The sequence below is a fragment of the Polymorphobacter sp. PAMC 29334 genome, assembly GCF_019431245.1.
GTDB classification, from domain to species: Bacteria; Pseudomonadota; Alphaproteobacteria; order Sphingomonadales; family Sphingomonadaceae; genus Polymorphobacter_B; species Polymorphobacter_B megasporae.
Genome location: NZ_CP080243.1, coordinates 1,881,716 through 1,939,386, shown reverse-complemented (window position 1 = coordinate 1,939,386; position 57,671 = coordinate 1,881,716). Strand labels below are relative to the sequence as shown.

General features: G+C 64.0%; 49 protein-coding genes, 1 tRNA gene, 1 pseudogene and 1 riboswitch (1 of these 52 cut by a window edge). Of the genes and pseudogenes, 34 read left to right on the top strand and 17 right to left on the bottom strand.

Annotation, left to right across the window (positions count from 1 at the left end; genetic code table 11):
* Positions 1-380: 380 nt before the first annotated feature.
* Entirely contained in the window at positions 381-1,799 is a 1,419-nt protein-coding gene (locus KZX46_RS13055) for an amidase (RefSeq protein ID WP_219774360.1), read from the top strand.
* A gap of 306 nt (positions 1,800-2,105) precedes the next feature.
* Here the strand turns inward: KZX46_RS13055 and KZX46_RS13050 are convergent, their stop codons facing one another.
* The 4 genes and pseudogenes from KZX46_RS13050 to KZX46_RS22920 form a co-directional block, all read right to left on the bottom strand.
* Positions 2,106-4,019, bottom strand: a complete 1,914-nt coding sequence (locus KZX46_RS13050; protein WP_219774359.1) for a peptidase M61 — start codon at positions 4,017-4,019, stop codon at positions 2,106-2,108.
* A 38-nt stretch (positions 4,020-4,057) separates the two neighbouring features.
* Positions 4,058-4,291, bottom strand: coding sequence for a hypothetical protein (locus KZX46_RS13045; RefSeq protein WP_219774358.1), 234 nt, complete (start codon positions 4,289-4,291; stop codon positions 4,058-4,060).
* A gap of 281 nt (positions 4,292-4,572) precedes the next feature.
* Positions 4,573-5,283 carry a LysR substrate-binding domain-containing protein gene (locus KZX46_RS13040; protein ID WP_226896283.1) on the bottom strand — a complete coding sequence of 237 codons (711 nt, stop codon included), beginning with the start codon at positions 5,281-5,283 and terminating at the stop codon, positions 4,573-4,575.
* Between the two features lie 90 nt (positions 5,284-5,373).
* A pseudogene (locus tag KZX46_RS22920) lies at positions 5,374-5,499 on the bottom strand (LysR family transcriptional regulator); the annotation flags it as partial.
* Positions 5,500-5,615: 116 nt separating this feature from the next.
* On the opposite strand from KZX46_RS22920, the gene KZX46_RS13035 reads away from it, so the two are divergent.
* Positions 5,616-6,161, top strand: a complete 546-nt coding sequence (locus KZX46_RS13035) for a carboxymuconolactone decarboxylase family protein (RefSeq protein WP_216710349.1) — start codon at positions 5,616-5,618, stop codon at positions 6,159-6,161.
* Between the two features lie 244 nt (positions 6,162-6,405).
* On the top strand, positions 6,406-6,876 hold the full coding sequence (locus KZX46_RS13030) for a hypothetical protein (RefSeq protein WP_219774356.1): 471 nt from the start codon (positions 6,406-6,408) through the stop codon (positions 6,874-6,876).
* A 115-nt stretch (positions 6,877-6,991) separates the two neighbouring features.
* On the opposite strand, the gene KZX46_RS13025 is transcribed toward KZX46_RS13030, so the two are convergent.
* Positions 6,992-7,594, bottom strand: coding sequence for a PEPxxWA-CTERM sorting domain-containing protein (locus KZX46_RS13025; protein WP_226895943.1), 603 nt, complete (start codon positions 7,592-7,594; stop codon positions 6,992-6,994).
* Positions 7,595-7,760: 166 nt separating this feature from the next.
* Here KZX46_RS13025 and KZX46_RS13020 point away from each other — a divergent pair, with 166 nt between their 5' ends.
* Together KZX46_RS13020 and KZX46_RS13015 are read left to right on the top strand one after the other, a co-directional pair.
* A complete protein-coding gene (locus tag KZX46_RS13020) occupies positions 7,761-8,765 on the top strand; it encodes a helix-turn-helix domain-containing protein (protein WP_219774355.1) in 1,005 nt (334 codons plus the stop codon).
* A gap of 164 nt (positions 8,766-8,929) precedes the next feature.
* The gene (locus KZX46_RS13015; protein WP_219774354.1) at positions 8,930-10,771 is read left to right on the top strand and encodes a M3 family oligoendopeptidase; all 1,842 of its coding nucleotides are present in this window, start codon (positions 8,930-8,932) and stop codon (positions 10,769-10,771) included.
* Positions 10,772-10,915: 144 nt separating this feature from the next.
* On the opposite strand, the gene KZX46_RS13010 is transcribed toward KZX46_RS13015, so the two are convergent.
* A complete protein-coding gene (locus KZX46_RS13010) occupies positions 10,916-11,443 on the bottom strand; it encodes a L,D-transpeptidase (protein WP_219774353.1) in 528 nt (175 codons plus the stop codon).
* 910 nt (positions 11,444-12,353) lie between these two features.
* Here KZX46_RS13010 and KZX46_RS13005 point away from each other — a divergent pair.
* The 12 genes from KZX46_RS13005 (at position 12,354) to KZX46_RS12950 (ending at position 31,979) form a co-directional block, all read left to right on the top strand.
* Entirely contained in the window at positions 12,354-13,517 is a 1,164-nt protein-coding gene (locus tag KZX46_RS13005) for a LacI family DNA-binding transcriptional regulator (protein ID WP_226895942.1), read from the top strand.
* Positions 13,518-13,653: 136 nt separating this feature from the next.
* Entirely contained in the window at positions 13,654-16,521 is a 2,868-nt protein-coding gene (gene pgmB, locus KZX46_RS13000; protein WP_219774352.1) for a beta-phosphoglucomutase, read from the top strand.
* A gap of 37 nt (positions 16,522-16,558) precedes the next feature.
* Positions 16,559-18,877: a TonB-dependent receptor domain-containing protein gene (locus KZX46_RS12995; RefSeq protein WP_219774351.1), complete on the top strand. Its 2,319-nt coding sequence runs from the start codon at positions 16,559-16,561 to the stop codon at positions 18,875-18,877.
* 70 nt (positions 18,878-18,947) lie between these two features.
* The gene (locus KZX46_RS12990) at positions 18,948-20,183 is read left to right on the top strand and encodes a sugar MFS transporter (protein WP_219774350.1); all 1,236 of its coding nucleotides are present in this window, start codon (positions 18,948-18,950) and stop codon (positions 20,181-20,183) included.
* A gap of 51 nt (positions 20,184-20,234) precedes the next feature.
* Complete coding sequence (locus KZX46_RS12985; protein ID WP_219774349.1) at positions 20,235-21,272, top strand: carbon-nitrogen hydrolase family protein; 1,038 nt, start codon at positions 20,235-20,237, stop codon at positions 21,270-21,272.
* Between the two features lie 235 nt (positions 21,273-21,507).
* Positions 21,508-21,741: riboswitch (cobalamin riboswitch) on the top strand.
* A gap of 122 nt (positions 21,742-21,863) precedes the next feature.
* The gene (locus KZX46_RS12980) at positions 21,864-22,847 is read left to right on the top strand and encodes a DUF1852 domain-containing protein (RefSeq protein WP_219774348.1); all 984 of its coding nucleotides are present in this window, start codon (positions 21,864-21,866) and stop codon (positions 22,845-22,847) included.
* 25 nt (positions 22,848-22,872) lie between these two features.
* Complete coding sequence (locus KZX46_RS12975; RefSeq protein WP_219774347.1) at positions 22,873-23,901, top strand: methionine synthase; 1,029 nt, start codon at positions 22,873-22,875, stop codon at positions 23,899-23,901.
* 175 nt (positions 23,902-24,076) lie between these two features.
* Entirely contained in the window at positions 24,077-24,241 is a 165-nt protein-coding gene (locus tag KZX46_RS12970; protein ID WP_219774346.1) for a hypothetical protein, read from the top strand.
* A gap of 94 nt (positions 24,242-24,335) precedes the next feature.
* A complete protein-coding gene (locus KZX46_RS12965; protein ID WP_219774345.1) occupies positions 24,336-25,163 on the top strand; it encodes a transglutaminase family protein in 828 nt (275 codons plus the stop codon).
* 75 nt (positions 25,164-25,238) lie between these two features.
* A complete protein-coding gene (locus tag KZX46_RS12960) occupies positions 25,239-28,514 on the top strand; it encodes a DUF2126 domain-containing protein (protein WP_219776996.1) in 3,276 nt (1,091 codons plus the stop codon).
* Complete coding sequence (locus KZX46_RS12955) at positions 28,504-31,035, top strand: circularly permuted type 2 ATP-grasp protein (protein ID WP_219774344.1); 2,532 nt, start codon at positions 28,504-28,506, stop codon at positions 31,033-31,035. The genes KZX46_RS12960 and KZX46_RS12955 overlap by 11 nt, the downstream gene beginning before the upstream one ends.
* Positions 31,032-31,979 carry a transglutaminase family protein gene (locus tag KZX46_RS12950; protein ID WP_219774343.1) on the top strand — a complete coding sequence of 316 codons (948 nt, stop codon included), beginning with the start codon at positions 31,032-31,034 and terminating at the stop codon, positions 31,977-31,979. Before KZX46_RS12955 ends, KZX46_RS12950 begins: the two co-directional genes overlap by 4 nt.
* Positions 31,980-32,227: 248 nt before the next feature.
* On the opposite strand, the gene KZX46_RS12945 is transcribed toward KZX46_RS12950, so the two are convergent.
* The 4 genes from KZX46_RS12945 to KZX46_RS12930 form a co-directional block, all read right to left on the bottom strand.
* On the bottom strand, positions 32,228-34,105 hold the full coding sequence (locus KZX46_RS12945) for an ABC transporter ATP-binding protein (RefSeq protein WP_226895941.1): 1,878 nt from the start codon (positions 34,103-34,105) through the stop codon (positions 32,228-32,230).
* 206 nt (positions 34,106-34,311) lie between these two features.
* The gene (locus KZX46_RS12940; RefSeq protein WP_226895940.1) at positions 34,312-34,929 is read right to left on the bottom strand and encodes a class I SAM-dependent methyltransferase; all 618 of its coding nucleotides are present in this window, start codon (positions 34,927-34,929) and stop codon (positions 34,312-34,314) included.
* Complete coding sequence (locus KZX46_RS12935) at positions 34,926-35,249, bottom strand: hypothetical protein (RefSeq protein WP_226895939.1); 324 nt, start codon at positions 35,247-35,249, stop codon at positions 34,926-34,928. The genes KZX46_RS12940 and KZX46_RS12935 overlap by 4 nt, the downstream gene beginning before the upstream one ends.
* Positions 35,246-35,743, bottom strand: coding sequence for a DUF427 domain-containing protein (locus KZX46_RS12930; RefSeq protein ID WP_219776994.1), 498 nt, complete (start codon positions 35,741-35,743; stop codon positions 35,246-35,248). The genes KZX46_RS12935 and KZX46_RS12930 overlap by 4 nt, the downstream gene beginning before the upstream one ends.
* Positions 35,744-35,966: 223 nt before the next feature.
* Here KZX46_RS12930 and KZX46_RS12925 point away from each other — a divergent pair, with 223 nt between their 5' ends.
* From KZX46_RS12925 to KZX46_RS12880, 10 genes are all read left to right on the top strand, one after another.
* Positions 35,967-37,466 (top strand): PAS domain S-box protein, encoded by a 1,500-nt coding sequence (locus KZX46_RS12925; RefSeq protein ID WP_219774341.1) that lies wholly within the window; start codon positions 35,967-35,969, stop codon positions 37,464-37,466.
* 12 nt (positions 37,467-37,478) lie between these two features.
* Entirely contained in the window at positions 37,479-37,625 is a 147-nt protein-coding gene (locus KZX46_RS12920; protein WP_219774340.1) for a hypothetical protein, read from the top strand.
* On the top strand, positions 37,625-37,879 hold the full coding sequence (locus tag KZX46_RS12915) for a GlsB/YeaQ/YmgE family stress response membrane protein (protein ID WP_219776993.1): 255 nt from the start codon (positions 37,625-37,627) through the stop codon (positions 37,877-37,879). Before KZX46_RS12920 ends, KZX46_RS12915 begins: the two co-directional genes overlap by 1 nt.
* Before the next feature lie 61 nt (positions 37,880-37,940).
* Positions 37,941-38,129 carry a hypothetical protein gene (locus tag KZX46_RS12910; protein ID WP_219774339.1) on the top strand — a complete coding sequence of 63 codons (189 nt, stop codon included), beginning with the start codon at positions 37,941-37,943 and terminating at the stop codon, positions 38,127-38,129.
* A gap of 69 nt (positions 38,130-38,198) precedes the next feature.
* On the top strand, positions 38,199-38,501 hold the full coding sequence (locus KZX46_RS12905; RefSeq protein ID WP_219774338.1) for a hypothetical protein: 303 nt from the start codon (positions 38,199-38,201) through the stop codon (positions 38,499-38,501).
* A 24-nt stretch (positions 38,502-38,525) separates the two neighbouring features.
* Positions 38,526-39,200 (top strand): general stress protein, encoded by a 675-nt coding sequence (locus KZX46_RS12900; protein WP_219774337.1) that lies wholly within the window; start codon positions 38,526-38,528, stop codon positions 39,198-39,200.
* Positions 39,201-39,425: 225 nt separating this feature from the next.
* Positions 39,426-40,364: a sensor domain-containing diguanylate cyclase gene (locus tag KZX46_RS12895; protein ID WP_219774336.1), complete on the top strand. Its 939-nt coding sequence runs from the start codon at positions 39,426-39,428 to the stop codon at positions 40,362-40,364.
* Positions 40,365-40,435: 71 nt separating this feature from the next.
* Positions 40,436-43,450, top strand: coding sequence for a YdbH domain-containing protein (locus KZX46_RS12890; RefSeq protein ID WP_219774335.1), 3,015 nt, complete (start codon positions 40,436-40,438; stop codon positions 43,448-43,450).
* 64 nt (positions 43,451-43,514) lie between these two features.
* On the top strand, positions 43,515-43,691 hold the full coding sequence (locus KZX46_RS12885; protein ID WP_226895938.1) for a YnbE family lipoprotein: 177 nt from the start codon (positions 43,515-43,517) through the stop codon (positions 43,689-43,691).
* Positions 43,691-44,077: a YdbL family protein gene (locus KZX46_RS12880; RefSeq protein ID WP_219774334.1), complete on the top strand. Its 387-nt coding sequence runs from the start codon at positions 43,691-43,693 to the stop codon at positions 44,075-44,077. Before KZX46_RS12885 ends, KZX46_RS12880 begins: the two co-directional genes overlap by 1 nt.
* 227 nt (positions 44,078-44,304) lie before the next feature.
* Here KZX46_RS12880 and KZX46_RS12875 read toward each other — a convergent pair.
* The 5 genes from KZX46_RS12875 to KZX46_RS12855 form a co-directional block, all read right to left on the bottom strand.
* A tRNA-Gln gene (locus KZX46_RS12875) sits at positions 44,305-44,379 on the bottom strand.
* Positions 44,380-44,433: 54 nt separating this feature from the next.
* Entirely contained in the window at positions 44,434-45,462 is a 1,029-nt protein-coding gene (locus KZX46_RS12870; RefSeq protein ID WP_219774333.1) for an MraY family glycosyltransferase, read from the bottom strand.
* A gap of 5 nt (positions 45,463-45,467) precedes the next feature.
* Complete coding sequence (locus KZX46_RS12865) at positions 45,468-48,209, bottom strand: SLBB domain-containing protein (protein WP_219774332.1); 2,742 nt, start codon at positions 48,207-48,209, stop codon at positions 45,468-45,470.
* A 206-nt stretch (positions 48,210-48,415) separates the two neighbouring features.
* A complete protein-coding gene (locus KZX46_RS12860; RefSeq protein WP_219774331.1) occupies positions 48,416-48,790 on the bottom strand; it encodes a DUF192 domain-containing protein in 375 nt (124 codons plus the stop codon).
* A gap of 116 nt (positions 48,791-48,906) precedes the next feature.
* A complete protein-coding gene (locus tag KZX46_RS12855; RefSeq protein WP_219774330.1) occupies positions 48,907-49,515 on the bottom strand; it encodes a cold-shock protein in 609 nt (202 codons plus the stop codon).
* A 182-nt stretch (positions 49,516-49,697) separates the two neighbouring features.
* Between KZX46_RS12855 and KZX46_RS12850 the strand changes: the two genes are divergently transcribed.
* The 3 genes from KZX46_RS12850 to KZX46_RS22915 are packed head-to-tail and all read left to right on the top strand — an operon-like array spanning position 49,698 to position 52,917.
* A complete protein-coding gene (locus KZX46_RS12850) occupies positions 49,698-50,357 on the top strand; it encodes a CoxG family protein (RefSeq protein ID WP_219774329.1) in 660 nt (219 codons plus the stop codon).
* Complete coding sequence (locus tag KZX46_RS12845; RefSeq protein WP_219774328.1) at positions 50,354-51,328, top strand: XdhC family protein; 975 nt, start codon at positions 50,354-50,356, stop codon at positions 51,326-51,328. The genes KZX46_RS12850 and KZX46_RS12845 overlap by 4 nt, the downstream gene beginning before the upstream one ends.
* Complete coding sequence (locus KZX46_RS22915) at positions 51,283-52,917, top strand: NTP transferase domain-containing protein (protein WP_226895936.1); 1,635 nt, start codon at positions 51,283-51,285, stop codon at positions 52,915-52,917. Before KZX46_RS12845 ends, KZX46_RS22915 begins: the two co-directional genes overlap by 46 nt.
* On the opposite strand, the gene KZX46_RS12835 is transcribed toward KZX46_RS22915, so the two are convergent.
* The gene (locus tag KZX46_RS12835; RefSeq protein ID WP_219774327.1) at positions 52,904-53,425 is read right to left on the bottom strand and encodes a phage tail protein; all 522 of its coding nucleotides are present in this window, start codon (positions 53,423-53,425) and stop codon (positions 52,904-52,906) included. The genes KZX46_RS22915 and KZX46_RS12835 overlap by 14 nt on opposite strands.
* 45 nt (positions 53,426-53,470) lie before the next feature.
* Positions 53,471-53,929, bottom strand: coding sequence for a regulatory protein RecX (locus tag KZX46_RS12830; protein ID WP_226895935.1), 459 nt, complete (start codon positions 53,927-53,929; stop codon positions 53,471-53,473).
* Positions 53,930-54,224: 295 nt separating this feature from the next.
* On the opposite strand from KZX46_RS12830, the gene KZX46_RS12825 reads away from it, so the two are divergent.
* The 4 genes from KZX46_RS12825 to KZX46_RS12810 all read left to right on the top strand — a co-directional run.
* Positions 54,225-55,976, top strand: coding sequence for a fatty acyl-AMP ligase (locus tag KZX46_RS12825; RefSeq protein WP_226895934.1), 1,752 nt, complete (start codon positions 54,225-54,227; stop codon positions 55,974-55,976).
* Positions 55,977-56,145: 169 nt separating this feature from the next.
* Complete coding sequence (locus KZX46_RS12820) at positions 56,146-57,057, top strand: NAD(P)-dependent oxidoreductase (RefSeq protein ID WP_219774325.1); 912 nt, start codon at positions 56,146-56,148, stop codon at positions 57,055-57,057.
* Positions 57,058-57,102: 45 nt separating this feature from the next.
* Positions 57,103-57,345: an acyl carrier protein gene (locus KZX46_RS12815; protein ID WP_216710794.1), complete on the top strand. Its 243-nt coding sequence runs from the start codon at positions 57,103-57,105 to the stop codon at positions 57,343-57,345.
* An 11-nt stretch (positions 57,346-57,356) separates the two neighbouring features.
* Positions 57,357-57,671: the 5' portion of an aminotransferase class I/II-fold pyridoxal phosphate-dependent enzyme gene (locus tag KZX46_RS12810; RefSeq protein WP_219774324.1), read on the top strand. 900 nt of this gene lie beyond the right edge of the window; the window shows 315 of its 1,215 coding nt (coding positions 1-315); it begins with the start codon at positions 57,357-57,359; its stop codon lies off the right edge, out of view.

Here is a 57,671-nt window from a genome sequence, read left to right as displayed (position 1 = left end):
TCAATAGTGATCATACTTACCAACAACTTTACGCAACACCCTCAACTCAATAGCACGTGTATGTGTAACAGATTAAGATTGCGGCACATGCTCGCGGAAAGATCCGCGTTAACTCCTTTTCTTTCGGGGGTCGGCTTTTGGATGGAGCCAAGCCGCTCTTCCCGTGCGCTCGAGCGGTTTTCGACCGGCAGACTCATCTAGGCAAAGATCGCGAGCAGCCGTCATTCGCATGGTGCGATTTCTAAGCGGATATTCATCCACAGAGGCGACGGGTGACCCATCACCCACGGCAAGCGAGAAGCTAGCTCCGGCGAATCGATCGCGCTACCGGTAGTCAAACAGGCGCAAAGCCACTTCCATTAGAGTTCTGGGGACCGATCATGAACGACCTGTTGAGCCATGATGCGCTGGGTCAGGCCGAGCTCATCGCTAACGGCAAAACCAGCCCCGCTGAGCTCCTCGAAGCGGTCATCGCGCGGGCCGAGGCGACCAATCCGGCGCTCAACTTCATTGCGCAGCCGTTGTTCGATCGAGCGCGGCACGCCGCTACCGGATCGTTCAGCGGCCCATTCGCTGGCGTGCCGTTCCTCGTCAAGGACCTGCATATGCATATCGCAGGCGAACGCTCGGGCGAGGGCAGCCGGCTGTGGAGCGACTATCGGCCGACTTATTCGTCGACCTTGTACGAGCGCTTCGTCGCGGCGGGCCTGAACACGTTCGGCAAGACCACTACGCCCGAGCTCGGCTTGACCGTGACCACTGAGTCCAGGGCTACCGGGCTGACGCGCAATCCCTGGAATCATGCCCACAGCGCCGGCGGCTCGAGCGGCGGCGCGGCGGTGGCAGTCGCGGCGGGGGTGGTCCCGATTGCGCATGCGTCGGATGGCGGGGGTTCGATCCGCTGCCCCGCATCGGCATGCGGTGTGTTCGGGTTGAAGCCGTCACGCGGCCGCGTGCCCGTCGGTCCGCGCCTTACCGAAAGCTGGCTCGGCATGACGGTCAACCACGCGGTCAGCCGTACCGTTCGCGACAGCGCGGCATTACTCGACGCCGTCCACGGCATGGAGGCTGGCAGCCGTTATACCGCCCCGGAACCCGAGGGCGGCTTCCTCAACAATGTCACGCGTGAGCCCGGCCGATTGCGCATCGCACTGATGCTCGAGCCGCTGTCGGGCAGCCCGGTCGATCCGGACGTTCTCGCGGCAACGCTCGATGCGGCAAAGCTGCTCGAAAGCCTCGGCCATCAGGTCGAGGAGGCCGCGCCGACGCTGTCGAATGACGAGCTCGGCGCCGCGATGACCGCAGTCGTTGGTGCATGCACCGCTGCCGACATTGCCGCCCGCCTGCACGCGTTGGGACGCGATGATGCGGGCGATGACATCGAGACGATCCCGCAAATGTGGGTGCACATCGGCAAGCAGACCACTGCCCTTCAGCTTATTGCGGCAAACGAAGCCTATCAGCGCGCCGCGATCGTCATGGCCGAATTCCAGACCACCTACGACATCATCCTGTCGCCGGTATTCGCGCAGCCGCCGATCGAACTCGGCCGCATAGACTTGTCGCCGCCCGATCTGGCCGAATGGACGCGCACTTTGCTCGGCTATAGCCCGTTCACTGCGCTGGCGAACCAGACCGGTCAGCCAGCGATGTCGCTGCCGCTGAGCATGAGCCGGAGCGGGTTGCCGATCGGGGTTATGGCGACGGCACGGTATGGGGACGAGGCGCTGCTATTTCGCCTTGCCGGCCAGATCGAGCGCGCAGCTCCCTGGGCCGGAAAGCGGCCACCGCTGCCGTGACCTGACGGGCCGTGTCGTGACCGACCGCTTCCCGGACCCGCTTGACCGATCGGTGCCTGCCCCGCGGCAAATCTGGCGGCACCGTCTTCACGGTCGCCACGGCACGGCTCCCCTCCGGCATCGCCAAAATCCGCTGGATCGAGCTCCTGCAGAATTGCGGCACTACCACCGGAGTAACTCCGCCTGTGACCCGACTCGAACCGACGCTAGCGCATGGCCCTGGGTAAGACAGCGCCTATCCGCAGACCTTCCAAATCGGTCGCGCTGAGGCTGAGGGCGCGGCGCTTACGCTAGCGCGCTCGGCCTTCACCGCGGCGTTAGAAGTGCTGCCAGTCCGTCCGGACGTTCGGTAATTCGCTCCAGGCGCGGGTATCGCAGCCCGGCGCGATAATCGATCGTCCGCGTCACTAAGCGTCCATCCTGCTCCCAGGTCAGTGCCAGCGCCGTCGTCAGTGTGTTCCGGACCGCGTTGTCGAGCGCGCCGCGCGTGAATGGTGCACCCCCGATCGCTTTGATCCGAACCCCCGGAGCCATGCCTACCCGAAATGCCGGCCCATTCCACGCAACCGCGCGGACCCTGCCGTCGTCCGCGACCGTCAGTCCGACCGAATAGGACAGGTCCGACCCGCCGATTTCCTGCTCGTTTTGCTGGAATGTCAGCGTCGGCTGGGCGGTATAGGCGAGACGCCACCCAAGCCGCTCTAGTCCTTCGGATGTGTTCACCTCGGCATGCCCGTCGACCCAGCGCTGCAGGAACCCGCCCCAATCGAACGGTGTGACCCGATTCAAGGCGGCGCTGACATCGCCAAGGGTGTAGGTACGGGCTGGCGTTCCCGGCCCGGCACCGGCGAAGAAGTCGTGCGCGAAGTCGTCGATGCCGCGCCGCCCGCCGGTCTGCGCGCGCAGCATGGCATCGACGTCGAGCCACAGCATGACGCCTTCGAGGTAATAATCCTTGCGCCGCTGCCAATCGCGCCACGGAACCGGCTGCCGGAGCATGAACGACGGGTAGTTCACATCGTCCGACAGGGGCCGCCATGCGCGTCCCGGGCGGTTGGCAACCTCGGCCGCGTCGAGCGCAAGCTTGTCGAGGGTCTCCTCGCGGCTTCGCAGACCGGCGCGCGCGGCGAGTACGCGCCCCCAGAATTCGGATTGGCCTTCGTAAACCCACAGCAGGCTACCGCCTTGTGGGACGTTGGGCGTCGGCGCCCACAAGTCGGCGGGGACGCGATAGAGCCCGTTCCACGCGTGGACGAATTCGTGCGCGATGATGTCACGGTTGTTGAGCTGCCCGGCCCAGTCGCGAAAATAGGCCGACGCCATACTGATCTCGGCCGAGGCGCGATGTTCGGTTCCGCCGGATGAGCCGTCGTCGCTCATTCGTGCCAGCACCTCGTATCGGTCGAACGGCGGCGCACCGAACACCGCGCGCGCCTGCGTTACCATGCGACGCAGATCGTCGACGCGCTCGGACGGGATCGCGAGATCGCCGACCCGTGGCGCGACCAGGTCGAAGCTTACTGCACCAGGGCCGTTTGGCCCGAGCGGTACCTGTACCGCGTGAACTCCCGCCAGAACCGGTGCATCGAGCAATTGCTCCAATGAGATTGGCCTGAAGTGGAGACTGTCTCCCTCCGCACGAACAGTGTCGAGCGATGTGAATGCCTTGAGACCAGTCGGCAACGTCACCGACGGCGCGACCATGACGTTTCGCGCGTACCATCCAGCCGAGTACAGCAGCAGGTGCTGCCACGACACCGCGACGACATCGGCAGACAGGCGATCGGCGTCCGCGACGATTTGAAAGCGCACGTCGATCGTCCGTACACCCGCAGGAATGTCGAGGTGAAAGGCGTGCGGCTCGACCTCGTCCCGATGCCACGCGAGCGGTCGCCCGTTCGCCGACACTTCCAGCCCGGCGAGCTCGGTGACGGTGAGGCTCGGGCCGTGGCTTGCCGCCTCCCAGCGCGGGTAGAGCAGCGTCATTGCGCCGGCGTGCTGCACCGGCACACCCTCGTAGACGACGAACACCCGGTGCGCCACGTCACGTGCATCGACGTCGAGCACGATTGCGCCGCGGAACATACGGTCTGCCGGAGGGTCAATCGGTGATCGCGCCAGCGTCTGTACCGGCAAATCCGTTCGTATAGTCGCTGGCGTCGCGCCCGCCGCCGCGGCGCACAGCGCGATGCCTGCGCTCGCCATTTTCCAGTTCGGCATTGTTTTAACTCGTCCTGTCACTTCCGGCCGCCGCCTTGTCATCGAGCCTCCACAGATGCACGAACGGTCGTCGGCACCCCGATCTCGAACGGGGTCACGGCGAAACCGAAGCGGCGAGCGAACTTGCCGCCGTCGACCACGTAGGGGCGGTCCCACGTGAAACTGACATCAGCCACCCCTTTGGCGAAGTGGTAGACTAAAGCCAGCAGACGCAGCAATGGCGCCGGTACCGCCCAGACCCGCAACGTGCGGCCGAGCGTGGCGGTGGACATTGCAAGAAGTCCGCGGGGCGTGCGGGTGGGGCGCATGTTCCAGACTTGACCGAAATCGCTAACGGACGCGTCGAGCAGGATCGCCGCCGCGCGCGCGATGTCGGACTACCGCCGTGGATCGTCATGCCCGAGGACCGTAAGACCAGTGTACTGCGTGCGTCGCAGTCTCTGCCTTTTGGACGGTGATGACCTGGTTGAACTGGGCGTTGGGCTCGCCGATCGACTATTACGGCGGCAGCGCGCGGCCGAACGGCGTTGGTCTTCGTGATCTCCACTGCTTTTTAGGGTGCGGCAAGGACCGGTCGTTGCTCACCGAAGCCGTCGTCGAAGTGCGCCAGGCGCGTTCGTGCAGTATCGATAAAGGCGCGGACATTTACCGAGGCTCGGCGGTTCGCCTGGTAGACAAGATGGACCGGCACTGCTGGCGGCGCGGCGCTATCGAGCAGCGTGACCAGGCGTCCCGAGGCAATCGCAGCCGTAGCCTGATACGAGAACACGCGCGCGATTCCGGCACCGTCGACTGCGGCGGCGATCGCTGCATCGGCGGTGTTCACGCTCAGCCGCGGCTCGATCCGAATCGCGGGCTTGCCCGCCTGTCCGAACCGCCATTCCTGGCCGCGGTCGAGTTCGGTGAAGGCGATCAGCGCATGATCGTGGAGTGCCGTGACGCTGTCCGGCGTGCCGTGCGCGGCAAGATAGGCCGGGCTAGCGACCAATATTCGCCGCACATCGGCGACTTTAAGCGCGTGGAGCACCGAGTCGGAAAGGTCGCCGACCCTGACGGCAACATCGATCCCCTCGTCGACCAGTCGCACCCGTCGGTCGATGAGCGTCAGTTCGACCTTGAGTGCTGGATGCGCGCGCAGCAACGCCGTCACGATCGGCAGGATGTGAAGCCGCCCGAAGGTCACGGGCGCAGTGAGCACCAGCGTCCCGCCCGGCGTCGCGGAACCGCCGCGCAGCGCGAGTGCCGCCTCGTCGAGATCCAGCAAGATTGCGCGGCAACGCTCCAGATAAAGCGCTCCTGATTCCGTCAACCTGACCGAGCGTGTCGTGCGGCTCAATAGTGCCGTCCCAAGGGTTTCCTCGAGCGTGGAAATTGCCCGGCTCGCAGCCGTCTGTGAGATGCGAAGACGTCGTGCCGCTTCGCTGAAGCTGGCCTCGTCGGCAACCGCTACAAACGTCCGGAGCACGTCGAGTTGGTCCATCGTTATCCCGTATTCCGCATGAGTAAGGTGCATATAGACCGGATTATCATCATACGCGCGATAGAGCATTTGAAGTGGGCAGGCCGCACTTGGCGACGCTGCCAAGGAGAAAACTCATGTCACGCCTGACCATCCCTGCCCGCGCCGATGCTCCCGCCAAGTCGCAGCCGCTCCTCGATGCCGTCGAGAAGACCCTCGGCGTCGTCCCCAACATGTTCCGCCTCATCGGCACCAGCCCGGCCGCGCTCGAAGGCTATCTCAGCCTCAACGGTGCGCTCGGCCACGCCCTCGATGCCAAGACCCGCGAGCGCATCGCACTTGCCGTCGCTCAGGCCAACGGTTGCGACTATTGCCTGTCGGCGCACACCTATCTCGGGCTGAACCTCGCCAAAATCGACGAAGTCGAGATCGCGCTGAACCGGGCCGGCCACTCGGGCGACGCCAAGGCCGACGCGGCTGTCGTGTTCGCTAGCAAGGTGCTCGAAGCGCGCGGTCGCGTCAGCGACGCGGACATTGCCGCCGTGCGTCTCGCGGGCTTCACCGAAGCGCAGGTCATCGAGATCGTCGCGAGCGTCGCGGTCAACGTGCTGACCAACTACGTCAACAACGTCGCCCACACCGACATCGACTTTCCCGTCGTCCACGCCGCAGAAGCTGCCTGACGGACTATGGTCGCGGACCTGAAATCGCGGCCTTGATGACTGAAAAATGTTCGAATTGGCCGCCGTCATTTTTACGGTGGCCAACGGACATCGACGCTGCTGCGGCAACCACAATCTAGGATGATGACGATGAGTCATAAGAAGATGGCCGATTATATTATGGCTATCGCATCAGTCAGACTGTGCACGCCGCGGCAGTGTCGACGTTGGCGGACCATGCCGCGCGCAGCACCGTTATACCTGAATGGTTGGCGCTCGACGAGGGGCTGGATCTCGTTTTTACCCGTCGTTTCTTACATGCCTGCGTATCGATCGACTTGCTGCCTCACGGTGCCGGGATGTTCGACGAAACGATGCATTTTACGACCTTGTCGTCGACAGCGGCGTAACGCGCAGTCTGACCCCGGAAGAGATCGCGGCGTACGACGCGCCGTTCCCCGATGAGCGCTTCAAAAAAGGCGCGCGACAACTTCCCACCCTGGTGCCAATAACTCCCGAGCATGCCTCGGTCGCCGAGAACATTGCCGCGTGGAAGGTGCTCCGCCGTTTAGAAAAACCGGTCCTGACCGCGTTCGGTGATAAGGATGCGGTCACCCGCGGCGGCGAGAAGGTCTTCATAGACCGCATTCCCGGCGCGCGCGGCCAAGCCCACTCAATCATCGCCGACGCCGGGCATTCCTCCACGAGGACGCGCCCGAGGAATTATGCGCGCTGATAGATACGCTGATCCGCAGCGACGTCGAGGTGACGGCATGACCTGCGGGCGTGACGGAGAACGGGCCGTCGAAACTTGGTCGACGGCCCTTGGGTCGCCCCGAGAAAAGGAGACTTCAGGCGAAGCTGAAGCCGGTCGCAACGGCACCCTTGCGGCGACGCATCTTCGAACCGACCAGACCGAAGCCGCCGATCATCATCGCCCACATCGAAGGTTCCGGAACCACACCTGCGGTCGGACCGCCATCGTCGGGGTTCGGAACGACGACGCCCTTGCTGGCAAACACTACGCCAGCCTCGATCTCGCGATTATAGACGAATACGCCTTCCAAACCCCAAATCGACGTTTCACCGGCGACCGAAGGGGTGACGAAATTGAGGCCAATACCGCGTCCTTGATCATACTCGTCGGGTACAACGAAATAGATTGAGGTAAACCCGTCGCCTGAAATGAGCTTCGCCCCCGCGGTATCCTTATTATAATTGAAAGCAGGAGCGTCCATTCTATCTAAATATAGTTCGGGGTCGGCCGAAAAGAAGCCCGATGACGTCGCGATATTGTAATCAATGACGCGCGTAGCCGCGTCGTCCGTCGTGAAACTTCCCGAGGCAGTTGCCCAATCCGAGAACATCACATCTTTCAGGGTGAAGGTGATCGCAGCCTGAGCCGAGCTCGCGAGCATACATCCGACTACCGATACGAAAAGTAAATTACGCATAAAAATCCCCTTTTACGTTGAACTTGGGGATGGTTTACTTATCATTAATCAGTGCGCAACAAGCAGCATATCCATTTTGGATCACACTCCGTTTCGTTATTGATGCCCATCGCCTATGGGAGACAACGCGTGTGATCTGGAGCGCCGGGCGAATTGGAAAGCCGTCTTGAACGATATTGCCGTCAGGAAACTCTCCCGGTTGGGCAACGAGCTTCATCTGAGTTCGTCGATCGCGACCGCCGAGCTGGTGCCGGGACATTTCGAGTCTGCCGTCGTCCTGATCCTGCTGCTGCGCCGATGTGGCGGTGACTGGATCGACGGCGAATGCTTTCGCCGTCCGCAGAAGATCGTTCAGTGCGCATCGATCAACGCGCTCGCAGCATCCCTGCACAAGCCTTACGCGACCACCCACCGCCACGTGATGCGCCTGATCGATCTCGGTTGGGTCGTGTCGGTGGACAGAGGGGTCGCTATCTCCATCGATCCCCGAATTGAGCACCAGATTATCGAACTGATGGTTTTCGCCCACGACAGTATCGTACGCCTGACCGAAGATCTGGGCCGGGACATGCCGTTCCGGTCCGCCAACCGAATCCCCGCACCCGATCTCAGATGGCGCATTATCGCTATGGCCCTCGATATTTGGTTGGTGCCGTTCGAATACGCGGCCGAGCCTGTCCCCGATTGGACGAGTAAACTCGTCTGGATCATCATCATCGTCGCCAATGTCCGGCATATTACCATCGATCCGGGGCTCACCGAGCGATATGCCAACAAGTTCACCCCGGACGAAGTTCGCCGGCCGATCACGGCACGCGCCATCGCCCGACTGTCGGGCTTGAGCTATGGAACGGTGTACCGGCATTGCCAGACGCTCGCGAAAAAAGACGTGATCCGCTACCAACGCGAAGGGTGGGTGCTGGCCAGTCGACAGATCGGAAGCGATCAGATCGATCGGGGTGTCCGTGCATTGCTCGACTATTTCAAGAAACGGATCGTCGAGCTGGTCAGCTATGGCTTCGATCCGACCAATGCTGCGACGTCCTATCTCGATCGGCGGCCCGAGTATGTGTCGCTTGCTCTATCCGACCTGCCGGAAAACGAATGTGGCACGGAACGTCCTAGGGATGCCCACGGATGGGCGCGTGCCCGTTCGGGAGGAGCAGGTTGACCTGGCTCATGGCAATCATGATTAGCGCTTCAAAGAGGCTCGTCGAGACCGGTGGCAGGCCAAGCGAATACAGGGGTCAAGACCGCAGCTGCATTTCACCTTAGCCCGCTCGATTTTCAAATTAAGTTGGTGGCGCGCCGCGGCCACGTCGTTGAGGAGCCTGCATGAATCGGCGTGAATTGCTGACCGGAATGTCGTTCTCAGCTGTGGGGCTGGTGACGAAGCCGACTTTCGCCGGGGACGCCTTGCCGACGGAATCGGACCTGCGCGACCTGTACGAGAACGATGGTGCCTGGACCGCAGCCTTGGATGCTGCCGAGGCACAGGTGGCACAGCTCGGCGCTTTTGAAACCGGGTTTGCCCGGAGCCCACACCTGTTCGGCTACGCGCTGACGGCAATTTCGCAGGCACACCGGCAGTCGATGCGGCTCTCGACGTACGCCCGGCTGTCGGCCAGCGCCGATCTGCGCGATGTTGCCGCCCAGCAACGGCGAACGCGCGCCGACACTCTTGCTGGCGAGTTGGTCGCATCGACGGCGTGGGTGGACCCGGCGATCCGAATGCTGGGCCGCGAGAAAATTGACGCGTGGTTGGCTGCCGACCCGGCGCTAGGGCCCTTCCGGCACCGTTTATACGACGTGCTTAGACTGGCCTCCCATGCACTGCCGGCGGGCGAGGTTGCCGCTTTGGCCTCGGGCAGTCAGCTGTTCGATGGTCCTCAAGCCACCTATAATCAGCTGCTGGGCTCGGACATGCCTCATCCGATGATCCGCTTGTCAATCGGGGAAGATGTTCGCCTCGACGACGCGGGCTATACGCGTGCACGGGCCATCGCCGACCGAACCGATCGCAAGCGCGTGTTCTACGCGTTCTGGAGCAGCTACGGCGCTTACGAAAACACCTTGGGGTCGATTTATGCGACGCAGGTGGCGGCCGACAACATGCTGGCCCGCCTCGGGCGCTACGACAGTGCACTCGACGCCGCACTTGCGGCTACGGCGACGCCGCGGGCGGTTTTCACAACGATGATTGCAGAGACGCGCGCCGGAATTCCGCTCCTGCAACGCTATCTTCGCCTGCGCCGGCGGGCGCTGAACCTTCCAGACCTCCATTATTATGACATCTATGCGCCGCTCGGTCGCACCACGCGTACGTTCTCCAGCGCGGCCGCTCGCGCTGCGATGATCGACAGCATCCGACCTCTCGGCACAGACTATGTCGCGAGGCTGGAGGCTGCGAGCGGCGCGCGTTGGGTCGATTTGAAACCGCGCCCGGGAAAATACGCTGGCAGCTTTATGAACTCCGACGCGTATGATGTTCATCCCTACATTCTGCTGAATTACAACGCCGACTATCAAGGTTTGACCAGTTACGTGCACGAATGGGGCCACGCTATGCACAGCGTGCTCGCAAATGCGAAGCAGCCATTCGAGACGGCGCATTATGAAACCTTCGTCGCGGAGATCGCGTCGACCTGCAACGAGCAACTGCTTGCTCAACACTTGATCGACACCGCCGTCGGAAAAGAGGAGAAGCTGTTTTATATCGGTCAGCTTCTCGAACTTCTTCGTCTGAATATCTTTCGCGAACCCATGCTTAGTGAATTCGAACACGCCGTCCACACTCAAGCCGCTGCTGGTGCGCCAATGTCCAGCAAGGTGATGTCCGAGACCTACCTCAAGCTTCTTGAGCAATACTACGCGCCAACCATGAACATCGATCAAGCCTATGCTATCGAGTGGTCATTCATTCCGCAATTCTACACCAGTTACTATTCGTTTCAGTATGCCACTGCCATCGCCGCGTCATCATATTTTGCGGAGGCGATCCGAGCTGGCCACGCGGGGGTTCGCGCGCAATACCTCATGATGTTAGCGGCCGGCGGCTCGGACTATGCCTACAACCTCGTTCGTGACGCCGGGGTAGATCTCGCGTCCCCCACGCCTTATCGTGCTGTGATGCGTCGCTTCGAAGCTTTGCTCGACGAACTCGAACAAGCGATCTGAAGATACTCGTCGGCAACACTGAGGAAACTGAGCGTCGGAGCGCAACGCCGTTACTCCGATGCGCTACCAAGTTACTCGACGATTGAACCGTTCTCTGCGTCCGTGGCTCCGCGCCTGCGACGCTACGGCCTGGCCTGTGCAGCCTTAAATTCCCGCCGCAGTCCATTCCGCCGCTTTTATCTCTGGAATGTTGAATTGCGCGTTAAGCGAACGTGTTTCTGGTAGAATATAGGCGACGCCTTTTTTGCGCCGAAAAGCGGGCTGGATAAAGCCATCGTAGAATGCAGTCGAAACGTTAATGCACCCCAACGAAATACGCCTCGCGGCGACGACCGGATTTGAGAGTAACGATGCCCGATTTTTTCGACCAGAATTCGAAGATCGGTCTGAGGCTCGATGAAGGGCGATTGCTGCGTCGTAATCAATCCACAAGATGTCCCGCCCCGCAAGGTCTTTGCCCGCCTCGACAACGAAGCGACCCGCCGGAGTGATGCGCTCGGCGGGCGTAATCGCCGACAATTTGCGCGTGCCAATTTCCGGCGGTGAGTCGTCGCCACGCGCGAGACCGAGCAACACAGGGGTCGTTGCGACCAAAGTGCCATCGGCATTGAACAGGAAAAGTCGAGACTCGATTTTGTCCACGATCATGAAAGACAGTGTGCCGTTATCCATTGTCGCTAGTACCCAATCTTTAGCCCGTTGCGCTTCGATCGATAACGCTATGTCAAGCGGTGCAGGATGGACCCGAGGAGACGCAACAGTCGGAGGTTTCAAGGCAGCAGCCAATGCTGGCTGTACACTGCAAAGCGCCAAGACCACCGACAGAGCCCTCAAGGCGAATATAGAGATAATAAGCACCGGAAATAGTTAACAAGTGTAAACCATGTATTCGCTGGCCACAAAAATCGAAAGTAAATAGAGGGTTAATGTTGGCTGAGATTTAGTCCAGAGGCTGATACCCTCGACCGGCCTCGCTCGTGGCGGGCGCCCAAAGGGGGCTCGCACTCGAGACTGCTCGATGCGTGCGTGCCATTGACGCGTCGTGACACCGCGACCCTCTCATCACGAGAGTATTCGTGCACCGACAAATTAATCGAGCAAATCTTTCCGCGCCGAGCTGATACGGAAGATGAAAGCGATATGCCCACGATATACTAGCTGCAGCCAAGGATATATGCAGACGGGCTTGCCGTCGTTCGAATGGTGCGAAAGGCATATTCGACAAATCTGTTCGCTTATTTTTCGGCACGTTCTACTACGATCGGAGCAATAAAATCGTCAAAATTGACTAGAATGACAGGCACGTTTATTGTTCGTCTCGGAAGAGCGTCGGCAACAGCAGATCGATCGGTGTTTTCGGGCTAACAGCGCCACCATCTAGATCACCGACCCATCCAATGTCGATTTTATTTTATTGAATACCTTGTTTGTTAGCGCCTTTTCTGCTGACGCTGAAAGCGTCACTGAGCATCTGAACGTGCATGGTTGCCTACACCGCTGTAACGACGTGCGCCTAATTGACAAATACAAAGCATGAGACACGCCCGGTCGCCTGCAAAAGCTTACGTACCCGAAGCGATGCATGAGGCGTCCGCCGAGCTACCGTGGCTGCTGCGTTCTGGTTTCAGGTGTGCTTCCTACAGGAACGCACGATCTAGGAAACCACCAGCGCACCCAAACTCGCGCCGCCGGCAAGCGGCAACATTTCAATGTATTACGAAATAACCTACGGCATTTCGCCATGGCCAAATCTTCCCCTGAAGGATCGCGAGAGCGCCCCGTGACAATGGCGGATTTGGCACGCGAGGCTGGCGTCTCGAAGATCACGATATCGCGAGCGCTTTCCGGCCATGCGCTCGTCAAGGACGCCACCCGCGAAAGTATAAGAAAGCTCGCAGAAGACCGCGGCTACCGGCTGAATATCGCCGCGAGAAACTTGCGTCAGCAGAGGACTGGGACGATCGCCGTGGTGATCGAAATGACGCCATCGCACGACCGATCGATGAGTGAGCCGTATCCGCTGTCGCTTCTTGGCGCGATCATGCAGGAACTTACCAGTCGCGACCACAATATGGTCCTGACAACGATGCAGATGTTTTGTTCGCTACCGCCCGCCGCCGACGGCGTCATCCTTCTGGGGCAGGGAATGCACGAAGACGCGGTCGAGATCGTCCAGCGGGCGGGACTTCCTTATGTAATTTGGGGTCCGGTCGATGGCAACGAGGCCCATGTCACCGTTGGATCGGACAATGTCCACGGCGGCCGCCTCGCCGCGGAGCATCTGCTTGCGCAGGGGCGCCGAAAGCTCATCTTTGTCGGCGACACGACCCACCTCGAGGTCGAGTACAGACTCCGCGGCTTTGGTGAGCGAATTGACGAGGGCGGTCATGGTCCAGTTCTTAGCATCGTGAGCCCATTCACCGAGGCTGGCGGAGAGCAGGCAATGCAGTCAGTTCTGGCCGACGGCGCGGGTCAGTTCGACGGGGTGTTTGCCGCCAGCGATGCAATAGCGATGGGGGTCATTTCCGCGATTACGCGGGCTGGACTTGCGGTTCCGGACGATGTCGCAGTGGTTGGCTTCGACGATGCTCCCGGCGCGTCACGGGTGGTCCCTCCGCTGACGTCGATCCGGCAGAACTGGGACCGCGGCGGAAAACTTCTCGCCAACAAGATTCTCCAGCTCGCCGCGGGGGGCAGCGCGCATTCAGAGTCGATGTCCGTCGAGATCGTTCGTCGCGCCACCTGACACCGCAAGCGCAGCCGCATCGACGGCCTAAAATGATATCGATAACTTGACATCGATAACTGTGACGCGTCTACACGACTGAAGGTGGCACAGTCGCAGAGCAGCACTATGCAAACTTTGGGGGGTAGACGCTCGTATGGGTGCCGCGAACGACGATCCGCAACAAATACTGCAGTCGTCAGCGATCGACCCGCGCGCCGAAACCTTCGCGTCTCTGTTTTCACTGGCCAATGGCTTGGTCGGAATCAGGGGATCGCTCGATGAATGCGCCGAGCACCCAGACACGATCTTTCCCGACGCCTATATCTCCCGGCCGATCGCATATCATGAATCGTTTCCCGGTTACACTCGCACGACCGACACGCGCATCCTGTGCCCGAGCCCGGTTCTCGTCCGACTGATCATCTCCGGCGAACCGGTCGATTTCGCGATCGCCACGATCACGCGCTTTTCGCGATCGCTCAATCTGGCGACGGGGCAGCAGCGACGCACGACCCGCTGGCGGCTAATCGATGGGCGCGAGATCGAGATCGATACGGCCCGGCTCGTGCCGATGGTCGGCACGGCGCTCGTTGCCTCACGCTTTCGGCTGACGGCGCTCGACTTTTCCGGCGAGATTGCCCTATTGCCGCGCTTCGGTATCAGCGCCGGTGCCGGTGCGGCGTCGGACGCCGACCCCCGCATCTCTGCTCGTCTCGCTCCGCCGTGGATGCAGGCGACCGCTGCGGACGGCAGCAGCCTGTTCACGTGTGGCGACGTTGCGCTGGCCTATCGCCAGTCGATTGTAGGGGATGCAGGCTCATGGACCGATGACACCGATGGCGGCGGGATCGTCGCTCACCTCGCGCCGGGCGATGCCGTGTCTTTCGACCGTGTCGTCGAACTGACCAGGGCGGCAGATAGGTCACTGCAGGCGCTGCCGGCGTACGACCTTCTGGCGGAGCAGCAGGAGACCGAGCTAGCGGAGTTTTGGGCCGGAGCCTATTGTGCGGTGGCCGACGACCCGCGTCTGAACGAGGCGCTCCGCTTCGGGCTTTTCGAGCTCTTTCAGTCGGCTTCGCGCCGTCCGGATCACGGGACGGCCGCCAAGGGCCTGACGAGCGACGGTTACGAAGGACATTATTTCTGGGATGCGGAGGCGTTCATGCTTCCGGTGCTCGCCTTCACCGCCCCGTCGCTGGCGCGCTCGGTCATCGAGTTTCGAATGGCGACCCTTGCCGCGGCGCGGGAGAACGCGCGGCAGATGGGGTTCATACGCGGCGCGCTTTATCCGTGGCGGACGATCGGCGGCGGCGAATGTTCGTCGCATTATCCGACTGGTGCCGCTCAGGTCCATCTGAATGGCGACATCGCTTACGCCATCAAATTCTACGTCGATGTTACCGGCGATAGCGTGTTGCGCCGCGAGGCTGCCGAAATGCTGTTCGAGACTGCGCGGATCTGGATAGATCTCGGCAGCTTCGATCCGCGGCGCGACAATGCCTTTTGCATTCGCGGCGTCACCGGGCCCGATGAATATACGATACTCGTCGACAACGACTTCTACACCAACGCCGTAGCGCGACTTCACCTGAGCTACGCCGCAGCCACCGCTGACTGGATGAAAGCCGAGCACGAGGCGGCGTACCTGTCGCTCGTGGCGAGTGTCGGTCTGACCGACGCTGAGGTCGCCGGGTGGGTCGCTGCCGCGCGGCACATGTGGCTCCCCGTCGATGCTCAGCAGAACGTCAACCCGCAGGACGACACGTTCCTCGACAAGCCAGTGCTTGCTGCATACCTGCTGAACCGGCCGCGGCGTCCGCTGCTGCTCGATCATCACCCGATGACCCTGTCGCGTCACAGGCTGTGCAAACAGGGGGATGTTATTCAGGCGCTGGCGATGGGCCTTATCGATCAACCCCTATCGCTGACTGCCCGTAACTACGCCTTTTACGAGCCCGTTACCTCGCACGATTCAACACTATCGGCACCGGCCTTCGGGATCATCGCCGCTCGGATCGGCGCGTTCGGCGAGGCGCGGCGGTTTCTTGAAGAGGCGGCGCTGGTCGACCTCGAAGACCGCCACGGTAACACCGGTGATGGCTTGCACCTCGCGGCACTAGCGGGGGGATGGCTCATCCTCGCGCAAGGTTGGGGCGGGCTCGCGGTTCGCGGCGGTGAACTCCATTTTGCTCCCCGATCCGCGCCGGAATTCGCGGCGTACAACTTCACATTGTCGTGGCAGGGTAGCCGGTTGCAGGTCGCCGTCGATCCCGATGGCGCAACCTATTCAGTGATGGCCGGCGGAACTGTCACGATTGTCGAACACGGCCGACGCGACGTCGTCGGTGCACTGCCGGTCCGCTTTACGCGACCCAAGGTCAGGGCGGTCATCTTCGATCTCGATGGGGTGCTGACCGATACGGCAGAGCATCATTTTCTCGCTTGGTCGGCGCTCGCCGAGCGGCATGGGCTCGCGTTCGACCGCACCTTCAACAAGCGCCTGAAGGGCGTCGATCGCGCCTCCTCCCTGCGCCTGATCCTCGATCGATCGGGCCGCAGTTTCGGCGACAGCGAATTCGAGACGCTGCTGGCCGAGAAGAATGCGATCTACCAAGGCTTCATCGCCGACTATTCGCCGAGCGACCTGTTCGACGGTGTGCGCGACTTGCTCGCCGCGTGCCGCTCCGCCGGCATCATGACCGCAGTGGCATCGGCGAGCCGCAACGCGGCATTGGTCATCGCGCGCCTTGGCATCGGCGCCGAGTTCGACTTCATCGCCGACGCCGCCGCGGTGGCGAACCCTAAGCCCGCACCCGACATTTTTCTCGCCTGCGCCGCGGCGCTCGGAGTGTCGCCCGGTCAGTGCGTCGGCGTGGAGGACGCGCAAGCCGGCATCGACGCGATCCGCGCCGCTGGAATGGTCGCGGTTGGCATCGACGCAGAGGGCGCACTGAGCGGAGCCGCGGTCATCCTGCCGGACATCGCGCGCCTCGACGTGGCGACGATCGGGTCGCTGCTTTGAGTTCGACAAAACTAAAATAAACTTGGGAGAGATCAAGATGTTACTCAGAAACCGGCTGAAAATCACCGCAGCGGCAGTCCTCGTCGCGACGCAGGCACAGGCGCAGGTCGCGCCGGATGCACCGGCGCAGATTGCGCCGGGGGCGACACCCGATACGCCTGCGCCGAGCGTCGATGAACAACCCGACATCGTCGTCACCGGGCGGGCGGCCGGTAGCGGCATTCGCAAGCTCGAGGCTGGCTACTCGATAACGTCGTTGTCGGCCGACGACCTCCTGATTCAGAATCCCAAGAGCGCTGGCGACGCCTTGAAATCGATTCCCGGCATCTTTGTCGAGAGCTCGGGCGGAGTCGGCACGGCCAACGTTTTCGTCCGCGGTATTCCGAGCACCGGCGATGCGCCGTTCGTTACCTTCCAATTCAACGGCGTTCCGGTTTACGGCGCGTCGAGCCCGTCGTTCATGGACCAGAGCGCGCTCGTTCGGTTCGACGAGACGGTGGCGACGGTCGAAGCGGTCAATGGCGGCCCGGCCTCGCTGTTCTCCGACGGCCAACCGGGTCTGACGGCCAACCTTCTGCTCCGCGAGGGCCACGAGGAAACCGAGGGTTCGGTCAAGGTGTCATCGACCGAGTATGGCGCGCGTCGCGTCGACGGCGTCTTGAGCGGCAAGATCGCCGACGATCTTTTTTATGTCGTCGGCGGCTATGTCTCTTCCGGAGATTCGGTCCGTACCGCCGGCTTCGACACCGAGAAGGGTGGCCAGGTATCGGTCAACATCACGAAAAAGTTCGACACCGGTAAATTCAACGTTTTCGCGCGCTACACCGATGACCACGGCGAGTGGTTTCTGCCTTTCGCGGCCGACGTCCCGGGTTTGAACCTCGGCACCTATAACCAGCTCAATAACAACACGCGTTACCAGACGATCATCGTCCCGGGGAGCGCCGGAAGTGGCGCGACGCAGCGGTTCGACTTCGGCTCCGGGCGCGGTTGGAAGGGAGTGATCGCGGGCGGCAATCTGACGAACGACTTCGGCTCGGGCATCACCTTCGCCGATCATTTCGGCTATACCAAGGGGACCCTGCAAACGGCCGGTCTCGTCCCTGCGGGTGCCGGGGCAATCACGGTGGCGACCGCGCTGGCGTCGCCGGGCAATCTCCTGACGCCGGGTCAGACGACGGTGCAGACGCTCCACACCGGCCAAACGCTCGCGTCCACCGACTATGTCCAGCAGTTCGGCGGCTGGGTGGTGCTCAAGGACTTGAGCTATATCAGCAACGAGGCGACGCTGACCTATGCCACCGGCGGCAACCGGCTGACCGTCGGCTATTACTTCAGCCACTTCAGTTCGAACGACGCGTGGAGCCTCGGCAACAACACATGGCAACAGGTTGGCGGCTCGGTCGACACGGTCAACCTTAACAACGGTCCGATCAGTTCGTTTGCGATCGCCGACTTCGGCTCCGCCGACGAAAACGCGATCTACCTTGCTGATTCCTACAACATCACCGACGCGCTGCGGGTCGACGCCGGCGTTCGCTACCAGAGCGAAAAGATCAACTTTCACATCGAGGGCAACGGCCAGCCGTCGACGCTCAACGAGGAGCGTCATTCGGTGCCGTGGACGGTCGGCGTCAATTACCGGATTCTGTCGACGCTCGACGTCTATGGGCGCGTCTCGCAGGGCTATCATATCCCCAGCTTCGACGATGTCCGCTCGCAGCTCGGCAACACCAGCGCGCCAACCGACCAGAACTGGAGTATACGCTCCTATGAGATCGGTACGAAGTACCGTGATCACGCCTTCGACGTGTCCCTGAGCGGGTTCTACGACAAGGTGGTCGGCGCGGTGTACAACGATGTCGGCGTCCCAGCCGTCGTCGCCGGCTCGAAGACCTACGGCCTCGAGGTTGACGCGCGCTGGACAAGTTCGTTCGGCCTCAGCATCGCGACAAACGATGTCCTCGAGGATGCCAAGACCGACGACCCCCTGCAGCCCGGCATCAACGGCAAGCGCGCCGAGCGCATCCCGTCGTATCAGGCGCGGATCACGCCTGCATATGAATTCAAGCTGCCGGGACTTCGGACGACTATCTACGGCACGTATGAAGCGGTCGGTAAGCGCTACAGCGACCTCGCCAACATCCAGCCGTTGCCAGCCTATGCGACGTTCAGCGCGGGAATTCTTGCGACACGCGGGCCGGTCACCATTCAGGTTGCAGCCGACAACCTAACCAACTCGCACGGCCTGACCGAGGGCAACCCGCGCTTCCTTGCCGGGCCGGGCACGGCCCTGCCCGTCGTGCGGCCGATCTTCGGACGCTCGTTCCGCTTCACCGGCGGGTTTAAGTTCTAAGAATACTGTTACTCCGCTGTGGGTTGCGGCCGGACTCGGCTGCGACCCACCGCTTATCGAGGCACCGGCTATGCAACGATCACGGCTGATCGCCGCCCTCGTCGTGACCTATTTCACTTATGGCATGGTCCTCAACACGGTTGGGACGGTGATCCTCCAGTCGGCTGCGACGCTCGGCGTGACGAAGGCGCAGGCGGGCTGGTTCGACGGCTTCAAGGACATCACCATCGCCGTCGTCTCGTTCCTGCTGGCGAGCTATCTGCCGCGGATCGGGTTGAAGCGCGCGATGATGGCGGGGCTCGCCGTCACTGGTTTGGCCTGCGTGCTGATGCCCCTCGTGCCGGGTTATCTCACGATCTGCCTCCATTACGCTGTGATCGGCTTCGCCTTCGCGTGCGTGAAGATCGGGCTTTACGCGATGATCGGGCTGGCGACGTCGACCAGCCGCCAGCACGCCAGCCTGACTGCAATCATCGAAGGCGCGTTCATGCTGGGGGTGCTGTCGATCGCGGTACTGTTCAGCCACTTCATCGGCGGCGGACGGCTGGCGAGCAATCGCGACTGGCTCGACGCCTATTGGCCGCTCGCCGCCTTGTGCGTCGTGGCTTTTGTTCTGCTCGCCTCGGTCGTGATCGACGAGAGCGCCGATCAACCGGAACCCGGAACGGCTTCGATCGCCGCCATGCTCGCGCTGGTGCGACTGCCGCTCGTGCTAATTTTTATCGCCTGCGCCTTCACCTATGTGTTCATCGAGCAGGGGATCGGCACCTGGCTGCCGACGTTCAACAACGAGGTCCTGGGCCTTTCGCAGGCGACCAGCGTCATTGCGGGCAGCGTCTATGCTGCGTCGATTGCAGCCGGGCGCCTCGTCAGCGGGGTTCTGCTGCGCCGCGTCAACTGGTACCCGATCCTGATCATCTGCCTTGTGGTGGTGGCGGGTGCGGTATTGGCAATCGGTGCATTGAGCAGCGTCAGCGCAGCGACAACGCCGATCACCGATTGGACGAAAGCGCCGCTCGCCGCATATCTTTTCCTCGTGGTCGGCTTCTGCCTCGCGCCGGTTTACCCGACGATCGTCTCGGTCCTGCTGTCCGCCAGCCCAAAATCGCGGCATACCGAGTTGCTGGGCTTGGTGGTGATGTTTTCGGCGTTGGGTGGAACCGCAGGCTCGCGGCTCACCGCCATATTATTCGCGAGCACCAGCGGCGCCATCGCCTTTTCGCTCATGGCGATCCCGGCCGGATTGTTATTGGCTGGCCTCACGCTTCTACGACGACAGTGGGTCCGCGCGCGCGTGCCGGAATGATCCCGACAAGCGCGGAACGGTCGTCCGGGTCGAGCCCCCTGCCCGGCGTCGATGGCACCGCCGCCAGTTTGCGCCAGGCCACCCTGCCAGAGCGGCGCTCGTACCATTTTGGGAAGAAGCGCCACGATGCCAATGATCTCGATCTCGATCATTCAGAGTCCTCCGGTGTTTCTCAATCTTCCAGCCAGTATCGTGTGCGCTGAACGGCTGATCCGGGAGGCGGCAGGCAATGGGGCCGACGTCATCGTTTTTCCGGAAGCATGGCTCCCCGGCTATCCAGTCTGGCTCGATGACGCCCCCGGGTCGGCGCTTTTTGGCCACAAGCCCGCCGAGGCACTATTTCGCGTCCTGTTGCACAATTGTCCCGAGCTCGAGGGACGTGAAATCGCGCGTCTGGCCGCCCTCTCCGCTGAACTTTCGGTCGAGATCGTGATGGGCATTCAAGAGCGGCGCGGCTCGAGCATATTCAACACCGTCGTGCGCCTGACCCCGGGGAGGCGCGACATCCACCGCAAGATGATGCCGACCCACAACGAGCGGCTGATCTGGGCCGCAGCGGACGGCAGCACCCTCGGACCCTGGCCGGGAAAATATGGTCCTGTCGGCGCCCTCATCTGCTGGGAGCACTGGATGCCGCTCGCTCGCGCAGCGCGGCACCAACATGGTCAAGTTCTTCACTTCGCGCTCTGGCCTGCCGTCACCGAGCTTCACCTCCTCGCCAGCCGGCACTATGCCTTCGAAGGCCAGTGCTTCGTCGCTGCTGCCGGCACCGTCCTTACTCGATCGCAGGTGTTTGATGGCTTCGACAGCCTCGAAACCGATGAGCCCGCCGCTCGCGCTATGCTCGAAGCAATCCCAGCCGAGCGCGAGCTGCTCAAATCGGGCGGAAGCGCGATCGTTGGTCCCGACGCGACGATCATTGCTGCCGCCGGACAACACGACACGCTGACCCTTAATGCCGTCATCGGTACCGATATCGTCGCTGAGGGTCGGCTTTATCTCGACACCGTCGGCCACTATTCGCGTCCTGATATATTCGAGCTCCAGATCGACATGCGAGAGCGGCCGGGACTACGGACGCTTATCTGAACGCCACCAAGACGCGGCGATCGCAGAACTTTGCCGCATTCTTCGACCCACAACTTGCCATGCCGACGTGATTGTCCGCTTTCGGAAGCTGCCAGGCGTTCACGTTCCAAACGACATCGAGACGACGAGGTCCAGGCCCGTCAACCTGGATCAACGACATGGTGAACCACATGTACGTCTCATAACGACATAAAGATATCTTTATATGCCTGTTGACACGGTATGGCCATTGGGTGTGTAACCGACGTGTCGAGGTTCCCCGTTTCCGACTCAGAGATGAGCCGGGCGACGGGGCTAAGACGGGAAGCCGGTGGCGCTCGTAGAGCGGAATCCGGCGCTGCCCCCGCAACTGTAAGCGGCGAGTGGCGGTTCCATTTCGTGTCACTGGCACCCGCAAGGGTGCTGGGAAGGCCGGGACCGTCGCATTGACCCGTAAGTCAGTAGACCTGCCTCCGACGCGATACGTTCCTCGGACGGGGGTTCCTCCGGTGGATCGCGCTTGACTCATGGGCTGGGGCTTCGGCGCCGGCTTGCCGGTCCTGTGCGCTCTTCCTTCGGCCCTCTCGCCCGGCAAAAGCAGGTGACCGGTCGATGCCTACAGTCTTTGCCTTTTCGATAAATCGCATCGCGTTCGACGAGAATTACCGTCCCGCCGACAATACGCGCATCACGACCAACTTCGCCAATCTGGCAAGGGGCGTGAGCCGGCGGGAAAATTTGCGCAATACCCTGCGCATGATCGACAATCGCTTCAATTCACTCGCGCACTGGGACAATCCGAGGGGCGATCGTTACACGGTCGAGCTCGAGATTGTCTCGGTCGAGTTGCGTATCGATGCCGAAGGACGTGACGATGTCTTCCCGCTAATCGAAATCCTTCAGACGAAGATCGTTGATCGAAAGACGGAGGAGCGGATCGACGGCATCGTCGGCAATAACTTTTCATCCTATGTGCGCGATTATGACTTCAATGTTCTACTGTCGGAGCACCAGAAGACGCATCCCGGATCTGGCGATCCGCAAGGTTTCGGCGACCTGCATGGCAATTTGTTCAAGCATTTTTTGAATTCGAGCGACTATCGGGAATGTTTCTGCAAGCCGCCAGTCATCTGCCTGAGCGTGTCGAGCAGCAAGACCTATCACCGGACCACGAACAAGCACCCCATACTGGGTTTCGAATATCGTAACGACGAATTTTCCGCCACCGACGCATATTTCGCCAAGATGGGGATGAAAGTTCGCTATTTCATGCCCCCGAACAGCGTCGCGCCGTTCGCCTTTTACCATCTCGGCGATTTGATCGGTGACTATACCAATCTCGAGCTGGTCAGCACTGTTAGCGTGATGGAGACTTTCCAGAAAATCTATCGGCCTGAAATCTACAACGCCAACTCAGCAGCCGCTGAGCGCTATCAACCAAGTCTGAAGTACCAGGACTTTTCACTGACCCGCATCGTCTACGATCGCGAGGAACGCAGCAGACTGGCTGTCGAGCAGGGCAAGTTCACCGAGGAACGCCTGATCAAGCCCTATCAAACCGCACTCGAGCAATGGTCCGCAAGTCTCGCGCTCTGATTCATCAAGACATAAGGCCGCTACCATGAACACATTGCTACCTACTTCGACTGCCGGCAGCTTGCCCAAGCCCGTCTGGCTTGCGCAACCCGGGACGCTTTGGTCGCCGTGGAAATTAGAAGGCGAGGATCTGGTCGATGGCAAACAAGACGCTTTGCGTCTGTCATTGGACGATCAACGGCAGGCCGGCATCGATATCGTCAGTGACGGCGAACAGACACGTCAGCATTTCGTCACGACGTTTATCGAGCATCTCAGCGGTGTCGATTTCGAGACGCAGAAGACCGTCAGGATCCGCGATCGCTACGACGCCAGCGTGCCGACGGTCGTCGGCGCTGTCGAACGCCAAAATCCGGTCTTTATCGAAGATGCTAAATTTCTGCGCCGGCAGACCAAGCAGCCAATCAAATGGGCATTGCCCGGGCCAATGACGATGATCGATACGCTCTACGACGACCATTATAAGAACCGCGAGAAGCTGGCTTGGGAGTTCGCCAAGATCCTCAATCAAGAAGCCAGGGAACTCGAGGCCGCTGGCGTGGATATCATCCAGTTCGACGAACCGGCATTCAACGTCTTCTTCGACGAAGTGAATGACTGGGGCGTTGCGACCCTGGAAAGGGCGGCCGAGGGGCTCAAGTGCGAGACGGCCGTTCACATCTGCTACGGCTACGGGATCAAGGCCAACACCGACTGGAAGAAGACTTTAGGATCCGAGTGGCGGCAATATGAGAAGGCTTTTCCCAAGCTGAAGGAATCCAGCATCGATATCATCTCGCTGGAATGCCAGAATTCGCACGTTCCGATGGACCTGATCGAACTCATTCGCGGCAAGAAGGTGATGGTCGGCGCTATCGATGTAGCGACCGACACCATCGAAACGCCTGAGCAAGTGGCCGATACGCTGCGCAGGGCCCTACAGTTTGTTGATGCCGACAAGCTCTATCCATCGACGAACTGCGGCATGGCGCCGTTGTCTCGCCGCGTAGCGCGAGGCAAATTGGCCGCTTTGAGCGCAGGCGCGAGCATCGTTCGGAGAGAGCTCACGGCCTAGCGTCCAAGCCCAATCAGTAGCCTGATGCCGACGCAGAGTATTGTTTCGGGGAGTCTCCGGTTTGTTGGAGGGCTTGGCTGTTGCGGGAGCGTTGTGCTGGTTATCGGATGCGGCCTGGGCGACGATCGTTACGTCAAGGCGCACCGTCGTTCCGGCGGCGCAAAGGGCCCAAGCCGTGGCCATTAAGGTCTTCGACAGCGGTCGGACGATGAAGATCCACGCCCTCGCTGATCTACTTGGCGAGCCGCGGACCGACATCGCTTGCCGAATGGCGGCAGGCGAGCGGATGAAGTTCGATGACGCGAAAGTCGAACGGTCGATAGGCGTCAATTATTCTTGACGATCGCATCGAATCGCTGGGAGATTGACGCCGGTTCGTGGCAAGCGTGTCCGCAGCAGCGCGGTGCGATTCGCGCATATCTGACGAGGCCTCGATGCTGATCCGCGCCGGCTACGAACTTATCCTCGGGGTCAATGTCCCGACGGCAATGACGGCAATGCTCAAGGTTCATCCGTCGCGCGCCGCCGACCTGCGGACGCCGCAGGCGGTTGTGACCAGCCCGGCGCTGCCGACGCGCGACTATATCGACCAGTTCGGCAACATCTGCACGCGGATGGTGCTCCCGCCGGGCGACACCGTGCTGAGTTGCGACGTCGTGGTCGAGGACAGCGGCATGCCCGATCCGCAATATCTCGATGCCATTCAGCATCCAGTCGACGACGTTCCCGACGACGCGCTGATCTATCTGCTCGGCAGCCGCTATTGCGAGACCGACCGGATGTCGGCGCTGGCGTGGAGCTTGTTCGGGCATGTCGAACCGGGTTGGGGCCGCGTCCAGGCGATCGTCGAATACGCGCACCACCGGCTCGAATACGGCTACGAGCATGCCGATGCGACACGGACCGCAAACGAGGGCCATGAGCACCGCGTCGGGGTGTGCCGCGACTTCGCGCATCTCGCGATCGCGCTGTGCCGCTGCATGAATATCCCGGCGCGCTACTGCACCGGCTATCTAGGCGACATCGGGGTGCCGCCGGCGGCGACCGCGATGGATTTCCACGCGTGGTTCGACGTCTATCTCGGCGGCGGCTGGCATGTCTTCGACGCAAGGCACAACCACCCGCGGATCGGCCGCATCCTGATGGCGCATGGCCGCGACGCCACCGACACCGCGCTGACGACGACGTTCGGGCCGGTCTGGCTCAACGGCTTCAAGGTCCATACCGACGAGGTCTACTCGGTCGAATTGACGCCAGCCTAGATCTTCGCGGCGAGCGTTGCCGATGACCGGGGTGCCCGCTATGCTGACCTCCCCTCGCCAAATCCGGTAAATGCCCTGTCGATCATTGCCGCCCTCAATCACGTCACCCGCTACCGCTACGACGAACCGGTCACGCTCGGTCCGCACGTGGTGCGGCTTCGCCCGGCCCCGCACACAAGGACGCGGATCCCGAGTTACTCGATGAAGGTGACCCCGGCGGCGCACTTCATCAACTGGCAGCAGGACCCGCACGGCAACTGGCTCGCGCGCATCGTCTTTCCCGAGCCGACCACCGAGTTCAGCATCGTCGTCGACCTGACCGCCAAAATGGTCGTGATCAATCCCTTCGACTTCTTCGTCGAGCCCTACGCGACGACGCTGCCGTTCAGCTATCCCGAGCAACTCGCGCAGGACCTGTCGCCGTATCTCGCGGTCGATGACGACGGCCCGCGGCTCGAAGCGATGTTCGACGGCCTCGACCTCGACGGCAAGGGCACGGTCGACTTCGTCGTCGGCGTCAACGCGCAGATCGCGCGCGCCGTCGAATATACCGTGCGGATGGAGGCGGGGGTGCAAACCCCCGACGAGACGCTTGCGCTGGCGCTCGGGTCGTGCCGCGACAGCGCGTGGCTGCTCGTCCAGCTGCTCCGCCGGATGGGTCTCGCGGCGCGGTTCGTCTCGGGGTATCTGATCCAGCTCAAGGCCGACATCGACCCGGTTTCGGGGGCGCAGGGGACCCGCACCGACTTCACCGACCTGCACGCCTGGGCCGAGGTCTACATCCCCGGTGCAGGCTGGATCGGCTTCGACGCGACGTCGGGATTGCTTTGCGGCGAGGGCCACATCCCGCTCGCGGCATCGCCCCACTACCGCTCGGCCGCGGCGATCACCGGTGGTGCGAGCCGCCCCGCCGACGACTTCGAATTCTCGATGACGGTGTCGCGGCTGGTCGAGCCGATCCGGATCACGCGCCCGTTCGAGGATGTCGACTGGGACGCGCTCGACGCGGTCGGCGAGCAGGTCGAGGCCGAACTGCAGAAGCAGGATGTCCGGCTGACGATGGGCGGCGAGCCTACCTTCGTTTCCATCGACGACTTTGAGGCCGATGAATGGAATATCGACGCGTCGGGACCGACCAAGCCGATCATCGCCGAGGCCTTGCTCCACCGCTTGAAGGACCGCTTCGGCACGGGCGGGTTGCTGCATTACGGCCAGGGCAAATGGTACCCCGGCGAACCGCTGCCGCGCTGGGCACTCGGGTTGTACTGGCGCAAGGACGGCCTGCCGATCTGGCCCGAAGTGACGCTCGATCCGCTGCGCGTCGAGGCGGGTGTCACCACTGCCGATGCCGAGGCGCTGATCACGCGGCTGGCGACGCGGCTCGGCGTCGATCCGGCGATGGTCATTCCGGCGCGCGAAGACGCGCTGCACTTCATCAAGACCGAGGGCGACCTCCCCGATAATCTCGACCTCGACACGGCGGCGATCGACGAGCCGCTTGCGCGCGCACGGCTGCGCCGGGCGATGCAGGGCGGCCTCTCGAAAACGGTTGGATACGTCCTGCCGCTGCGCCGGTCGTTCGGCAAGTCCGAGGGCAAGGGCTGGCTGAGCGAAGCGTGGACGTTCACTCGCGAGGGGCTGTTCGTCATTCCCGGCGATTCGCCGCTCGGTTTGCGACTCCCGCTCGACACACTGCCGGCGCTCGACGACAAGGATTATCCGCACATCGTCCCGCTCGACCCATATGTCGAACGCAAGACGTTGCCCGATTTCAGCACGGTCGAGCCTGCCGCTGCGCCCAAGGCTGCGAAGCACAAGCATGCGTCGCGCAAACCGCCAGCAGTTCGGACCGCGATCAACGTCGAGGCGCGCGACGGAGTGCTGTACGTCTTCATGCCGCCGATCTCTCGGCTTGAGGATTATCTCGAACTGATCGCCCAGCTTGCAGCGGCCGCCGAGGGCCTGCCGATCCGCATCGAAGGCTATCCGCCGCCCGCCGACCTGCGGATGGGCGTCCTCAAGGTGACTCCCGACCCCGGGGTGATTGAGGTCAACGTCCAGCCCGCCGCGAGCTGGCGCGAGGCGGTCGACATCACCAACGGCGTCTATGACGATGCGCGCGTCACTCGCCTCGGTGCCGACAAGTTCATGATTGACGGGCGCCATACCGGCACCGGCGGCGGCGCGCATGTCGTCGTTGGCGGCGTCAGCCCGGCGGACTCGCCGTTCCTGCGGCGGCCCGACGTGCTGAAAAGCCTGCTGATCTATTGGCAGCGGCATCCGGCGCTGTCGTATCTGTTCGCCGGCATGTTCGTCGGGCCGACGAGCCAGGCCCCGCGGATCGATGAGGCGCGCCACGACGCGCTGTACGAACTCGAGATTGCGCTGAACATGATCCCCGGGCCGAAGGCCAAGCGTCCGGCACCGTGGCTCGTCGATCGGCTGCTGCGCAACCTGCTGACCGACGTCAGCGGCAATACCCACCGCACCGAGATCTGCATCGACAAACTCTACTCGCCCGACGGCCCGACCGGCCGCCTCGGGCTGCTCGAGTTCCGCAGCTTCGAGATGCCGCCTGACGCCCGGATGAGCCTGTCGCAGCAGTTGCTGATCCGCGCGCTGATCGCATGGTTCTGGCGCAAACCGCAGGACGGCGCGCTGGTACGCTGGGGAACCGGGCTCCACGATCGCTTCATGCTGCCGCATTTTGTCTGGGAGGATTTCAAGGAGGTCCTCGCCGACCTCAACAACGCCGGCTACGCCTTCGACAGCCAGTGGTACGAGGCACAACGCGCGTTCCGCTTCCCGGTCCACGGCCGGGTCCAGTACGGCCCGGTCTCGCTCGAACTGCGCCACGCGCTGGAGCCGTGGCACGTCATGGGCGAGGAGGGGTCGAATTCGGGCACCGTGCGCTTCGTCGATTCCTCGGTCGAGCGGCTGCAGGTGCTCGTCGAGGGCTTCAACCCCGAGCGCCACGTCATCACCTGCAACGGCCGGGCGCTGCCGATGACCGCCACGGGCAACTCGATGGAGGCGGTCGCCGGGGTCCGCTACAAGGCGTGGAAGCTGCGCAGCGGCCTCCACCCGACCCACGACGTCGACGCGCCGCTGACCTTCGACATCATCGACCGGGCGCACAACCGCTCGATCGGCGGCTGCGTCTATCACGTCGTCCATCCCGGCGGGCGCAACTACGAGACCTTCCCAGTCAATTTCTACGAGGCGCAGGCACGTCGCAAAGCGCGCTTCGACGAGAACGGTCATACGCCCGGCATCATCAAACCGCCGATGCTCAAGTCGACACCCGAGTTTCCGCTGACGCTCGACCTTCGACGCTTCCGTGGCCGCTGAAGCGTCGATCGCACCGCGCGAGCCGCAAGACCTCGACCCGGCATCGGCGGCGCGGCTGTCGTCGTGGCTGCGGAATTACCGGACGCTGCCCGGCGTACCCGACGAGCTGTTCGACGTCATGCGCCGCCCGCGGCCGGACTGGCTGCGGTTCCTCGCCGGGTTCGCCGAATACAACCACGACGAGGCGCGCAACCGCTTCGCCCTCGCAACGCGGCATATCCGCGATACCGGGGTGTCGTACCGGATCTACGGCGAGGAAAATGAGCGCAGCTGGCCGCTGAACCCGCTCCCGCTCATCCTCGGCCATCGCGAATGGGCGCAGATCGCCGAGGGCGTCGAGCAGCGCGCCAACCTCATCGAGATGATCCTGCAGGACGTCTATGGCGCGGGCCGGCTGGTCGACAGCGGCGCGCTGCCTGCCGCCGCGCTGAGCGGCAGCCCCGACTTCATCCGGGCGCTGCGCGGGGTCAGGCCGCCGGGCGGCCGCCAGATGCAGATTTATGCCGCCGATCTCGGTCGCGGGCCGGACGGCCGCTGGTGGGTCCTCGATGATCGGACGCAGGCTCCGTCGGGTGGCGGTTATGCGCTCGAGAATCGCCTCGTCCTGTCGCGCGCCTATCCGGCGCTGTATAACGCAATGAACGTCCAGCGCCTCGCACCGTTTTTCGACGGCATGCGACAGGGGCTCGCCGCCAGCGCCAGCCGCAGCGATCCGCGCATCTGCCTGCTGACGCCGGGGCCATTCAGCGAGACGTATTTTGAACAGGCGCATCTCGCGCGCTACCTCGGCTTCCTGCTCGTCGAAGGCGCCGATCTCGTCGCCCGCGACGGCAAGGTCTATGTCCGCACCATTGCTGGGCTCAAGCGCGCCGACGTCATCCTGCGTCGCGTCGACGCCGACTTCCTCGACCCGCTCGAACTCAATGGCGCGTCGCGGCTCGGCACGCCGGGGATTCTCGAAGCAATTCGCGCGGGCGGCGTCGCGATGGTCAACATGCCCGGCACCGGGGTGATGGAATCGAAGGCGTTGCTCGGCTTCCTGCCCAAGCTGTGTCGGCAGGTCCTCGGCGAAGGGCTCAAGCTGCCCAATATCGCGACGTGGTGGTGCGGCCAAGCAGCCGAGGCCGACCGCGTCCACCATAATCTCGAGTCGCTGGTGATTGGTCCGGCGTTCAACGGAGTTGGCGACGGAAGCCCGCCAAAGGCGCGCCTTTTTGCCGATCTCTCGTCGGCCGAGCGCGATGATCTGCGCGCGCGCCTCCGCGATCGTCCGGGCGACTTCGTCGGTCAGGAGGTCGTCCGCCTCTCGACGATGCCGGTCCTGCGCGACAACCTCCTCAAGGCCGCGCCTTTCGTCCTCCGCGTTTACGCAGCGTGGACCGCCGATGGCTTCAAGATCATGCCGGGCGGATTCTGCCGGACGTCGGACCGCACCGATGCACGGGCGATCTCGATGGGCGACGAAGCGTGCACCGCCGATGTCTGGGTGATCGACGACCAGCCGGTCGAACGCGTGACGCTGCTCGCCGCCAAGGACGAGGTCGCCGTCCGCCGCAAGCTCGGCCACTTGCCGAGCCGTGCCGCCGACAATCTGTATTGGCTCGGTCGCTACGTCGAGCGCGCCGAGGCGACGCTGCGCCTCGCGCGGAGCTTGTGCACCAGCCTGATGGCATCGGAGTCGGCGACCCACACCAGCGGTGAGACGCTGGCCGGCCTGCAGAAATTGCTGATCGACTGGGGCGCGCTCGACGAGACCGCGCTGGGCCGCGGGTCGCTCGAAGCGGCCTGCGATACGCTGCGCGACCAGAAGGCGTATGGCTCGGTCATCTATCTGGTCCGGGCCGCACGGCGCACCGCCGCAAGCATGCGCGAGCGTCTGTCCGCCGATTTCTGGGCGTTGCTGCTCAACCTCGAGACCGAGTTGGCGGAAACCGACCGGACGCCGAATTCGGAGGCAGAGGCGCTCCAGCAGATCGAGAGCGCGCTGCAGATCCTCGCGGCGCTGTCGGGGCTGGCGCAGGAGAACATGATCCGCGTCGCGGGATGGCGGTTCCTCGACATGGGCCGCCGGATCGAACGCGGCATCAATGCCTGCCGGATGGCGCGGACCTTCGCGACCGAGACGTCGACGACCGACGATCTCGACCTGCTCCTCGACCTCGTCGACAGCCAGATCACCTATCGCTCGCGCTACCTCGTGGGATTGGCGCTGGTCCCGGTGCGCGACATGGTCGTGCTCGATAGCTTCAATACCCGCTCGCTGGCGTTCCAGGTGGAGGCGCTCAAGGATCATCTCGACGCGCTGCCCGCGCTGCTCGACGACGGCATGCTCGAAGAACCCGATCGCATCCTGCTGCCGCTCGCGACCGAGGTCGAGACCAGCGACGCCGTGCATCTCGACGACGCGAAGATACTCGAATTCGAGCGGACCCTGATGCGATTGTCGGGGGCCATCGCCGATCGCTATTTCCTGCAGGGAGCGAGCGCGGTGCCGACGATCAAGCTCGCCAGCATGGGATGATCTACACGATCAACCACCGGACGACCTATGTCTATGAAAAGCCTGTCGGTTTTGCCCGCTGCGTGCTCCGCCTGACGCCGGCGACCACCGCGACGCAGACCTTGCTCGACAGCGTTGTCACGGTGACGCCGGAACCATCGACGATCGTGACGCGGGATGGCCCGTTCGGCGAGCGCACCCAGACGATCGTCATCGACAAGGCGCACAGCGAACTGGTCATCACCGGGCATTCGCGCGTCGACGTCGGCGCTGGCAAGGACCACGACCGGGACAACAGCGCGCCATGGGAAGCCGTGCGTGCGCAGGCGTTCGGCACCCGTGTGCTCGGCACCGAAGGACCGGCGGCGTATCTCTATCCGACCCGTCGCACCCCGGTTGTCACCGCCATCACCGACTATGCCCGGATCAGCTTTTCTCCCGGGCGGCCGGTCATTGCCGCTGCCGCTGACCTGATGGAGCGGATGTACGCCGACTTCAAATACGACCCCGAGACAACGACGGTCTCGACCCCGGCGGCGCTCGCGTTCGAAGCGCGCAGCGGCGTGTGCCAGGATTTCGCGCATATCATGATCTCGGGGTTGCACGGCCTTGGGCTGTCGGCAGCGTACGTCAGCGGCTATCTGCGAACCAACCCGCCGCCCGGCCGGCCGCGCCTCGCCGGCGCCGATGCGACGCACGCGTGGGTCTCGGTGTGGTGCGGCGAAACCGACGGCTGGATCGGCTTCGATCCGACCAACGCCGTGCTGACCCGGCAGGATCACATCGTCCTCGCCGTCGGCCGCGACTATTCCGACGTCGCCCCGATCGACGGCATCGTCCTCAGCCCGGGGAGCCAGACGCTCAAGGTCGAGGTCGACGTCGTGCCGGAGTCGGAGATGGACGCCGACGGTGAACGCTATGCCATTCCGGTTCGCGCAAGTGTCAGGCAAACTGGACAAAGTTGACGAACCTGACGCCACGTCACCCTCGCATCTCGCGTGCACTGTACCGTTCCGGTTGTTTAACGCGGCAGCGCGGTACGTAAAGGTCAAGTGAGACTCGTTCATCAGCGCAATTTATGCAGGCGCGCGGGGTGTAGGACAGCGGTTTCTGATCGACAGGCATATGTCGCGTGACGACATTGCTCGAGCGGATTGTCTAGCAGGCGCACCCGGGATGGCGACAGCGGCCGAGGTGTGATCCGCCGCGCGGATTAGCGATAACCAGCCGCCTGCAACTCGAACAACTCGGCATAGCGGCCGCCGGCGGCGAGCAGCGCGGCATGCGTGCCCGATGCTTCCACGCGGCCGTCACTGAGCACGAGGATGCGGTCGGCCATGCGCACGCTGGAGAAGCGGTGCGAGATCAGCACGGCCGAACGACCGGCGCTGAGTTCGCGGAACCGCTGGAACACCTCGTATTCGGCGCGCGCGTCGAGCGCGGCGGTGGGCTCGTCGAGGATCAGCACCTCGCCGTCGCGCATGTATGCGCGGGCGATTGCTATCTTCTGCCACTCGCCGCCCGACAGGTCGACGCCGTTGCGGAAGCGCTTGCCGATCATCTGATCGTAGCCGTCGGGTAGCTTGGCGACCACGTCGTCTGCCAGCGCGGCGACGGCGGCGGCCTCGATCCGCTCGCGGTCGCCGCGCGCCTCGATCCGGCCCACCGCGATGTTGTCGGCGGCGGGCAAATTGTAGCGCACGAAGTCCTGGAAGATCACGCCGATCGCAGCCCGCAAGCCGCCGAGATCGTAGTCGCGCAAGTCTCGCCCGTCGAGCAGCACACGGCCCTCGACCGGATCGTAAAGACGGGCCAACAGCTTCACGAGCGTCGTCTTGCCCGCGCCGTTTTCACCAACCAGCGCAAGGACTTCGCCCGGCGCCAGGGTAAATGACAGGTGACGCACCGCCCAGCGGTCCGCGCCTGGATAGCGGAACCCCACGTCCTCGAAGATGAAGCCCTCTCGTATGGGATGCGGAAAGGGCAATGCGTCCGCGGGCGAGCTGATCCCGGGTACTGTCCGGAAAAACGAGAATAAGTCGTCGATGTAGAGCGCCTGCCCCGCGGTCGACGAAAAGCCCGTCAGCAGCCCTTCGAGCAAGCCGCGCAGCCGCAGGAACGAGGCGGCGAGAAAGGTAAGATCGCCGATCGACAGCGAGCCGGTCACCGCGCGCCACGCGATGTAAGCATATGCGGCGTAATAGGCGATGGTGCCGAGGGCGGCAAAGCCAGAGCCCCACACTGCCCGGCGCAGCGCGAGCCGCCGGCTTGCAGCATAGGTGTCGCGCGAGATGGTGCGATAGCGATCGATCAGGAACGGGCTGAGGCCGAAGATCTTGACCTCCTTGGCCGTGTCCGCGCTCGCCGCGACCTGACGGACGTAATCGAGTTCGCGCCGCTGCGGCGTGCGGATGTAGCTGAGTGCGTAGCTGAGTGCGTTGAAGTGCGCCTCGCCGAGGAATGACGGCACGAGGGCGACGGCGAGCAGCACCATCAGCCAGGGCGCGTAAACCACCAGGCCGGCAGCGAAGCTCGCGACGGTGATGACATCCTGCGCCTGCCCGAATAATTGTCCCATCAGCGACATGCGTCCGCTCGCCTGCATCCGCGCGCGATCCATGCGATCCTGAAACGCCGCGTCCTCGAAGTCGGCAAGGTCGAGCGTGGCGGCGTGCTCCATGAGACGGACGCTGGCATCGTTGCTCACTCGGTCGGAGAGCAGGCCGTCGATCAGCGACACCAGCCGGCCGAGGAGGTCGGACGCGACCGCCAATACGAATTCGGCGAGCAGCAACACCTCCAGACGCCCAAGTAGTCCGGAATGGAGCCACTCGGTGAGGTCCGCTGGGCGGGTAACGAGACGATCGAGGTGAACGACCTCATCGATGATGAGCTTGCCCACGAAGAGCGTCGCGATCGGCAGCAGCGCGCGCAGCAGCCGCACGCCAAGCGTGGTCGCGGTGAGCAAGCGGCTGGTGCGCCACACCATCGCCAGGAAGGGCGGCAGGTTCCGCAGCGCGCCCATCCGCTCGCGCCATGTGGTCGGCGGCGGCGGCACGCCGCCGCGGCTGGGTCGGTCAGCGACCGCCATCTAGCGACGTGCCGGCGTCGACCGGCCCTGCCCTACTTTGCGCGTCGAAGGTAAGGTCGGCATCATGGTCCTGCCATTAACTCGCGTCGGTAGTCGCGCGTTAGAAGTTTCGCCCGGACACCCGCACAATCCTTTCCTTGCGCTCCCTTGGCCCGTGCAGCCTTGCCGGGGCCGTGCATCAGCTCCGCAGTCATAGTACCGAATTCTCAGGCGCGACCCACGACCGCGATGAGCGGATCGCCCTGCGAGCCGTCAGAAAGGATGGACGCCTCGACATCGGTGAAACCGGCGCGTTCCAAGTAGAGGCTGATGAGCGACGCCTGTTGGCGCATGTCGAGCGATCGCCAAATCGCCACCGCCTTGGTCGGGAAGCAGCGATTGGCGTAGCTGACGATGAACCGGGCGCCAGGTGACAGAACACGCCGAACGTCGGTGAAGACCTCGAAAGGACGCTGGAGATATTGAACGCCGACACAGCATAATGCCGCTTCGAAAGCGCCGTCGCTGAGCGGCAACGCGGGGTCGGCATTGAGATCCTGTACGAACCAGCGGCTCAGGCGCGAGTTAGCGGCAAGCTCCGCTGCGTTCATGCCGTGGCCGACCACCGCGTAGCGCCGATCCTCGGGAAGGTGGCTGATCCAGCTCGACATCAGGTCGAGGATGCGGCCGTCATTCGGCAGCAACTTGCGGTAGAAAGCGGTCAGGGCCGCGACCGCAACCTCGTCGATATGGGTAACCAAGCGCGGCGGCGCGTAGAACGCGAGGTCGTCGCCACTGTCGACCTTGTCGAATGACCCTGAAGGAAGAAGGTCGAAGCCGGTCACGATGCGAGCACCGCATTGGCGTACCATTCTGCGTAGCCGGTATTGCGGGCCATGCGGCGGGTCAGATCAGGCGCGCCGTCCGCCCACCAAACAGGTCCCCGCTCGCCGAGCGCGACTTTGGCCGCATCGACCCCGGCGCGCGCCTCAGAGAGCGCCGCATGGTCGGATCGGAGCGCTCGACCGACTGCGCGACGCGCGGTCATGAGGTCATCGACCAGCGCCTGATGACGGTCGCTCAAGAGGCTCGGGTCGGAACGCCGCCACAGCCGGCCACGCACGACGATGTAGCGACCGTCAGGCGTGACAAGCTGCTCGGTCACCAGAACCGGCTTCCAGGCACGCCCTTGAACGGCCCCGCGACCGCCGAAGTGATCCAACCGCCATAGAAACCACCGGGCTGTGCGACAACCTGTTCGCCGTCGACGAAGCAGGCGTCCATTGCGGCCGCATAGAAGGCGACATGGTCGCGCAATATCGCGAAGGGCGGCGTCGGGTCGGGGTACGACCACGCCGCCCGCTCCCGACGCTCGCGGTCCGCGATCACGTCGAAATATCGGGCGTGTCCCTTCCACTCGCAGAAGCTTGAGCCCTCCGCCGGCACCAAGGTGCCCGGCACGATATCCTCGAGCGGGATATAGTAGCTTGGCGGATGGCTGGTCTCGAGGGTGCGCATCGCGCGGCGGGTGTCTGCGACGATCACCGCTCCGACCCGGATCACGATGTGCACCGAAGCGGGCTCGACGATCGCCGGACGCGGAAAATCCCAGACGCTTTCCTGACCGGGACGGGTGGGTTCGGGACGGATCGGATGCATAGCGGGATAATGCCCGACGCTGCTCCGCGACCCATCGTGCATGTCGTCGCAGCGCATAAACGCGCAATTTGCCGTCTTCTCGCGACCTGATCGTCGGCGGCGAGACCAAGTCGTCCGACAAGCATCATTGAACCGCGGTTCATATCCTTGCAGACACGGACCGAGGAAGTCGGTCGACCCCTGCGGACCGCAAACTTCCGGTTCGTACGATCTCGGAGATGGCATGGCCAAAAGCAGCATCAAGGCGATAACCCGGCTCCGCGAGGCCGCCAGCCTCGATCATCTGCAGAGCATCATCGCGAACCTCGACGAGGGCATCGTCCTCCTCGCACCCGACGAGACGATCCTGTGGGCGAACGATGCCGCGCTGGCGATGCACGGCGCGCAAACGCTTGGCGATCTCGGGTCGAGCGTCAGCGATTTTCGCAAGCGGTATGTGCTCAGCAAGCGTGGCCATGCTCCGCTGGCGCATGGAAAATATCCGATCGACCGGGCGATGGCGGGCGAGGCCTTCGACGGGGTGACCGTCGAGGTCACGCGCGCGGGCAAGGTCGGTCCCGAATGGGTGCATCGGATCCGTAGCCTCGTCCTGACCGATGGCGAAGGCCACGCCGAATGCCTTGCGCTGATCATCCGCAACGATACCGCGCAGATGGTCGCCGAGCGCGATTTCGAGCAGGCGTTCAACGCCAACCCGGCCCCGGCGCTAATCTGCCGCCTGAGCGACCTGCGGTTCCTCCGCGCCAATCAGGGGTTCCTCGAGATGACGGGGTTCAACGAAGACGCGATCGTCGGGCGCTCGCTTTACGAGTTCGATATCTTCAAGCACGCCGCCGACCGCGATAGCGCCAAGCAGCGGTTGGCCAAAAGCGAAACGATTCCGCAGATGGAGGCCGAGCTCGACCTGCCCGACGGCAGCGTCAAGCTTGTCATCATCGCCGGGCAGACGATCGTCCTCCGCGACGAACCATGCATGCTGTTCACCTTCGCCGACCTCGAACCGCGGCGGCAGGCGGAGCGGGCGCTGCGGCACAGCGAGGAGCGGTTCTCGGGCGCGTTCCAGCTTGCGCCGGTGGCGATGGTCGTCGCCTCGCTCCGCGACCACCGCCTGCTCAACGCCAACGCCGCGTTCCACGAGATGACCGGACACGACGAAAGCCGCGTCATCGGGCAGACGCCGAGCGACCTGACGCTGTGGGACACCGCCGCGACCCGCCGCCGCCTCGAAAGCGACCTGCTGGCGAGCGGACGGCTGAGCCGCGTCGACGCGCGCGTCAGCACCAAGGACGGCACCTTGCTCGACTGCCTGGTCTCGGCCGCGCCGATCTCGGTCGGCGACGATCCGTGCGTGTTGTGGGTCCTCCAGGATATCACCGAGCGCCGCCATTCGGAGCTCGAGCTCGTCGCCGCGCTTGATGCGGTGATGCAGGACGCGACCTGGTTCAGCCGGAACGTCGTCGAAAAGCTGGCGACGTTGCGCGCGCCAAAGCGGACGTTGTCGGACGATACCGACACCGAGTTGACCAAGCGCGAACGCCAGGTCCTCGAGCTCGTCTGCCGCGGGCTCGACGACGACGCCATTGCGTCTGACCTCAGCCTGTCGCGGAACACCGTGCGCAATCACGTCGCGCGCATCTACGGCAAGATCGGGGTCAACAAGCGCGGTGCAGCGATCGTGTGGGCGCGCGAGCGCGGCCTGGCACACAACGCAGCGTCGCGGTAACGAGTCGTCGGGTTGGCTGCGGCGGTCGACCGCGCCCAAAATTACCGAAAAGAATTCGATAATGGTGCAAATGCACTAATCAAACTGGTTAACCTGCATCTTTGGGCGCTCGCCGCGCAGCCCTATCTCGCCTTCAAGCAAACTGGAGGCTCAACATGATATCACTACTCGTCTGGCTCATCATCGGCGGCGTCGTCGGCTGGCTCGCCGGCCTGATCATGCACGACAATAATGGTGTGATCGTCAACATCATCGTCGGCATCGTCGGGTCGTTCCTCGGCGGCCTGATCCTCGACCGTGGCGAGATCAACAACTCGCCGCTGACGCTCGGCACGTTCGCCGTGTCGCTCCTCGGCGCGGTGATCCTGCTCGGGATCGTCAACCTCGTGCGCCGGGGTTCGCTGCGCAACTAGTCGATCATGCAAACAGACGCCGGCATCGCTGGCGTCTGTTTCGCGCAAAGGGGTGCACGTCGTGGCGGAAGATCGAAGAGCATATTTCACCAGGCGCGCGGGCGAAGCGCGGACGCTTGCCGGGCAGGCTCCCGACGACCGGGTGCGCGCCATCCATCTGGAAATGGCGATCCGCTACGAATTGCAGGCGAAATCGCTGCCCGACGACCCGACCGTGATCGTCGGCCCCAGCGACGATCGGGCGCAGTAACATTTTCTGCCAGCGGTGCGTCCGCAATCCACACCGTGTCGTTCAACCAGTCCACTAACGGAGGATATAATGCGTCGTCATTTCATCATCTTCGGCGTCGTCGCGCTCGCTGCGGGACCGGCGCTTGCGCAAGCCACCAACAACGTCGGCAATCCGGCGATCAAGGACAGCGCGCCGCACACCACGACGTCGGCGACCAAGGGCCGCAACTCGTTCACCGAGAAGCAGGCGATCCACCGCCTCGCCAAGGCCGGCTATTCGGCGTCGAGCCTGACGAAGGATGCCGACGGCGTCTGGACCGGTCCGGCGACCAAGGCGGGCAAGAGCGTTACCGTCGGACTCGATTTCAAAGGCAACATCACCGAGCGCTAAGCGCCGTTTCCTGGGAGAGAACACATGACCAAGACCCTCACGCGCCTGTTCGACAATTATAGCGACGCCGAAAGCGCGGTGCGCGACCTCGAAGCAATGGGCGTACCGCATAGCGACATCAGCATCGTCGCCAACGACGCAACCGGCACGCACGGCGGCACCATCCGCGGCCACAACGACGTCGGCACGACGGCCGCCGTCGCTGGCCACGAGACCGCGACTGCGGTGGCCCATGCCGATGATACGGGCGACGTCAGCCGCGGCGCGACCACGGGCGCGCTGCTCGGCGGCGCTGGCGGACTGCTCGCCGGTCTCGGCCTGTTGGCGATCCCGGGGCTTGGCCCAGTCGTCGCGGCGGGCTGGCTGCTGGCAACCGCGACGGGTGCCGGGATCGGCGCGGCGGGCGGTGCAGCGACCGGCGGTATCGTCGGCGCGCTGAAGAACTCAGGCCACACCGACGAGGAGGCGCACGTCTACTCCGAAGGTGTCCGCCGCGGCAGCACGCTGGTCAGCGCCAAGGTGCCCGACGCGATGGCCGACAGCGCGGTCACGATGTTTAGCCGTTACAACGCCGTGGATGCGGTTTCCCGCGGCTCAGCGTATCGCGAAAACGGCTGGTCGGGCTTCGACGACAAGGCTCCTGCCTACTCGGCTGATGAAGTCGCTGCCGAAAGGTCGCGCTACACGCGCCCCATGTAATCCTACCGCACCACAGCAAAACGGCCCCGGTGCTCCTGCGCCGGGGCCGTTTTCATTTGCTGCCGCTATCGGTGCTGGCGATAGGCACTGATCGAGATGGGACCATCGGTTGGGTGGTAATCCGACGACGAATTCAAATCTGGCCATCACCAGCGTTTCGCTCCACGAACAGTGCTGCTAAAGTTTTCTTCAAGTTGTCTGGCCTTTGAACCGTGAGCTACGCGCATGATGTCGGCGAGCGATCTGACTGATCTGCAGGTATTCATCGAGTTAGTGCCGAGTCCGGTTATCGTAAAAAATCGTGATCATCGCTTGATTATGGTTAACAATCTTGCTTGTGAACTTTTCCAGCGCTCTCGTGAAGTTCTGATCGCGCGATTTGCCGAAGATCTTTTCACCCCTGACGAAGTCCAGGCTTTTCATGAAGCCGACGACAGGGTTTTTTCGACTGGAGCGATCGACGAAAGCGAAGAGCCTTTGACCGACGCATATGGAAATGTCCGTTATCTGATCACACGCAAGCAACGGATAAATGTCAACGATATCGATTATCTGATCGCAGTGCTCACCGACGTGACGGCCTATCGCGAAGCCGAAGAACATGCTCGAAACCTGTCTCTGCACGATCCGCTAACAGGCTTGCCAAATAGAATATTGTTCTGGAATCGTATCGAAGACGCTGTGTTGAGAAGCTCTGGCAGCAATGCCCTCATGCTGATCGATCTGGATAACTTCAAAGCGATCAATGACAATTATGGGCACGCTACCGGCGATAATCTTATCATCGACTTCAGCGATCGATTGTTGGCCTTGACTCGTCCCACCGATACGGTCGCCCGGATTGGTGGCGACGAATTCGCGATATTGCTGACCGATATTTCAGACAACTCGGTCGTCGGGTCGATATGCGAGCAGATAATACACGAGGCGTCGGACCTGCCATCGCTGATGGGCAAAGATGCCCACATCGGCGCCTCGATCGGTGTCGTGCCTCCGGGATGCGGGCTCGTCGACCAAGCCGAAATGCTCCGACGAGCGGATGTGGCTCTCTACCAAGCCAAGCGCGACGGTCGTGGGTGCTGGCGCGCCTACACCGAGGAATTCGATCATGCGCTGTTGAATCATCGCTCGGAAAGCGCCGCGACGATCTTGGCCGGCGAATAGCAAGCGCCGCGCGAAACGTGGCGGCGTGGCTTCGCGCTTGAATCGCTGCGGCGATTGGAGGAGTTGGCAACGTGGCCGCTTCCTATCGCCCCCGCTTTATATTGCGCCTCGCAGGCGCGACGCTGCTGATCGCTGCGTTCGGCCTGACCGCGCTGTGGATAGGCCGAGCGCCGGTAACCGATGCCGCCGTCCTCCAATATCTCGCGGCGAAAGGCGTCGATGCCGCAGCCAAGACGATAACTGTCGAGCGCAACAGGCTGGTCTTCGACAACGTCCGGCTGGGTCCCGGAGCATCGCCTGATCTTACGGCGCGTCGGATTGTAATCGATTTCAAATGGTCTGCCTTTCGCCCGTTGATCGCTGGGGTTCGCCTCGACGGTGCGATGCTCAAGGTTCACGCGGATGGCGGCGGCGTCAGCTTCGGTAGTCTCGATCGGCTGATCCCGCCCGATCGTTCGACGCGATTTCCCGCGTTTCGGCTCGACGCCGCCGATGCGGCAGTTACGCTGCTGACACCGGCAGGAACGATCGACGCCCGGGTCGACGCAGCTGGCCAACTCGATCGTGATTTCCGGGCGACGGCGCGGACGGCGACCGTCACCTTGCAATGGGCCAACTGCAGCGCGACGGTTCCAGAGGCACACTTCACCATAACCACTGCCGCGCGGGACTTTGCGGTTGCCGGCCAAGGCCATCTGGTGCGGTCGTTGTGTCGCGGAGCGACCGTGCCAACTGCGGCGTGGACGCTGACGGTCGCCGCGCCGCTCCCCCTCAACAGCCTGAGTGCGCATGCCAGCGTTACGGCCCCTACGGTGCAAGCAGCGGGTACGACGCTTTCAGGGCTCGCGATCGACGCCGCGCTTGAAGGGCCGCCCGCCGGACTGCACGGCAGCTGGACCGCCGGCCTCGCGGGTCTCATTCATGGCTCCGACCGGGCCGGCCCGACGAAGGCAGGTGGATCGTTGAAACTCGCCCCCGGCGGCACGGTGCACATCGACGCGACTGTCGCAGCACACGCCGTACAACCCGCGACACTCATCGCGCTATTGCCGTCGCGGGTAGGACTGCCAACGCTTGCCGCCAAGCTCGTCACTCGCGCCGGTGCCGCCTTGCGGCGGATCGACGTCCTCGCTCACGTCGACGGGGATGTTGCACCCGGGGTGCGCGTTCGCATTTCCGACCTCAAGGCAGACGGCGCGGGTAACGCGGAATTGCGCTTTACCGGCCGCGATATCGAATGGACGCGTGACACGATCACCCTCGACGGTCGGGTCACCGTTAAGGGGGGCGGCCTCCCCACTATCGACATCGCTGGCGCGGGTAGCGCCAACGGCGGCCATGGTCTCGTCGCCATCGGACCGTGGCGCGACGGTGGCGATGCAATCGAGCTGACCGGCGGTCGCTTCGACGTGACAGCGGGGCACGCGACCACAGGCGGAACGCTGCGTGTGTCGAGCGGTTTCGACGGCGGGCGCGTCGATGGCCTGGCGCTGCCGCTCGATGTGGCGTTCGATCGACAGACCGGCGTGGCGATCGGTACCGGCTGCGTTCCAATCGGCTTCGATCGTGCCAGCATCGCGACGACGCAGCTGGGCGCAACCGCCGCAATGCTTTGCTCGTCCCGCCGCGGACCGCTTGCCACGCTGCATGGCACTCATGTCGCGGCAGCGATGACGGTCGACGGTCTGGGCACGCGCGGTACCGCAGGCGGGCGGGCGTTCGCGGCGAGCGCAGGGCGATTTGGCCTCCGTATCGGTGGCACCCTCGCCGCTCCCGAAATCGCCGTGTCGAACGTCGATCTTACCGTCGTGTCCGACCCGTGGCGCGGTGGCGCGCGTCTCAACGCTCGCGCAGAGCGGACCTTGTCCGGGTGGACGGGAACGGGTGCGATATCGGCGCTGCGGGCCGTCGGCCCCTTCGGGGTCGCGAGCAACGGTCGCGGGCGCTGGCAGCTGGCGAACGGCGTCCTGACGCTCGACGATGCCGACGTCGCGTTCGCCGATCCGCGCCCGGCCCCGGCGTTCAATCCCCTTCACCTGACCGGCATCAAAGGTCGTCTGGCGAGCCAGGCTCTGACTGGTCGCGCAACCGTCGAGCTGGCCAATGGCGCGAGACTGGCGACGGTCATGGGCTTCTACGATCTCGCCGGAAGCATCGGTCGCGTAGCGCTGTTATCCGCGCTGACCTTCGCGCCTACCCTCCAACCCGTCGACATCAGCGGCCTTGCGCGCGGACTCGCGGCGAACGTCGTGGGAGGGGTAAGCACCATCGCAACGCTGGAGATCGCCGGCAACAAGGTGACCGGGGCCGGGACGGTGCAACTGGCGGGCGTTGGGCTGGCCACCGCGGCGCTCGGCCCGGTGACGGGCATCGATGGCATCATCGCCTTCGACGACTTGCCGTCGCTGCACACCCCGCCCCACCAGACGTTGCATATCGCCTCGCTCGATCCAGGCGTGGCCGTCGACGACGTGTCGGTCCGTTTTCAGCTTCTCGATCGCAACTCGGTGGCGATCGAGCGGCTTGCCTGGCCGTTTACCGGGGGTACGATGACCGTCGAGCCGACCGTGCTCCGAGCCGACGTGCCCCGCCGGACGTTTACGGTCGACGTCGACGGTCTTGATGCTGAACAATTCCTGCAGCGCTTTCAAATCAAGAACCTGAGCGCCACCGGCAAATTCGACGGGGTCTTGCCGCTCGTCTTCGAGCGCTCGGCAGGACGAATTGCTGGTGGCGTTCTCACCGCTCGCGACGGCGGCGGCCTTCTCCAATATGTCGGCGAGGTCGGCCAAGCGAGCATGGGCGCGGCCGGGCGGCTTGCCTTCGACGCGCTCCGACGGTTGCGTTACCGGACGCTGACGCTGCGGCTCGATGGCGACCTCGACGCGGAGATCGTGACGGCGATCGATTTCACCGGCACCAACGAAGCCCCCCTTCAGACAGGAAGCCGACTTCCGGTGCGCGCGACGGGGCTGCCGTTCAAGTTTGGCGTGACGGTGCGAGCACCTTTTCGATTGCTGTTGGGCACGGCCGCCTCGTTCAGCGACGCACGTGCGGTGATCCGCTCCGCAAAGCCCGTCGAATAGCGGTTCAGGCCGGATAAATTGGCGGTGCGATAGCCCGCGTCACATGATAGAAGGTTCCATGCAAATGAGCCGCGCTGGATTTCTGTTCGTTTTAATCGTGCCGCTCGCCGGCTGTATTCAGCTCCGCGCTCCGGACAAGCCGATCGAGATTACGCTCAACGTCAATATCCGTCAGGAAGTGGTCGTCCGGCTTGAGAAAGACGTGCAGGACCTGATCAAGAAAAACCCGGGAATTTTTTGATGGCCTGCGTGCGAACCGCCATTTTGCTCGCGACGCTGCTCGGCATCGGCGCGCCGGCACTTGCCCAGGCCGCTGATCCCGTGGTCGAGGCCGCGCGCGATGCGGGCACCGTCGGGGAACAAGCGGACGGCTATCTCGGTGTCCGCGGCGGAAGCCCCGACCTGGCCAAGCACGTCGGGCAGATCAACATCCAGCGACGCGCGGTCTACACCGACGCGGCCGCCGCCAAGACCGGGGTCACAGTCGTCGACGTGGCCGCCGCCGCGGGCTGCCAGCTCCTCGCCAACCGCGTCGCGCCAGGCCAGTATTACCGCACGACGACCGGTGAGTGGCGCCAGCGCGCGGGCTCGGCGACCGTTATGTTGCCCGCGTATTGCGGCCGGTGACGCGGAGATTTTTGAAGGTTTGCCGGTCACGGTTGAAAGTCCGAGTTGCGACAGAACCGATTTTCCCAGCCATGTCATGATCGCAGGCCCGCGTCCGTTAGGCATCCTTTCGAGCGCAAGATTTGATCGCTCAGCGCGACGCCCTGCGGGCGAGTTCCTTGTATTGGGATGGGCGACATCACGAGCACAGGGCGCACTACAGGCCGCTTGAGCGACGTATGAGGGATTGGCTGGGGCGGCAGGATTCGAACCTGCGGATGCCGGTACCAAAAACCGGTGCCTTACCACTTGGCGACGCCCCAACATGCGTGCGCGCCGCTTCTACCCTGTCGCCTCGCGATGGCAAGCTGCGCGGATCACGCGAGCTTTGGAGATGGACGATGTGCGAGGCCGAGAATGACGGTGTACGCGATTGACGTCACGCCAAGCCAAAGGCCTGCGGTCCCCGGGAACAACGTTGCTGCTGCATTTGGGACGATAACCAGCGTGATGTAGACCCCGAGCCCGTACGGCCAACCCACTCGCGCATAGAGGTAATGGTGCAGATGATCGCGGCCGCCATGAAAGGGCGATCGCCGCTGCCAGACCCTAAAGACCAGCAAACGGACAGTGTCGAGCACCGGCACCGCGAACAGCAGAATGATATCGTCGGCACCGATGTCGTTGAAGTGATGGTTGTACGCATAGATCGCCAGCAGGCCGAACAGTGCCGACAACGCATAGCTGCCACCGTCGCCAAGAAACAAACGACTGCGCATGTTGAACCACAACAGGATCGCCAGCGCACCGGCGGTTGCGGCCATAACCGGCGCCATCACCGGGGGCAACCATCGCAACAGCATCGCCGACCAGACAAGCCCGAGACTAATCACAATGCCGTTTTTGCCGTCGGCCATGTTGACCGCATTGAGCAAGCCAACAAGGCACAACAGGGTGAACGGGATCGACGTTAGCCCGAGGATGCGTACCACCGGCTGGTGAGAGAATCGGACGAACGAGATTGCAAAATCCGGGGCTGTGACGATCACCAACAGAAGTACCATCGCCCCGACCCCGAGCCGCGAGCGGACGCTGAGTTCGAAACGGTCGTCGGCAACTCCGATCACGAACATTGCCGCGACCGCGATACCGAGCCACGCGACATGACGCTCGACCGTCGGCCCCAAGTCGGCTGGCAACGTCAAAATCGCGATGATCGCGCCGAGACTTATCCCAGCTATCACCAACCCGCCAACGAGCGGCGTGACCCGCGCATGCTGCTTGCGGCCGCCGGCATCGTCGGGAAAGTCGAGCAACCCCAGTGACGTCCCGAGTGGCAGCGCAAAGGAGCAAGCGACAAACGTCGCAAGCGCGGCAAGCAGCGCGCTGATCAGCTCGGCCAGCACTCCCGCTACCTCGCCAGCAGAGCGATCGTCGCGACCGACGTGATCAGGGTGCCGAGAATACCCGAGACGTCGCGGACGATATCGAGCGTGAAGAGCGGGTCGATGTCCTTCGGCACAATGATCGTACTCCCCGGCGGCACGATGATGTTTTCAGCACGCTTGGTAACATTGCGCAGCGGCTGGGCGGTACCGTTCGGCAGGACAAGGAATATTCGGCGCTTGTCGGCGGTCTTGGCCGTCCCACCGGTCTCGCCCAGATATTCACGCGCGGACTTGCCCGCGACGAACTGGAGAGCACCAGGATTGCTGACGTCGCCGAGCGCGAGGACAAAGTTCGGTCGCTTCGGCACATAGATCGTATCGCCCGATTCAAGCACGGTATCGAGATCCGGACGCAGCGCCAGGGCCCGCGGATCCGCCTCGATCACGACGCGGCCAGGTGCCTCGACCGACGAGAGCTGCTCGATCAGCCGCGCTGCCGACGCCGTCGAATCGGTAGCGCCGCTACCCGTTTTGCGCGCTGATACCGCCAGCAACGCATTGGTCAGTTCGCGCCCTGTCCGGCGGATGCCCTCCTGCTGGGCCTCCTTGACACTTCGCCGAGTGAAGATCGTGCCGTACGGATACGCCAGCGTGCTCATCCCACCAGCCCGCGCGATCAGTTCCGACAGCTTCTCACCCTTGCGGATCGTGTACAGGCCGGGACGCTCGAATTCGCCGGTCAAAAGGACACCGCCCGACTCGAACTGGGGCTGGGCACCATTGAACCGCAAATCGTCGCCCGACCGGATCGTCACGCCAGTCAGCGCGATAGTGTCTGCCACCGGAATACGCTGCTCGCCACGCGCGGTGGTCAGGTCGAGCGTCAACGCATCGACATTTGGGATCAGGCCTTGAGCGATCGCGGCGACGTCGCGCGCGCTGATCGAGCCAGCGACGGGATATGCGCCGGGACTGCGGACCGCACCGCCGACACCGATCGCGTTCTCGATCAGCACCGGCAAAAGATCGGGCTCCTCCTCGAACACCGCCGGGCAGCGCGAAGCGGGGCGGCGGTCGCTCGCCGCAATAGAGCCATCGTCGGTGAAGTCGGTCGGCAACGCACGATCACTCGACGCACGATTGCTCGCCATTGCGATCGGTTGCTGGTCGTTTTGGCCATACTGCGACTGGTTCGACTGGAGCTGACCTGCCTGAGCCTGGCCAGCCTGAGCCTGACCCGCCTGCTGGCCGGCAACCGCCTGTGCCGCAAGGGCATCGCCGCCGGTGCGGAACGCCTCATCACCGCGACGACCGCTCTGGAGGTTGCCGCCGACCGCGACGTCGCTCTGGCCGTTGCGCTCGACGATCAGCGCACCGCGCGTCACGACATCGAAGCGCGGTGACTTGGTATCGCTGACCAGCGCCTCGAGCCGCGCGAGCGACCGGCACTCCGGATATGGGTTCGCCTGCCTCAAAACGACGCGGCGGACCGGGGTCTGGTTAAGAAACGCGATGTCGGTCCGGCTGAAGACATACAACCGGTCGTCGCTGCGCAGCGCAACGGGCGGCCGCGATCGCAACGCGTCGATCAGGTTGACCGGCTGGAACTCGCGCGAAGCGGTGATCGGGTCACGCCGGATCAGGACCGCCATCGGCAGATAGGTATCGAAGCGAAGGTCGGCGACATCGCCGACGAGGTCGCGCACCATCGGCACAGCGACCAGCGGGCGCGGCCCGGGGTTCTGTACATAGCCACGCAGGACGACGCGTCCGGTCGCGCCGCCAGCGCTGCCGCCGACAAGCTGGATTGCGTCGCCTGGCTGAATGTTGCTCGCGAGGCTCGCCGCCTTGACGAAGACTTCGGCGCCGCCCGCATCGATGCGGCTGATAGCGATCGTGTTGCCGCGTGGCCGAAGGGCGCCGCCCGCATAGTCGAGCACCGCACCGACGCTCGTCCCGCGCCGGACTTCATAGATGCCGGGTCGCGCAACCGCGCCAGCCACCGCGACGGTGTCGCCGATGACAGGTACGATGATCCGGTCGCCGTCCTGCAGACGGGTCGCGGGCGGCGTGCCGATGCCAAGCAGCCCGTAAAGATCGACCGAGATGGCGCCGCCGGCGCGAACAATGCGCACATTCCGGAGCGATCCCGACCGTCGGATACCACCGGCGAGCGCGAGCGCGCTGCCGACGTCGGAGAGCGACGTGAGATTGAACTGACCGGGCCGGTCGACCTCGCCGCCAACGAAAACAGTGATCGCGTGGACCGAGCCAAGCGAGACATACACCTCGGTACCAAGCAGGGTACGCTTGGTCTGGGCGGCAATATCGCGCCGGACCGACCCGATCGTGCGCCCGGCAGCCGGGATCGGAGCAAGCGCGCCGACGACCAACCGCCCTTCGCGATCGACCCGCACAGTCCGGCTTTCGTTGGTCGCGCCCTGAAACTGGACGACAAGTTCGTCACCGATCCCAACGACATAGGAATCGCTGACCGAGCCGGTCAGGGCGCCCGGACTGGTGCGCGCGTCCGACTGGAACAGGTCATAGCCGAACTGGCGCAGTGTCGGATCGGCGAGCCGGCTACGAAACTCGCGCTCAATCGGCGACGGCGTGTATAGCCGGTCAAGCTGCGCGCGCGATTGCTGGCGGCGAAGCTCCTGCTCCTCAATCGTGTCGAGGCGTCCGGTCGCCGGTTGCTGGTCGACGGTGCTATTATTGTCGGCACGCGCGCGGTCGAGCGGACTGACCGAAGACGTGTTCAACGACCCTGAAGACGATGCACCAAGTTGCCCCTGCAGCTGCTGTAATACCCGCGGATCGACACTCTGGGCGGAAGCGGACGTGCCGACGATAGTGGCGAAAAGCGCCGTTACGGCTCGCCAACGGCGCATCACCATATTTGTCCCTACCCGCGGAAATCGCTTGACGGCGCGGTGTACGCACCGTCGGACGCCGCGTCAATTCGGCGTCAATTAAGGGTATAGCTGACCTTGTCGCCGGGTCTCAGCCCGATCCGCGCAGCCTCTCCGGCGTTCAATTCGAGAACGGCGGACACCGGCCCGCCTGAAGTAATCTCGGCGCGGCTGAACGGAACTGCGTTTGCCGCGATCCGCCGAACCGTCCGGTCGGGCGCGATGAACACGATATCGAGCGGAAGGTACGTGCCCTCCATCCAGAAGTCGGCCTCGCGCGCGACGGCGAGCGGGAAGATCATGCCGTGGTCGCGGGCCATCGTCTTGCGGAGCATGAGGCCGCGGGCCTGCTCGGTCGTCGTACGTGCAACCTCGACGGTGTATTTATGGTTTTCACCACCCGCGACGAGCGTCAGTGGAACCGTCGCCAACGTCGGGTTGGCAACAAGAGGCGTTTCTTGCGCAAACGCAGGGGCCGAAAAGGCTGGAAACAGACAAAGCAGCGAAAGCGCTGCAGCGCACGACAGTCGCAACATTAAACAAACCTCTACGAGCCGGGCGTGTCCGCCAATTCGGCGGTATTCGTATCACCTTCGAGTACGACGGCAAGTGGTCCCTTCTGGCCTTCGGCAATCCGCGCGCGAAGAGGCTGTCCAGGTTCGAGCTCGGTCAGACCGGCACGACGTACCGTCTCCATATGCACGAAGATATCCTGCTCGCTATCGGGGCGAACGACGAAGCCATAGCCCTTCAGGCGATTGAACCATTTGACTGCAACACGCTCGAATGGACCGGCGTTTTCGACGAGACGCTCGTGATCGGGTCGCGCCGACGCGCGCAAAACCGCAGTTTCCGGATCGGGGCCTGTCGCGGTTGTCAGATCGAGCTCGAGGATCGCCCGCACTTGCCGCCCGCGCTGACGGCTGACCGTATCGCAGACCAGCCGCGCACCTTCGGGAAGCGTCCGCCGGGCGACGTCGCGCAGAACCGAGAAGTGAATCAGTATATCGCTGCCCCCATCGTCGGGAACGATGAAGCCATAGCCACGAACGACATCGAACCATTTGACCGCACCACCGACGCGGACTCCCGCCTCGACCATATGATCGCCCAATCCGACGCTCTTCGAGTCCAGCGAGACCGCAGGCTCGAGCATGCGGTACCCCCACGCAAAGTCTCAATCAACTCGTCCTGTAACATGACCGGGCCAGATGTGAAATGACTTGTTCGCAGTTTGGTTAAGACGATTAGAATGTCGCAGTCAGCGGTGCGATGCTATCCCGCAGTTTCCGCGCGGCTCAGAGGGATCGAAAGTTCATGGAATTAAAGGGCGAGAGCTTGATTGCCGCCCCTCGCGAGCGGGTATGGACCGCGCTCAACAATCCAGTGATCCTTGCGCGATGCATTGAAGGGGTCGAATCGCTTGTAGAATCGACTGGAGACGACGGCGCGACTCGTCTCGATGGCAAGATGAATGCGCGGGTTGGACCGGTCCGTGCGACTTTCGTGGGTGGCGTCACCCTGACCGAGGTCGACGCACCGAACCGTTACGTCCTTGTCGGCGAGGGCAAAGGCGGGGTCGCCGGATTCGCCAAAGGGTCGGCTGAGGTCAGATTGAGTGACGCCGATGTCGCCGGTGTCACCGGTACACGTCTAGATTATGCCGTCACGTCGAGCGTCGGCGGCAAGCTCGCCCAGCTCGGGGCTCGGCTGATTGAGGGAACCGCGCGCGGCTATGCCGAGACCTTCTTCACGCGCTTCAAGGCCGAGGTCGAGACGCCGGACGCGAACACCCCGGTTGGCGATGCTTCTGCCGGCGACGCCCCGGCGGTCGAAATGCCGGTGACATCTCCGCAGATTGAAGCGACTGCAACGACCCCGAGCAGCGAGGTGCAGAGCTTGCATGGCACGCGCGCGCGCACCGGCTTGACCCCGCTCATTTGGGGAACCGTCCTGATCCTGATCGTTATCGTCGTGCTGATCTGGGAGATGAGATGACCGCTGGCGACGATCTCGATCGTGTTCTGACCGCCGCGCGCGACTGGCGCGCCGCCGGGCATGGCGTTGCGCTGGCGACGGTGATCGATACGTGGGGATCGGCCCCGCGCCGGGTCGGCAGCCATCTCGCCGTGCGCGACGATGGGCTGTTCGAAGGGTCGGTCAGCGGCGGCTGCGTCGAGGGCGACGTCATCACCGAGGCAATCGACCTAATCGCGAGCGGCGGGTTTAAGCGGCTCGACTATGGGGTTGCCGACGCGACCGCGTGGGAAGTCGGCCTCGCGTGCGGCGGCAAGATATCAGTTCTTTTGCAGGCGGTCGCCGATGCGCGGTTTGCTCCCGACCTGATCGAGCGCCTGATCGAAGCTCGGGCGGCTGGAACCGCGGTAACGCTGGTGACCGACCTTGCTTCAGGGACCACTGTCGAGATTGAGCGCGGAGACGAGAGCGCCGCCGAGACTTTCGCCTACGCCTATGCCCCACCGCTGCGTCTCGCGGTGATCGGAGCAGTCCATATCGCGCAGACGCTGGTGCCGATTGCCCGGCTGCTCGGCTACGCGCCGCTGGTGGTCGACCCGCGCGGACTCTTCGCCAAGGACGCCCGTTTCGACGGCATCACGCTCGACGACGGCTGGCCTGACGAGGCGCTCGCGCGGTGGCGCCCGAATGCGGCAAGCGCGGTGGTCGCGCTCAGTCACGACCCGAAGCTCGACGATGTCGCACTTGCGGCGGCTCTCCGGTCGGAGGCGTTTTACATCGCCGCCTTGGGGTCGCGGAAGAACCACGCCAGCCGGCTTGAGCGGCTCGCGGCTCAAGGTTTTGGTGAAGCGACGCTGGCGCGTGTCCGCGGTCCCGCTGGGCTCGACATCGGCGCGGCCAACCCCGCCGAGATCGCGCTGTCGATAGCGGCGCAGATGACGGCGGCGTGGCGCGGCCGATTGCCGCTGGCGGCACCGGTGCCGGGCATTTGATCTTCGGCCCGGTCGCGACCATCGACGCAGCCGGCACGGTTCTCGCCCATGCACTGCTGGTCGACGGCGACCGCTGGCCGAAGGGACGGCTGCTCAGTGACGCCGATATCGCAGCTGCGTCGGAGGCAGGCATCGCGACGATCGTCGTCGCCCGGATCGGAACCGATGATGTCGCCGAAGACGCCGCTGCGGCCAAGCTTGCTGCCACGTTGGCCGGCCCGGGTGTCATCGCAACCGCTGCCGCGCATGGCCGGACCAACCTGATCGCCACCGCAAACGGCCTTTTGCTCCTCGATCGGGCAGCGATCGATCGGGTCAACGCGGTCGACGAGAGCATCACCGTTGGCACGCTCGCGCCGATGACCCGTGTCGCTGCTGGCGACGTCATCGCGACGGTCAAGCTTATTCCGTTCGCGGTGCCGGTCAGCGCGCTCGACGCCACCGTCGCCACCGCCACGCCGATCGTTGTCGCGGGGTTTCGCCCGCGCCGCTTCCGCCTGCTTCAGACGCGCCTTCCAGCAACCTCGGAAAAGATGCTGGCACGGACCGATGCGGTCACACGCGCCCGCATCATTGCCCTCGACAGCGCCCTCGATTCCGGCTGGGACGAGTGCGACCATGAAGCGGACGCCCTCGCTGGGTGGCTCACCGCACAACCCGCCAATGCGATCCTGCTTATCGCTGGAGCTTCGGCGACTGCCGACCGGCGCGACGTGATTCCCACCGCGATCGTTGCCGCTGGCGGCGCTGTCGAGCGGCTCGGGATGCCGGTCGATCCCGGCAACCTGCTGTGTCTCGGCGTGCTCGGCGGCCGCGCGGTGATCGGGCTGCCGGGGTGTGCCCGCAGCCCGAAGCGCAACGGCTTCGACTGGGTTCTCGAACGCCTCGCCGCAGGAATCGCTGTGACCAGTGGCGACATCGCTGCAATGGGGGTCGGCGGGCTGCTCCCCGAGGCCGAGCGCCCGCAACCCCGCGCCGCCCGCGCCCAGACCGTCACCGTCGGAGTCATCGTCCTCGCCGCCGGCCGATCGACGCGGATGGGCGCGGCGAACAAGCTGATCGCCGATCTAGACGGCAAGCCGGTCGTCGCGCATGTCGTCGATGCGATCGCCGCCGCCGGCCTGCCGCCGCCGATCGTCGTCGTCGGGCACATGGCGGCAGCGGTCCGCGCCGCGCTCGGCGATCGCCCCGCGACCTATGTCACCGCGCCCGACTTCGCCGAGGGGATGAGTCGATCGCTCCGTACCGGCCTCGCGGCGGCTCCTCTCGATTGGCGCGCGGCGATCATCGCGCTCGGCGACATGCCGTCGGTCGACGCGGAAACCTATGCCGCCCTCGCGGCGGCGGCGATCGACCGTGTCCCGGTGGTTATCCCGACATGGCATGGCAAGCGCGGCAACCCGCTTGCCTGGAGCCGCGCGCACTGGACCGAGCTTTCCGGAGTAACTGGCGATGGCGGCGGCAAGGTCCTCCTCGCGGCGCTCAGCGACCGTCTCGTCGAACTCCCGGTCGACGATCCTGGCATCCTCGCCGACGTCGACACGCCCGAAGCACTCGCAGCGCTGCGCCTGGGCGTCAGCCCGGGATGAGCGCCGGTTCGTGCGGCTCGACGACGCTGGTATCGCGCACCCAGCCTTCGTTCTGCAAGACCAGCGTCTGGATCGCGACCGTCTCGCCGTCGCTGTCGAGGTCGGGCAAGGCAACGTATTCGGACGGCCAACAGCGGAACAGCTTGTAAGCGAGCACCAACTGACCCGCCTCGTTCAGCAATTGGATGACGATGTCCTTGCGGAAGTCACGCAGCGAGACCTCGTTCCCCAGGCCTGCACCGAAATTGACGACCTTGTTGGCCCATTCCTCGAAAGCCGTGTCGTGCGTCACGCCGCGTTCGAGCGTGACCGGCGCATACTCGGTCTGCCCCGGTGACTTGCGCGACGACGATGGATCGCCCCCTTCGCGATGCTCGACGACCGCCGTCGTTCGCCTTAGGCCGCTGACCCGCGAGATCCCGGCGACGATATGGCCGTCCCATTTCACGCGGAACTTGAACGTCTTGTACGGGTCAAACCGCTGCGCGTTGACGGTGAATTGGGTCATTGGTGCCTCCGGTCTGACGAAATCGGGTACGCGCTCAAGCCACCTTCACTCCTCCATCTCTCCCGCGAGCACCCGCCGTGTCTCCGCGACGCCGTGGCCAGCGCGCATCATCGCGGCGAACTGTTTGCGGCGGCGGTCGGGATCGGGGGCGGCAGTGTCGTACGGACCGAGGCGGCGGCGGCGGGCGAAGGCGACTGCCGCCGCCATTGGGTCGCCGGTCGCCGCGACCTCCGCAGCGAGATCGCGGTCGATCCCCGCCGCGCCGAGATCGGCCGACACCCGCCGCGCGCCGAAGCCGCGCCCGGTCAGGCCGCGCCCGCGCGCCTCGGCGAAGACCCGGTCGTCGACGTAGCCGAGGTCGGCGAGCCGAGCGACGACGCTGTCGACCGGGGGACTCCCCTCCCCTTCCCAGCCGCGCTCCCACAGCTTGCGCGCGAGATAGCGGCGCAACTTCGCCTCGCTCGTCGCGTACTTACCGACGTAATGCAAAGCCAGATCGCGCAAATGCGCTGCGTCGAGCGGCTTTGGAGCCGGGCGTCCGGCCGGCCGCCGGGACGTGCCGGCAGCGGTGCGCGAGGGACGTCCGGGACCCATTTCGTTAACGCCACGTTCCTGCCACAGTCGCGTCCGATTTTGAACGCGCCGGAAAGCTACTCCGACCGGCGAGATTGGACCAGCTTCGCGCGTATCAGGGCAGGCGCACGCGAAAGGTGGCGGGGGATTGCAAGGAGGATCGCGGTTGCCGCAGTTGTCGATTGAGCCGGGTGCGTCGATTGAGCAAGGTGCGACCCGATCGGTCGTGCCGACGCCGACCATCGACCCGTTGCCGCGCCGCATTGCTGATTTCGCGACTCTTGGCGATGCCCTCGACTATGCCGCGCAGGGGAGCCGCGGGCTAAACTTCTTCGATGCGCGCGCTGAGCTCGTCCGGGCGTATCCGTTCGCCGAACTCCGCACCGACGCGCGCACCGACGCCGCACGGCTGATCGCCGCAGGTGCTCGTCCGGGCGATCGCGTCGCCCTCATCGCCGAGACCTCGGCCGAATTCGTCCGGCTGTTTTTCGGCGCGATCTATGCCGGGGCGCTGCCGACGCCGCTGCCGCTGCCGACCTCGTTCGGCGGGCGCGATGCCTACGTCGAGCAGATCCGCACGCAGTTGCTGAGCTGCGATCCCCTGCTCGTGCTGTCGCCGCCGGGGCTGTTCGCGCTTGTCGCCGAGGCCGCCGCGCCGCTCGACGGCTGCACCGCACACGACTGGGCAGCGTTCCACGACGCTGCCGCCGACGGCGTCGAGCTGCCGAGCGCGACCGCAGACGACATCGCCTATCTCCAATATTCAAGCGGCAGCACGCGTTTCCCGCACGGCGTCGCGGTGACCCACCGCGCGCTGCTGGCCAACCTCGCCGGGCACGCGACTTGCACACGGGTGCGCGAGACCGACCGCGTCATTTCGTGGCTGCCGTTCTACCACGACATGGGGCTTGTCGGCTGCCTGTTGTCGCCTCTCGCGAACCAGATGTCGGCCGACTATATCGCCACCGAGGACTTCGCTCGCCGTCCGCTGTCGTGGCTGACCCTCGTCAGCCGTAACGAGGGCACCACCCTCTCCTATTCGCCGACCTTCGGCTATGACATCTGCGCGCGCCGGATCAGCACCTCGATAGACGTCCGCGAGCGCTTCGACCTGTCGCGCTGGCGGGTCGCGGGCAACGGCGCCGATATGATTCGCCCCGAAGTGATGCAGCATTTCGTCGACGTGTTCGACGCCGCCGGCTTCCGCGCCGACGCCTTCCTGCCGAGCTACGGTCTTGCCGAGGCGACTCTCGCGGTGAGCATGATGCCGGTCGGCGAGGGCATCGTCACCGATCTCGTCGACGAGCGCGTCCTGTCGGGCGAAGGCTTTGCTGGCGTCGGTGCCGGGGCTAGCGCCGACGCCGCGATCGGTCGCCCGACGCGATACCGTGCCATCGTCAACTGCGGCCGCGCTCTACCGGGCCTGACGATCGAGATTCGCGACGAGACCGGCGCGCCGCTCGCCGATCGTCACATCGGGCGGCTGTTCGTCGCTGGCGAGGGCGTGATGGCGGGCTATTTCCGCGATGACGCGGCGACCGCGGCGTGCCTGTCGGACGGCTGGCTCGACACCGGCGACATGGGCTATCTCGCCGACGGCTACGTCTACATCGTCGGGCGCGCCAAGGACATGATCATCATCAACGGCAAGAACCATTGGCCGCAAGACATCGAATGGGCGATCGAACAACTTCCGGGCTTCAAGGCGGGCGACATCGCCGCCTTCGCGATCACCACCCCGGGCGGCGAGGAAGCCCCCGCCGTGCTCGTCCAGTGCCGCACGTCGGACCTCGCGGAACGGACGCATTTGCGCGAGGCGATCCGCACCAAGGTTCGTGCGATCACCGGGATGAGCTGCGTCGTCGAACTGGTGCCCCCGCGCACACTGCCGCGGACGTCGAGCGGCAAGCTGTCGCGGAGCAAGGCGCGGAGCCAGTATTTGTCGGGCGAGATCCAGCCGTTCGAGATCGCCGCCTGATCTCTCCCTCTCCCCTCGAGCAAGAGGGATGGTTGCGCCCTTCGCGCAACCAGGGTGAGGGTGAGGACGCCGCCACGCGCCTCACCTCCCCTTCGGAGCGACACTCACCCTCACCCTGGTCGCGAAGGCGCGACCGTCCCTCTCCCTCGAGGGGAGAGGGAAAACAGTCGTGATCGTCGCCGTCACCGGCGGCACCGGCTTCGTCGGCGGGCACCTCCTCGCCGCCGCGACCGCGCACGGCCACACCGTCCGCGCGCTGGCCCGCCGCCCGCAGCCCCCCCTCCCCAAGGTCGAATGGATCACCGGCGACCTCGCCAATCCCGGTGCCCTTTGCGACGGAGCCGACGCCGTCATCCACATCGCCGGCACCATCACAGCCACGTCCCGCGCCGAGTTCGACGCCGGCAACGTCGCCGGCACCGCAAGTATCATCGCCGCCACCCGCGCCGCCGGGGTCCGCCGCTTTGTCCATGTCTCGTCGCTCGCCGCGCGCGAACCCGGCCTGTCCGACTATGGCGCGAGCAAAGCAGCCGCCGAGGCGCTCGTCGCCGCATCCGGGCTCGACTGGGCGATCGTCCGCCCACCGGGAGTCTACGGCCCCGGCGACCGCGAGACGCTGCCGGTGTTCCAGATGGTCGCGCGCGGTATCGCAGTCCTCCCCGGCGACGGGCGCTTCTCGCTGATCGAGGTCGGCGACCTGTCGGCGGCGTTGCTCGCGCTGGCAGCCAGTGACGCCGGCGGCATCGCCGAGATCGACGACGGCCACGAAGCGTACTCGCACGCCGACCTTGCCCGCGCGATCGGTATGGCAGTGGGACGCTTTCCGATCCGGCTTCGCCTGCCGCTCGCCGTCCTCCGAGCGACAGCCACGATCGAGACTACCCTCGCCCGCATCCAGAAGCGCGGGCCGAGGATGACCCACGACCGCGCACGCTACCTCGCGCACCCCGATTGGGTCGCCGCGACGGCACGCGGACTCCCCGCGACACTGTGGCAGCCGAAGGTCCCTCTCGCCGAGGGACTCGCTCGTGCAGTCGCCTGGTATCGTGCGAACGGCTGGCTCGCCGCGGCCCGACTTTGACCATATTATCTTGGCAACTGGACGCTCAGCCGTCAGGAACACGCCATGCCCGCTCGCGAGACCATCTACGCCCGCATCGTCGACCTGATCGGCCCGCTCAATAAAAAGGCGGTGCCGTTGACCGAAGATACGAGCTTTTCCAACGATCTCGAGATGGATAGCCTGACGGTCATGGACCTCGTCGCCAACATCGAGGACGAGTGGGACATCGTGTTGCCGCTCAATATGCTGCCTGAGCTCGAGACGATCGGCCAGGTTGCCGACGCCGTCGCGAAGCTGGCGAAATAGGGGCCGCCGAGATGATCGACCTCCTCGACAAGTTCGACGCGATCGCCGGCGAGCGGCAGGCATATCTCGACGCGGGCGGACGCGACCCGGTCGGCGTGGTCATGTCCAAAGTCCTGTCGCCGACGCGCGCCATCATCAACGGTCGCGAGACGATCCTGATGGGCACCTATAATTATATGGGAATGACCTTCGACCCCGACGTCATCGCCGCTAGCGAAGCGGCGGTGCGCGACTTCGGCGCGGGCACCACCGGCAGCCGCTCGTTGAACGGTACCTACACCAGCCATCGCGAATGCGAGAACGCGCTCAAGGATTTCTACGGCACC

Bases quoted from the DNA above. Each gene is read 5' to 3' on its own strand.
- KZX46_RS12880 (WP_219774334.1), top strand. From the start codon at position 43,691: ATGGCCTGCGTGCGAACCGCCATTTTGCTCGCGACGCTGCTCGGCATC.
- KZX46_RS12990 (WP_219774350.1), top strand. From the start codon at position 18,948: ATGCAACGATCACGGCTGATCGCCGCCCTCGTCGTGACCTATTTCACT.
- KZX46_RS12845 (WP_219774328.1), top strand. From the start codon at position 50,354: ATGACCGCTGGCGACGATCTCGATCGTGTTCTGACCGCCGCGCGCGAC.
- KZX46_RS12885 (WP_226895938.1), top strand. From the start codon at position 43,515: ATGAGCCGCGCTGGATTTCTGTTCGTTTTAATCGTGCCGCTCGCCGGC.
- KZX46_RS13050 (WP_219774359.1), bottom strand. From the start codon at position 4,019: ATGCCGAACTGGAAAATGGCGAGCGCAGGCATCGCGCTGTGCGCCGCG.
- KZX46_RS13025 (WP_226895943.1), bottom strand. From the start codon at position 7,594: ATGCGTAATTTACTTTTCGTATCGGTAGTCGGATGTATGCTCGCGAGC.
- KZX46_RS12930 (WP_219776994.1), bottom strand. From the start codon at position 35,743: ATGCATCCGATCCGTCCCGAACCCACCCGTCCCGGTCAGGAAAGCGTC.
- KZX46_RS12905 (WP_219774338.1), top strand. From the start codon at position 38,199: ATGCGTCGTCATTTCATCATCTTCGGCGTCGTCGCGCTCGCTGCGGGA.
- KZX46_RS12895 (WP_219774336.1), top strand. From the start codon at position 39,426: ATGATGTCGGCGAGCGATCTGACTGATCTGCAGGTATTCATCGAGTTA.
- KZX46_RS12900 (WP_219774337.1), top strand. From the start codon at position 38,526: ATGACCAAGACCCTCACGCGCCTGTTCGACAATTATAGCGACGCCGAA.
- KZX46_RS13035 (WP_216710349.1), top strand. From the start codon at position 5,616: ATGTCACGCCTGACCATCCCTGCCCGCGCCGATGCTCCCGCCAAGTCG.
- pgmB (WP_219774352.1), top strand. From the start codon at position 13,654: ATGGGTGCCGCGAACGACGATCCGCAACAAATACTGCAGTCGTCAGCG.
- KZX46_RS12835 (WP_219774327.1), bottom strand. From the start codon at position 53,425: ATGACCCAATTCACCGTCAACGCGCAGCGGTTTGACCCGTACAAGACG.
- KZX46_RS12980 (WP_219774348.1), top strand. From the start codon at position 21,864: ATGCCTACAGTCTTTGCCTTTTCGATAAATCGCATCGCGTTCGACGAG.
- KZX46_RS13005 (WP_226895942.1), top strand. From the start codon at position 12,354: ATGAGGCGTCCGCCGAGCTACCGTGGCTGCTGCGTTCTGGTTTCAGGT.
- KZX46_RS12985 (WP_219774349.1), top strand. From the start codon at position 20,235: ATGGCACCGCCGCCAGTTTGCGCCAGGCCACCCTGCCAGAGCGGCGCT.
- KZX46_RS12975 (WP_219774347.1), top strand. From the start codon at position 22,873: ATGAACACATTGCTACCTACTTCGACTGCCGGCAGCTTGCCCAAGCCC.
- KZX46_RS13010 (WP_219774353.1), bottom strand. From the start codon at position 11,443: ATGGATAACGGCACACTGTCTTTCATGATCGTGGACAAAATCGAGTCT.
- KZX46_RS13015 (WP_219774354.1), top strand. From the start codon at position 8,930: ATGAATCGGCGTGAATTGCTGACCGGAATGTCGTTCTCAGCTGTGGGG.
- KZX46_RS12950 (WP_219774343.1), top strand. From the start codon at position 31,032: ATGATCTACACGATCAACCACCGGACGACCTATGTCTATGAAAAGCCT.
- KZX46_RS12965 (WP_219774345.1), top strand. From the start codon at position 24,336: ATGCTGATCCGCGCCGGCTACGAACTTATCCTCGGGGTCAATGTCCCG.
- KZX46_RS12925 (WP_219774341.1), top strand. From the start codon at position 35,967: ATGGCCAAAAGCAGCATCAAGGCGATAACCCGGCTCCGCGAGGCCGCC.
- KZX46_RS12945 (WP_226895941.1), bottom strand. From the start codon at position 34,105: ATGGCGGTCGCTGACCGACCCAGCCGCGGCGGCGTGCCGCCGCCGCCG.
- KZX46_RS12855 (WP_219774330.1), bottom strand. From the start codon at position 49,515: ATGCTCGAGCCTGCGGTCTCGCTGGACTCGAAGAGCGTCGGATTGGGC.
- KZX46_RS12815 (WP_216710794.1), top strand. From the start codon at position 57,103: ATGCCCGCTCGCGAGACCATCTACGCCCGCATCGTCGACCTGATCGGC.
- KZX46_RS12995 (WP_219774351.1), top strand. From the start codon at position 16,559: ATGTTACTCAGAAACCGGCTGAAAATCACCGCAGCGGCAGTCCTCGTC.
- KZX46_RS13045 (WP_219774358.1), bottom strand. From the start codon at position 4,291: ATGTCCACCGCCACGCTCGGCCGCACGTTGCGGGTCTGGGCGGTACCG.
- KZX46_RS13055 (WP_219774360.1), top strand. From the start codon at position 381: ATGAACGACCTGTTGAGCCATGATGCGCTGGGTCAGGCCGAGCTCATC.
- KZX46_RS13030 (WP_219774356.1), top strand. From the start codon at position 6,406: ATGGTTGGCGCTCGACGAGGGGCTGGATCTCGTTTTTACCCGTCGTTT.